General features: G+C 73.3%; 52 protein-coding genes (1 of these 52 running past the window's edge). 10 read left to right on the top strand and 42 right to left on the bottom strand.

The window, feature by feature from the left end; translation table 11 throughout:
- Positions 1-144: the 5' end (the start) of an aminotransferase class V-fold PLP-dependent enzyme gene (locus AB0N04_RS15440; protein WP_360208698.1), read on the bottom strand. Its footprint begins 1,059 nt before the window's first position; the window shows 144 of its 1,203 coding nt (coding positions 1-144); its start codon is at positions 142-144; the stop codon falls past the left edge of the window.
- Between the two features lie 53 nt (positions 145-197).
- On the opposite strand from AB0N04_RS15440, the gene AB0N04_RS15435 reads away from it, so the two are divergent.
- From AB0N04_RS15435 to AB0N04_RS15425, 3 genes are all read left to right on the top strand, one after another.
- Entirely contained in the window at positions 198-2,282 is a 2,085-nt protein-coding gene (locus AB0N04_RS15435) for a prolyl oligopeptidase family serine peptidase (RefSeq protein WP_360208695.1), read from the top strand.
- Positions 2,283-2,445: 163 nt separating this feature from the next.
- Positions 2,446-2,823, top strand: coding sequence for a YrdB family protein (locus AB0N04_RS15430; protein WP_360208692.1), 378 nt, complete (start codon positions 2,446-2,448; stop codon positions 2,821-2,823).
- A gap of 142 nt (positions 2,824-2,965) precedes the next feature.
- Positions 2,966-5,335, top strand: a complete 2,370-nt coding sequence (locus tag AB0N04_RS15425; RefSeq protein WP_360208689.1) for an immune inhibitor A domain-containing protein — start codon at positions 2,966-2,968, stop codon at positions 5,333-5,335.
- Positions 5,336-5,897: 562 nt separating this feature from the next.
- Here the strand turns inward: AB0N04_RS15425 and AB0N04_RS15420 are convergent.
- From AB0N04_RS15420 to AB0N04_RS15400, 5 genes are read right to left on the bottom strand one after another with little or no spacing between them, the layout of a single operon-like run.
- Positions 5,898-6,875 carry an oligopeptide/dipeptide ABC transporter ATP-binding protein gene (locus tag AB0N04_RS15420; protein WP_360208687.1) on the bottom strand — a complete coding sequence of 326 codons (978 nt, stop codon included), beginning with the start codon at positions 6,873-6,875 and terminating at the stop codon, positions 5,898-5,900.
- Entirely contained in the window at positions 6,872-7,873 is a 1,002-nt protein-coding gene (locus AB0N04_RS15415) for an ABC transporter ATP-binding protein (RefSeq protein WP_360208684.1), read from the bottom strand. Before AB0N04_RS15415 ends, AB0N04_RS15420 begins: the two co-directional genes overlap by 4 nt.
- On the bottom strand, positions 7,873-8,859 hold the full coding sequence (locus tag AB0N04_RS15410) for an ABC transporter permease (protein ID WP_360208681.1): 987 nt from the start codon (positions 8,857-8,859) through the stop codon (positions 7,873-7,875). Before AB0N04_RS15410 ends, AB0N04_RS15415 begins: the two co-directional genes overlap by 1 nt.
- Positions 8,856-9,815, bottom strand: coding sequence for an ABC transporter permease (locus AB0N04_RS15405; RefSeq protein WP_360208679.1), 960 nt, complete (start codon positions 9,813-9,815; stop codon positions 8,856-8,858). Before AB0N04_RS15405 ends, AB0N04_RS15410 begins: the two co-directional genes overlap by 4 nt.
- A 12-nt stretch (positions 9,816-9,827) precedes the next feature.
- The gene (locus AB0N04_RS15400) at positions 9,828-11,579 is read right to left on the bottom strand and encodes an ABC transporter substrate-binding protein (protein ID WP_360208676.1); all 1,752 of its coding nucleotides are present in this window, start codon (positions 11,577-11,579) and stop codon (positions 9,828-9,830) included.
- Between the two features lie 214 nt (positions 11,580-11,793).
- On the opposite strand from AB0N04_RS15400, the gene AB0N04_RS15395 reads away from it, so the two are divergent.
- On the top strand, positions 11,794-13,263 hold the full coding sequence (locus AB0N04_RS15395) for an aminopeptidase P family protein (protein WP_360208673.1): 1,470 nt from the start codon (positions 11,794-11,796) through the stop codon (positions 13,261-13,263).
- 23 nt (positions 13,264-13,286) lie between these two features.
- On the opposite strand, the gene AB0N04_RS15390 is transcribed toward AB0N04_RS15395, so the two are convergent.
- From AB0N04_RS15390 to AB0N04_RS15370, 5 genes are all read right to left on the bottom strand, one after another.
- Positions 13,287-13,616: an XRE family transcriptional regulator gene (locus tag AB0N04_RS15390; RefSeq protein WP_360208670.1), complete on the bottom strand. Its 330-nt coding sequence runs from the start codon at positions 13,614-13,616 to the stop codon at positions 13,287-13,289.
- The gene (locus AB0N04_RS15385) at positions 13,613-13,984 is read right to left on the bottom strand and encodes a type II toxin-antitoxin system RelE/ParE family toxin (protein WP_360208668.1); all 372 of its coding nucleotides are present in this window, start codon (positions 13,982-13,984) and stop codon (positions 13,613-13,615) included. The genes AB0N04_RS15390 and AB0N04_RS15385 overlap by 4 nt, the downstream gene beginning before the upstream one ends.
- Before the next feature lie 102 nt (positions 13,985-14,086).
- Positions 14,087-15,124 carry a nitronate monooxygenase gene (locus AB0N04_RS15380; RefSeq protein ID WP_360208665.1) on the bottom strand — a complete coding sequence of 346 codons (1,038 nt, stop codon included), beginning with the start codon at positions 15,122-15,124 and terminating at the stop codon, positions 14,087-14,089.
- 103 nt (positions 15,125-15,227) lie between these two features.
- Entirely contained in the window at positions 15,228-15,866 is a 639-nt protein-coding gene (locus AB0N04_RS15375) for a response regulator transcription factor (protein WP_360208662.1), read from the bottom strand.
- Positions 15,863-17,062 (bottom strand): sensor histidine kinase, encoded by a 1,200-nt coding sequence (locus AB0N04_RS15370; RefSeq protein ID WP_360208659.1) that lies wholly within the window; start codon positions 17,060-17,062, stop codon positions 15,863-15,865. Before AB0N04_RS15370 ends, AB0N04_RS15375 begins: the two co-directional genes overlap by 4 nt.
- A 165-nt stretch (positions 17,063-17,227) precedes the next feature.
- Between AB0N04_RS15370 and AB0N04_RS15365 the strand changes: the two genes are divergently transcribed.
- The gene (locus AB0N04_RS15365) at positions 17,228-18,304 is read left to right on the top strand and encodes an ABC transporter permease (RefSeq protein ID WP_360208656.1); all 1,077 of its coding nucleotides are present in this window, start codon (positions 17,228-17,230) and stop codon (positions 18,302-18,304) included.
- Positions 18,301-18,981 carry an ABC transporter ATP-binding protein gene (locus tag AB0N04_RS15360; RefSeq protein WP_360208653.1) on the top strand — a complete coding sequence of 227 codons (681 nt, stop codon included), beginning with the start codon at positions 18,301-18,303 and terminating at the stop codon, positions 18,979-18,981. Before AB0N04_RS15365 ends, AB0N04_RS15360 begins: the two co-directional genes overlap by 4 nt.
- Before the next feature lies 1 nt (position 18,982).
- Here AB0N04_RS15360 and AB0N04_RS15355 read toward each other — a convergent pair whose 3' ends face one another.
- The 25 genes from AB0N04_RS15355 to arc form a co-directional block, all read right to left on the bottom strand.
- Positions 18,983-19,579 (bottom strand): Uma2 family endonuclease, encoded by a 597-nt coding sequence (locus AB0N04_RS15355; protein ID WP_360208651.1) that lies wholly within the window; start codon positions 19,577-19,579, stop codon positions 18,983-18,985.
- Between the two features lie 102 nt (positions 19,580-19,681).
- On the bottom strand, positions 19,682-20,392 hold the full coding sequence (locus tag AB0N04_RS15350) for a GntR family transcriptional regulator (RefSeq protein ID WP_360208648.1): 711 nt from the start codon (positions 20,390-20,392) through the stop codon (positions 19,682-19,684).
- 359 nt (positions 20,393-20,751) lie between these two features.
- Entirely contained in the window at positions 20,752-21,606 is an 855-nt protein-coding gene (locus AB0N04_RS15345; RefSeq protein ID WP_360208931.1) for an ornithine cyclodeaminase family protein, read from the bottom strand.
- A gap of 92 nt (positions 21,607-21,698) precedes the next feature.
- Positions 21,699-22,727, bottom strand: a complete 1,029-nt coding sequence (locus tag AB0N04_RS15340) for a proline racemase family protein (protein WP_360208645.1) — start codon at positions 22,725-22,727, stop codon at positions 21,699-21,701.
- Complete coding sequence (locus AB0N04_RS15335; protein WP_360208928.1) at positions 22,727-24,100, bottom strand: aldehyde dehydrogenase family protein; 1,374 nt, start codon at positions 24,098-24,100, stop codon at positions 22,727-22,729. The genes AB0N04_RS15340 and AB0N04_RS15335 overlap by 1 nt, the downstream gene beginning before the upstream one ends.
- Positions 24,101-24,171: 71 nt before the next feature.
- Positions 24,172-25,176, bottom strand: coding sequence for a proline racemase family protein (locus AB0N04_RS15330; protein ID WP_360208642.1), 1,005 nt, complete (start codon positions 25,174-25,176; stop codon positions 24,172-24,174).
- 118 nt (positions 25,177-25,294) lie between these two features.
- Positions 25,295-26,203 (bottom strand): dihydrodipicolinate synthase family protein, encoded by a 909-nt coding sequence (locus tag AB0N04_RS15325; protein ID WP_360208639.1) that lies wholly within the window; start codon positions 26,201-26,203, stop codon positions 25,295-25,297.
- Between the two features lie 85 nt (positions 26,204-26,288).
- Entirely contained in the window at positions 26,289-27,740 is a 1,452-nt protein-coding gene (locus AB0N04_RS15320) for an NAD(P)/FAD-dependent oxidoreductase (RefSeq protein WP_360208637.1), read from the bottom strand.
- A complete protein-coding gene (locus AB0N04_RS15315) occupies positions 27,721-28,038 on the bottom strand; it encodes a (2Fe-2S)-binding protein (protein WP_360208635.1) in 318 nt (105 codons plus the stop codon). The genes AB0N04_RS15320 and AB0N04_RS15315 overlap by 20 nt, the downstream gene beginning before the upstream one ends.
- Before the next feature lie 124 nt (positions 28,039-28,162).
- The gene (locus AB0N04_RS15310) at positions 28,163-29,338 is read right to left on the bottom strand and encodes an FAD-dependent oxidoreductase (RefSeq protein ID WP_360208632.1); all 1,176 of its coding nucleotides are present in this window, start codon (positions 29,336-29,338) and stop codon (positions 28,163-28,165) included.
- Positions 29,339-29,542: 204 nt separating this feature from the next.
- Positions 29,543-30,484 carry a twin-arginine translocase subunit TatC gene (tatC, locus tag AB0N04_RS15305; RefSeq protein ID WP_360208630.1) on the bottom strand — a complete coding sequence of 314 codons (942 nt, stop codon included), beginning with the start codon at positions 30,482-30,484 and terminating at the stop codon, positions 29,543-29,545.
- 76 nt (positions 30,485-30,560) lie between these two features.
- Positions 30,561-30,860 (bottom strand): Sec-independent protein translocase subunit TatA, encoded by a 300-nt coding sequence (tatA, locus tag AB0N04_RS15300; RefSeq protein WP_360208627.1) that lies wholly within the window; start codon positions 30,858-30,860, stop codon positions 30,561-30,563.
- Positions 30,861-31,062: 202 nt separating this feature from the next.
- Complete coding sequence (locus AB0N04_RS15295; protein ID WP_360208624.1) at positions 31,063-31,239, bottom strand: hypothetical protein; 177 nt, start codon at positions 31,237-31,239, stop codon at positions 31,063-31,065.
- Positions 31,240-31,259: 20 nt separating this feature from the next.
- On the bottom strand, positions 31,260-31,466 hold the full coding sequence (locus AB0N04_RS15290) for a hypothetical protein (protein ID WP_360208622.1): 207 nt from the start codon (positions 31,464-31,466) through the stop codon (positions 31,260-31,262).
- A gap of 27 nt (positions 31,467-31,493) precedes the next feature.
- A complete protein-coding gene (locus AB0N04_RS15285) occupies positions 31,494-32,468 on the bottom strand; it encodes a WYL domain-containing protein (RefSeq protein ID WP_360208619.1) in 975 nt (324 codons plus the stop codon).
- Positions 32,465-33,451 (bottom strand): WYL domain-containing protein, encoded by a 987-nt coding sequence (locus AB0N04_RS15280; RefSeq protein ID WP_360208617.1) that lies wholly within the window; start codon positions 33,449-33,451, stop codon positions 32,465-32,467. The genes AB0N04_RS15285 and AB0N04_RS15280 overlap by 4 nt, the downstream gene beginning before the upstream one ends.
- A 165-nt stretch (positions 33,452-33,616) precedes the next feature.
- On the bottom strand, positions 33,617-33,991 hold the full coding sequence (locus tag AB0N04_RS15275) for an FKBP-type peptidyl-prolyl cis-trans isomerase (RefSeq protein WP_360208614.1): 375 nt from the start codon (positions 33,989-33,991) through the stop codon (positions 33,617-33,619).
- Between the two features lie 159 nt (positions 33,992-34,150).
- The gene (locus AB0N04_RS15270) at positions 34,151-35,467 is read right to left on the bottom strand and encodes an FKBP-type peptidyl-prolyl cis-trans isomerase (RefSeq protein WP_360208611.1); all 1,317 of its coding nucleotides are present in this window, start codon (positions 35,465-35,467) and stop codon (positions 34,151-34,153) included.
- A gap of 261 nt (positions 35,468-35,728) precedes the next feature.
- The gene (locus tag AB0N04_RS15265; RefSeq protein WP_360208609.1) at positions 35,729-36,718 is read right to left on the bottom strand and encodes an FKBP-type peptidyl-prolyl cis-trans isomerase; all 990 of its coding nucleotides are present in this window, start codon (positions 36,716-36,718) and stop codon (positions 35,729-35,731) included.
- 122 nt (positions 36,719-36,840) lie between these two features.
- Positions 36,841-38,202, bottom strand: a complete 1,362-nt coding sequence (gene pafA / locus AB0N04_RS15260) for a Pup--protein ligase (RefSeq protein WP_360208606.1) — start codon at positions 38,200-38,202, stop codon at positions 36,841-36,843.
- A 121-nt stretch (positions 38,203-38,323) separates the two neighbouring features.
- A complete protein-coding gene (gene prcA, locus AB0N04_RS15255) occupies positions 38,324-39,079 on the bottom strand; it encodes a proteasome subunit alpha (protein ID WP_360208603.1) in 756 nt (251 codons plus the stop codon).
- 28 nt (positions 39,080-39,107) lie between these two features.
- Positions 39,108-39,950, bottom strand: a complete 843-nt coding sequence (gene prcB, locus AB0N04_RS15250) for a proteasome subunit beta (protein ID WP_360208600.1) — start codon at positions 39,948-39,950, stop codon at positions 39,108-39,110.
- Positions 39,951-40,115: 165 nt separating this feature from the next.
- Positions 40,116-40,334, bottom strand: a complete 219-nt coding sequence (locus AB0N04_RS15245) for a ubiquitin-like protein Pup (protein ID WP_360208597.1) — start codon at positions 40,332-40,334, stop codon at positions 40,116-40,118.
- A gap of 174 nt (positions 40,335-40,508) precedes the next feature.
- A complete protein-coding gene (gene dop, locus AB0N04_RS15240; RefSeq protein ID WP_360208594.1) occupies positions 40,509-42,020 on the bottom strand; it encodes a depupylase/deamidase Dop in 1,512 nt (503 codons plus the stop codon).
- Positions 42,021-42,249: 229 nt separating this feature from the next.
- Complete coding sequence (arc, locus tag AB0N04_RS15235) at positions 42,250-44,016, bottom strand: proteasome ATPase (RefSeq protein WP_360208591.1); 1,767 nt, start codon at positions 44,014-44,016, stop codon at positions 42,250-42,252.
- Positions 44,017-44,299: 283 nt separating this feature from the next.
- On the opposite strand from arc, the gene AB0N04_RS15230 reads away from it, so the two are divergent.
- Positions 44,300-44,602 (top strand): ferredoxin, encoded by a 303-nt coding sequence (locus AB0N04_RS15230; protein ID WP_360208588.1) that lies wholly within the window; start codon positions 44,300-44,302, stop codon positions 44,600-44,602.
- 25 nt (positions 44,603-44,627) lie between these two features.
- Here the strand turns inward: AB0N04_RS15230 and AB0N04_RS15225 are convergent, their stop codons facing one another.
- From AB0N04_RS15225 to AB0N04_RS15215, 3 genes are all read right to left on the bottom strand, one after another.
- A complete protein-coding gene (locus tag AB0N04_RS15225; RefSeq protein WP_360208585.1) occupies positions 44,628-45,236 on the bottom strand; it encodes a hypothetical protein in 609 nt (202 codons plus the stop codon).
- A gap of 137 nt (positions 45,237-45,373) precedes the next feature.
- Positions 45,374-46,330, bottom strand: coding sequence for a tRNA (adenine-N1)-methyltransferase (locus AB0N04_RS15220; RefSeq protein WP_360208583.1), 957 nt, complete (start codon positions 46,328-46,330; stop codon positions 45,374-45,376).
- Positions 46,331-46,412: 82 nt separating this feature from the next.
- The gene (locus tag AB0N04_RS15215) at positions 46,413-47,639 is read right to left on the bottom strand and encodes a site-2 protease family protein (protein ID WP_360208580.1); all 1,227 of its coding nucleotides are present in this window, start codon (positions 47,637-47,639) and stop codon (positions 46,413-46,415) included.
- A gap of 168 nt (positions 47,640-47,807) precedes the next feature.
- On the opposite strand from AB0N04_RS15215, the gene AB0N04_RS15210 reads away from it, so the two are divergent.
- Positions 47,808-48,716, top strand: coding sequence for a RecB family exonuclease (locus tag AB0N04_RS15210; protein ID WP_360208578.1), 909 nt, complete (start codon positions 47,808-47,810; stop codon positions 48,714-48,716).
- Positions 48,717-49,388: a response regulator transcription factor gene (locus tag AB0N04_RS15205; RefSeq protein ID WP_063346919.1), complete on the top strand. Its 672-nt coding sequence runs from the start codon at positions 48,717-48,719 to the stop codon at positions 49,386-49,388.
- A 105-nt stretch (positions 49,389-49,493) separates the two neighbouring features.
- Here AB0N04_RS15205 and AB0N04_RS15200 read toward each other — a convergent pair whose 3' ends face one another.
- The 3 genes from AB0N04_RS15200 to metH form a co-directional block, all read right to left on the bottom strand.
- Entirely contained in the window at positions 49,494-51,110 is a 1,617-nt protein-coding gene (locus tag AB0N04_RS15200; RefSeq protein ID WP_360208574.1) for an ABC transporter substrate-binding protein, read from the bottom strand.
- A gap of 356 nt (positions 51,111-51,466) precedes the next feature.
- A complete protein-coding gene (locus AB0N04_RS15195) occupies positions 51,467-52,171 on the bottom strand; it encodes an HAD family phosphatase (protein ID WP_360208572.1) in 705 nt (234 codons plus the stop codon).
- A gap of 151 nt (positions 52,172-52,322) precedes the next feature.
- A complete protein-coding gene (metH, locus tag AB0N04_RS15190) occupies positions 52,323-55,832 on the bottom strand; it encodes a methionine synthase (protein ID WP_360208569.1) in 3,510 nt (1,169 codons plus the stop codon).
- Positions 55,833-55,974: 142 nt separating this feature from the next.
- Between metH and AB0N04_RS15185 the strand changes: the two genes are divergently transcribed.
- Positions 55,975-57,066: a hypothetical protein gene (locus AB0N04_RS15185; RefSeq protein WP_360208567.1), complete on the top strand. Its 1,092-nt coding sequence runs from the start codon at positions 55,975-55,977 to the stop codon at positions 57,064-57,066.
- The last annotated feature ends 128 nt before the right edge of the window (positions 57,067-57,194 follow it).

Here is a 57,194-nt window from a genome sequence, read left to right as displayed (position 1 = left end):
CACCGCACCGAACGAGCCGTGGTTCAGGTGCGCCGCGCCCGCCGAGACGCTGAACAGCCCGTCGGCCGCGGGCAGCGGGGCCGGGGGTTCGGCGGCCCACAGGTCCTCGATCACGGCATCCTCCCAGGTCGTGATGTGTGACATTTCACATGACAGAGTACTGGTCCGGCCCCGGGCACCGCGACCACCATCGGGCCGTGACCATCACCGATCCTTTCCTGTCCCGCAGCGCCCGAACCGGCCGGTTCACCTTCGGTGCCCCGCGCGCGTTCACCCTCGCCGAGGACGGCACCCGGCTGCTGCTGCTCCGCTCCACCGGCCCCGAGGACCCGGTCGACCGCCTCCACCTGCTCGACACCGCCACCGGCACGGAACGGCTGGTCGCCGACCCCGCCGCGCTCGCCCCCGGGCGCACCGGCCACCGCGACGACCTGCCCGCCGTCGAACGCAGGCTGCGCGAGCGCACCCGGCTGGTCGCCGCCGGCATCGGCGGGTACGCGGCCACCGCCGACCTCGCGACCGCCGTGTTCGTCCTCGACGGCCGGCTGTTCCGCACCGACACCGCCACCGGCACCAGCACCGAACTCCCCGTCGCCGGGCCCGCGTTCGACCCCCGGCCGGACGCCACCGGCGAGCGCGTCGCCTACGTCGCCGAGGACGCCCTGTACGTCACCCCGGACCCCGTGCCGCTCTCCCCCTCCGACGGTGCCCGCTGGGGCGTCGCGGAGTTCGCCGCCGCCGAGGAGCTCGGCCGCTCCCGCGGCCACTGGTGGCGCCCGGACGGCGGCGCCCTGCTGGCCGCCCGGGTCGACGAATCCGCCCTCCCCCGGCGGTACTTCGCCGATCCGTCCCGGCCCGGCGAGCCCGCCGAGGACTTCGCCTACCCGCTGGCCGGCGGCCCCAACGCCGACGTCCAGCTCTGGGTCCTCGGCCTCGACCGCGGCAAGGTCCGGCTGCAGTGGGACGCCGCGGCGTACCCGTACCTCTGCGCCGCCGAGTGGGCCTCGGACGACGAGGTCCTGCTCACCGTCGCCGACCGGCTGCAGCAGAACGTCCTGCTGCTGACCGCCGACCCGACCACCGGCGCGGTCCGCGAACTCTCCCGCACCACCGACGCGTTCTGGGTCGACGACCTGCCCGGCACGCCCGCCCGGCTGGCCGACGGCCGGCTGCTCACCGTCCACGACACCCCGCAGGCCCGCGGACTCGCCGTGGACGGCAAGCCGCTGGACACCACCGGCCTGCAGGTCCGCCGGGTGGTCGGCCGGCTGCGCGGCCGGCTGCTCTGCGAGACCGGCCACGGCGATCCGGCCGACCAGCACGTCCACCTGGTCGACCCGGACGGCGGCGCGCCCGAGGCCGTCAGCACCGGCGGCGGCGTGCACTCGGCGCTGGCCGCGGCCGACACCCTGCTGCTCACCTCGGCCGACGCGGACGGCGTCCGCCGCCGGCTGCTGCGGGGCTTCGGCACGCAGGGGGACGGCGCCGAGCTGCCGCTCACCGACCTCGCCGCCGCACTGCCGTTCCGGGTCCGGCCGAGCCTCGCACGGGTCACCGAACTCGCCCTGCCCACCGCCGTGGTGTACCCGCGCGGGCACGTCCCCGGCCGCCGGCTGCCGGTCCTGCTGGACGTGTACGGCGGCCCCGGCTTCCAGGCCGTGGCCAACGAGCCGCGCCGCTGGCAGCTCCGCCAGTGGTGGGCCGACCAGGGCTTCGCCGTGGTCACCACCGACAACCGCGGCACCCCGTTCGTCTCGCCGGAGTTCACCCGGGCGATCTTCCGCCGCTTCTCCCGGGTGGCCCTGGACGACCAGGTGAACGCCCTGCACGCGCTCGCCGAGCGGCATCCCGACCTGGACCTCGACCGGGTCGGCGTCCGCGGCTGGTCCTACGGCGGCTACTTCGCGGCGCTCGCCGTGCTGCGCCGCCCGGACGTGTTCCACGCGGCCTGCGCGGGCGCCCCGCCCACCGACTTCCGGCACTACGACACCGCCTACACCGAGCGCTACCTGGCGCTGCCCCGGGACAACCCGGAGGGCTACGCGGACGACTGCCTGGTCACCGACGCCCCGGGGCTGACCCGGCCGCTGCTGCTGATCCACGGGCTGGCGGACGACAACGTCCACCCCTCGCACACCCTGCTGCTGTCGGAGGCCCTCACCAGGGCGGGCCGCCCGCACGCCGTGCTGCCGCTGCCGGGCGTCACCCACATGACTCCGGGCGGGGTGAACGAACAGGTCGCGCTGGCCGAACTGGCCTTCCTGCGCTCCTCCCTGGGCTGAATCCGCCCTCCCGCGCCGCCCCCCGGGCCGAACCGTTGAGCTCCCCGGGCCGAACCGTTGAGCTCCCCGGGCCGAACCGTTGAGTTCGCCGGGCCGGGCTGCGACACTCCGCGTGGTCGCCGCCCGGCCCGGGCGGCGCGACGACGACGGGGAGAGCGGACGGATGAGGATCGAAAGACCCGGACCGATCGGCCGACGGCAGTGGACGCCGCTGACCGTGGTCAACGGCGGGCTCGCGTTCGGACTGGAGCTCGCGATGCTGGCGGCGCTCTGCTACTGGGGGTTCAGGACCGGCTCCACGCTCGCCGTCCGGCTGCTGCTGGGCATCGGCGCGCCCGCCCTCGCGGCCGGGCTGTGGGGCCTGTTCCTGGCCGCGGGCGGCCCGCGGTTCCCGCAGCCGCTCGCCGTGGAGATCGTGCTCAAGCTGGCCGTGCTCGGCTCGGCCGCGCTGGCGCTCCACGGCGCCGGGCGCAACACCCTCGCGGTGGTGTACGGGGTGCTCGTGGTGGTGAGCGTGACGGTGGAGTACACCACCCGCTGACGCGCCGACAGGAGGGGCGTCGCACCGCGGTGCGGCGCCCCTCCGCTTGCGCCGACCCTCTTCCACGTGACCCGTGACATGTGAAATATTACCTGCGCTTCGCCGAAGCACGATCCCCCATCCCCCGGAAAGGACCGGTCAGTTGCGCAGACTGTCCGCGGCACTCGCGGCCGCGCTCACCACGAGCGCGATAGCGGCCACCCTCTTGGGCACCCCCGCCCAGGCCGCACCCCCCGCACCCGCCACCATCGCCGCCGCCGAGCAGGGCGCCGGGGCCGGCGGCGCCGAAGCCCCGCCCGCACCGCTCGTCCCCCAGGAGCGCGAACGCCAGGCCCTCCGCAGCAAGGCCCTGGAGCAGCTCAACAAGGGCACCGTCGCCAAGACCGCCGACAAGCGGGCCCCCGCCAAGGTGAAGGTCGGCAACGACTACGTCGAGCTCGCCCACCAGCGCACCGACAAGGTCTTCGTGATCCTCGCCCAGTTCGGCGACCAGGTCGACAACACCACCGAGTACAACGGCCAGCCCCGCTACGGCGGCACCCCGGGCCCGCGGCACAACCAGATCCCCGAGCCGGGCCGGGACGACAACCACACCCTGTGGTCCGCCGACTTCGACCGGGACCATTACCAGAAGATGTTCTTCGACGACACGCCGGGCGCCGTGTCGATGCGCAACTACTACCGCACCCAGTCCTCCGGCCGGTACGACGTCCAGGGCACCGTCAGCGACTGGGTCACCGTGCCGTACAACGAGGCCCGCTACGGCAGCAACAAGGGCCCGCAGGGCTCCGGCGCCTGGACCCAGGCCCAGGAGTTCGTCCGGGACGCCGTCAAGGCCTGGTACGACGGTGAGATCGCCAAGGGCCGCAGCGCGGCCGACATCAGGGCCCAGCTCGCCCAGTACGACGTGCACGACCGCTACGACCACGACAAGGACGGCGACTTCGACCGCCCCGACGGCTACCTCGACAACGTCATCGTGGTGCACGCGGGCGTCGACGAGACCTGGGGCGGCGGCGCCCAGGGCGCCGACGCCCTGTGGGCGCACCGCAGCTGGGCGTTCCCGGACGCCACCGGCCAGACCGGGCCGGAGGGCGACAAGATCGGCGGCGCGCCGGTCGGCGACACCGGTCTCTACGTCTACGACTACGTCCAGGCCGGCGAGAACAGCGGTGTCGGCCTGTTCGCCCACGAGTACGGCCACAACCTCGGCCTGCCGGACCTGTACAGCACCACCGGCGGCGACAACAGCGTCAACTTCTGGTCGCTGATGTCCTCCGGCTCGTACCTCGGCAAGGGGCCGAACACCACCGGCGGCTACCCGGGCGACCTCGACGCCTGGAGCAAGCTCCAGTTCGGCTGGCTCAACTACGACGAGGCGCAGGCCGCCACCCGGTCCAGCCACGCCCTCGGGGTGAGCAGCTACAACACCGACCAGGCCCAGGCCGTCCTGGTCCACCTGCCGGACGGCACCACCAGCACCGATCTCGCCGACCCGTACGAGGGCGGCAAGCAGTGGTGGAGCGACACCGGCGACAACCTCGACAACTCCCTCACCCGGGACGTCGACCTGCGCACCGCCGCCGGACCGGCCGCCCTGGACGCGGCGGTCTGGTACGACACCGAACAGGACTACGACTTCCTCACCGTCGAGGCCACCACCGACCAGGGCAAGCACTGGACGGCACTGGGCGGCACCGTGGACGGCTCGCCGATCGGCAACACCACCGCCAACACCCCCGGCCTCAGCGGCAGTTCGGGCGGCTACCGGAAGCTGCACATCCCGCTGGACGGCTACCTCGGCCAGCAGGTCCGGCTGCGCGTCCACGCCACCTCGGACGGCAACACCCACGGCCGCGGCGTGCTGGTCGACGCCGTGCAGCTGACCGCCGGCGGCACCGTGCTGTTCGCCGACGGCGCCGAGAACGGCACCGGCGGCTGGACCGCCACCGGCTTCACCGTCATCACCGGCCGCACCGCCGTCAAGCAGCACCCGCGCGCGTACATCGCCGAGAACCGCCGCTACACCGGATACGGCGCGTTCCTGAAGACCGGCCCGTACAACTTCGGGTACACCGGCGTCACCGGCAAGGCCAACGTCGTCGACACCTACCCGTACCAGGAGGGCGTCCTGCTCTGGCTGTGGGACACCTCCTACGGCGACAACAACACCAAGGACCACCCCGGCGGCGGGCTGATCCTGCCGATCGACGCCCACCCGGCGCCGATCCGCTTCGCCGACGGCACCCTGGTCAACGGGCGGGCGCAGACCTACGACGCGACGTTCTCGCTCAAGCCGACCACGCCGTTCACCCTGCACAAGGGCGGCGTCGCGGTGCGGATCCCGTCCGAGCCGGCCGTCCCGGTGTTCAACGACCACACCGGCGTGTACGCCGACCCGGCCACCCCGCAGCTCTCGGTGAAGGTGCCGGACACCAACACCCGGATCGAGGTCGTCCGGGAGTCCCAGGGCGGGCGGATCACCACCGTGCGGGTGGGGCCGGCCTCCTGAGGCACGACCGGACCACGACCGGACCACGGTCGGACACCGCCGAGCACAACTGATCCACGACCGTCCGGGTGCGGCCCGCCGGATCGCACCCGGACGGCGAAGGCCCCGGTTCCCTTCCGACGAAGGGGACCGGGGCCGTTCCGTGCCCCGCCCACCGCACCGGGCGGGCGCACGTCCCGCCCGGGCGAGGGCCGTTCGGCCGACGGCGACCCGGGCGAGGGCCGAGTTCGGCCGTCGGCGACCGGGGAGAGGGCCGTTCGGCCACCGGCGACCTGGGCAAGGGCCGTTCGGCCGACGCGACCCGGCCGCAGACCGAAGCCCGGCGGGGCGCCCCGCCGGGGCCCCGCCGGGGCCCCGCCGGGGCCCCGCCGGGCAGCGCGAGAACCCGGTCGGACGCGGCCCTCGTGAGGTTCCCCGCCGCGTCCGACCGGGCGCGTGACGGCGAGGGGGTGCCCCTCGCCCGTTGGATGCCGCACCGCCCCGCGTGGGAACAGCGGGACGGTACGGCGGTCTGTGCCGGCCGGCCGCGGGGTGCGCCCCCGCGGCCGGCCCGTACCCGGAGTCAGGCCTCCGGGAAGTGGCAGGCCGCCTGCCGGCCGCCCGCACCGGCGATCTGCAGCAGCGGACGCTCCGTCCGGCAGACCTCCTGCGCCTTCGGGCAGCGCGGGTGGAAGGTGCACCCGGACGGCGGGTTGGCCGGGCTCGGCGGGTCGCCGAGCAGCACGATCCGTTCCCGGGCCCGCTCCGCCGCAGGGTCCGGCAGCGGCACCGCGGACAGCAGCGCCCTGGTGTACGGGTGCGCGGGGTTGCCGTAGACCTCGGCCTTGTCGCCGATCTCGACGATCCGCCCGAGGTACATCACCGCCACCCGGTCGCAGACCCGCTTGACCACCGAGAGGTCGTGCGCGATGAACACGTACGCCAGGCCGAGCTCCCGCTGGAGCCGTTCCATCAGGTTGACCACCTGGGCCTGGATGGACACGTCGAGCGCGGAGACCGGCTCGTCGGCGATGACCAGCCTGGGTGAGGTGGCGAGCGAGCGGGCGATGCCGATGCGCTGCGCCTGGCCGCCGGAGAACTCGTGCGGGTAGCGGTCGATGTGCTCGGGGATCAGCCCGACCAGGTCCATCAGCTCGCCGGCCCGCCGGCGCGCGTCCGCCGCGCTCGAACCCTGGATCAGCATCGGCTCGGAGATGATCCGGGCCACCGTCTGCCGGGGGTTGAGCGAGGAGTACGGGTCCTGGAAGACCATCTGCAGGTGCCTGCGGTACGGCCTCAGCCGGGCCTGCGGGAGCCCGCCGATCTCGGTGCCGTCGAAGGTGACGGTGCCCGAGGTCGGGTCGAGCAGCCGGACGATCATCCGCCCGGTGGTCGACTTGCCGCAGCCGGACTCGCCGACCAGGCCGAGTGTCTCGCCGCGTCCGACGTCGAAGCTGACGCCGTCCACGGCCCGGACCGGGGGGCCGGGCCGGCCGGTGCGCCCGCGCCGACCGGGGAAGGTCTTCACCAGGTCCCGTACGGACAGCAGGGTGTCGGTCATGGCCGTGCTCCTTCCGGCACCAGGGGCAGGTGGCAGGCGGCCTGGTGGCCGGGGGCGAGCGGGCCGAGCAGCGGGCGCTCGGCCCGGCAGCGGGCGTGTTCCTCGGCGGACGCGGCGGTGGTGCGGGCGCAGCGCGGGGCGAAGGAGCAGCCGGGGGCGGGGGCGATCAGTGACGGCGGACTGCCGGGGATGGCCCGCAGCGGGGCGTCGTCGGTGTCGTCCAGCCGGGGCAGCGAGTCCAGCAGGCCTCGGGTGTAGGGGTGCGCGGGGGTGGCGAACAGCCGGTCCACCGGCGCTTGTTCGGCGGCCCGGCCGCCGTACATCACCAGCACCTCGTGGGCGACCCGGGCGACCACGCCGAGGTCGTGGGTGATCATGACGACGCCGAGGCCGCGCTCCTGCTGGATGCGGGCGATCAGGTCGAGGATCTGCGCCTGCACGGTGACGTCGAGGGCCGTGGTGGGCTCGTCGGCGATCAGCAGCTCGGGCTCGCAGGCGAGCGCCATGGCGATCATGACGCGCTGGCGCATGCCACCGGAGAACTGGTGCGGGTACTCGTCGACCCGGCGGGCCGGCTCCGGGATGCCGACCTCCGCCAGCATCTCGACCGCGCGTTCGCGGCCGGCCTTGCGGGAGGCCCTGAAGTGCACCCGGTAGTGCTCGGCGATCTGCTCCCCGACGGTGTAGAAGGGGTGCAGGCTGGACAGCGGGTCCTGGAAGATCATCGCGATCCGGCGGCCCCGGACGGCGCCGAGTTCGCGCTCGCCCAGCCCGTTCAGCTCCTGCCCGTTCAGCCGGATCGAGCCGGTGACGGCGGCGCCGCGGTGCAGTCCCATGACGGCCAGCGAGGTGACCGACTTGCCGCTGCCGGACTCGCCGACCAGGCCGAGCGTGCGCCCGGCCCCGACGGTGAAGGAGATGCCGTCCACCGCCCGGACGACGCCGCGGGGCGTGTCGAAGGAGACCCCGAGGTCCTCGACCTCCAACAGTGCGGTCATCAGTACCTCACTCTCGGGTCGACGAACGCGTAGAGCAGGTCGACCAGCAGGTTCGCCGCGACGATGAAGAAGGCCGCGAGCAGGGTGACGCCGAGGATGACGGGCTGGTCGGAGCGGCCCAGGCCGTCGTAGAACAGCCGGCCGACGCCCGGCAGGCCGAAGATGGACTCGGTGATGACGGCACCGGCCAGCAGCCCGCCGAGGTCCATGCCGAAGATGGTGAGGATCGGCGTCATCCCGGCGCGCAGTCCGTGCTTGACGGTGACGGTCCGCGCCGGCAGGCCCTTGGCCCGGGCGGTGCGGATGTACGGTTCGGCCATCGTCTCGATCATCGAGTTGCGGCTCTGCCGGGCGTACATGGCCGCGTACAGCAGGGCCAGCGCGATCCACGGCAGCAGCAGGTTGGAGGCCCACGCGAAGGGGTTCTCGCCGAACGCGTGGTACGCCGGGTAGGGCAGCAGCCCGGCCGTGCGCACGACGCCCCAGATCAGCATGATCGAGGTGAAGTAGACCGGCAGCGAGGCGGTGCCGACGGAGAGCACCATCAGGGTCCGGTCGGTGACCCCGCCCTTGCGCAGCGCCGAGGTGACGCCGGCGCCCAGTCCGAGGAGCAGCCAGAGCACGGCCGCGCCGAGGGCCAGCGAGATCGAGACCGGCAGGCGGTCGGTGAGCAGGTCCCAGACCGGCAGCCCGTACTCGTAGGAGTAGCCGAGGCACGGGAAGCCGCAGTGCACGGCGCTGGGGCCGCTGCCGTAGTCGCGGCCGGCGAAGATGCCGCCCAGGTAGGCGAGGAACTGCTCCCAGACCGGCTTGTCCAGGCCCATCGCGGCCTTGACGTCGGCGAGCCGCTCGGGGCTGCAGGTCTTCCCGCAGGCCGCCGCGGCCGGATCGTTCGGCAGCAGGTAGAAGATGGTGAAGGTGATGGCGCAGATGGCGAGCAGGATGCCCGCCACGCCGAGCAGGCGGCGCCCGAGGTAGAGGATCACGACCGGCCTCCCCGGGGGTCGAGGATGTCGCGCAGCGCGTCCCCGAGCAGGGTGAAGGCGAGCACGGCGAGGAACAGGAAGACCGTCGGGATCAGGAAGTACGTCGGGTCGGTCTCGTAGTGGACGATGCTCTCGGCGATCATCTGGCCCCAGGAGGGCGTCGGCGGGCGGACGCCCACGCCGAGGTAGCTGAGCGCGGCCTCGGTGGCGATCATGCCGGGGATGAGCAGCGTGGTGTAGGCGATGATCGGACCGGAGACGTTCGGCAGGATCTCCCGGGTGAGGATCCGCCAGGAGCGGGCCCCGCCGACCTTGGCGGCCTCGACGTACTCCCGGTGCTTGAGCGACAGGGTCTGTCCGCGCACCACGCGGGCGATGCCGGGCCAGGTGAACAGGCCGATGACCAGGGTGATCAGCAGGATCCGGTTGACGTCCCTGGCCACCGACATCATCGCGATCATGAAGATCAGCGAGGGGAAGGACATCGTGAGGTCCATCAGCCGGGACAACAGGGTGTCGGTCCGACCGCCGAAGTAGCCGGCGGCGATGCCGGCCAGCGTGCCGGTGGCCACGACCACGGCGGTGGCCGTGAAGGCGATCAGCAGCGAGACCTGGCCACCGTGCAGCACCCGGGCGAACAGGTCGCGCCCGGTGATCGGCTCGACGCCCAGCCAGTGCCGGGCCCCGATGCCGCCGAAGTCGCCCCGGGGCATGCCGCCCAGGTACGGGTCGACGGCGCGCTTGTCGAACTCCTCGGGGGACCAGCCGCCGAGCGAGCTCAGCGGTCCGGCCAGGGCGGCGGCGAGCAGCAGCACGCCGACCGTGATCAGGCCGAAGCGGGCCGACCCCTTCGCCCACAGCTGGTCCCAGACCAGCCGCCACGGGCCGCGTCCGGCGGCCTTCGCGGGGCCCGCCGCCGTGCTGTCCACGGCGGCGGGCTCAGTGGTGGTACTCATCGGTGCGGCCCCTCAGCCCTTGCCCTTGGCGGGGTCCTTGAGGCCGACCACGGCGAGGTCGATCATGCCGGCGTAGCCGGAGTTGCCGAACGCGCCGGCCACGTTGGTGCCGACCAGCAGCGGGCGGCGCTGCCACATCAGCGGGACGGCCGGGGCCTTCTTCATCAGGTCCTCGTCCAGCTGCTGCCAGGCCTTGTTGGCCTCGTTGACGTCCGTCATGGCCGCGATCTGGTCCATCCGGTCCATCGTGGCCTGGTCCTTGAACTGGCTGTAGTTGCCCTGGTTGCCCTTCTCCTTGATGGTGCGGCCGTCGAAGAGGAACGGCAGGAAGGTCGCACCGGACGGGTAGTCGGGGCACCAGCCGTTGATGGTCAGCTCGGGAGCGTTCTTGATGTCGCCGATGGTGTCGGCGAAGGCGGACGGGTCCACGGTGTTGACGGTGACCTGGACGCCGACCTTGGCCAGCGACTGCTGGATCGCCTCGGCGCGGGTCTTGTCGCCGAGCGAGACGGTGAGCCCGACCTTGAGGTCGGTCTTGCCCGCCGCCTTCAGCAGGTCCTTGGCCTTCTGCGGGTCACCGGCCGCCGGGATCTTCAGCGGGTCGGCCTTGACCCCGCCGGTCAGCGAGGGCGGCAGGAAGGAGGTCGCCACGTCGGTCACCGCCGGGCCGCCGAAGGCCGTCACCTGGGCCTCGCGGTCGACCGCCCACATCATCGCCTCGCGCACCTTGGGGTCGTCGAAGGGCGCCTTGGCGGTGTTCATGTAGAGCATGTCGGTGCAGCCGGTCTGCTCCGCCGCCATGCGGGACTTGACGTCCGCCTTGGGCAGCACCTTGGCGACCGACTCGTGCTGCATCCAGGGCATGTTGATGGCGTTGGCGTCGGCGCCGTCGCTGGCGATGATCCGGTCGTCCGCCTGGCCGCCCTTGATGCCCTGGGTGACCACGATCCGGTCCGGGTACGCCTTGCGGACGGTGTCGGTGGACTGGTCCCAGTTGGTGTTGCGGACCAGCACCAGCTGCTTGCCGCGGTCGTAGGTCTCGATCTTGTACGGCCCGGAGGAGAACACGTGCGAGTCGTACTGGGTGCCCTTCTCCTGGGACTGCGGCACCGGGGAGAAGGTCGGCAGGGTGACGGTGTCCGAGAACTCGGCGACCGGGCGCTTGAGGTGGAAGACGATGGTCCGGTCGTCCGGCGTCTCGATGCTCGCCAGGTGCTCGCCGCTCAGCGGGCCCTTGTAGTTCTCGCCGCCGGCCAGGTACTGGGCCGCGTAGTCGGGGCCGCCGGTGAGGTCCGGGGAGAAGGACCGCTCGACGTTGTACTTGATGTCGGCGGACTTGATCGGGCTGCCGTCCTCGTACTTGAGGCCGTCCTTCAGGGTGAACGTCCACACCTTGCCGCCCTCGGAGGACTTGCCCAGGTCGGTGGCGAGGTCCGGGACGATCTCGCTGCCGGCCGCGCCCGGCTCGGACTTGAAGGTGGTCAGCGTGCGGTAGAGCAGCCGGGTGCCGAAGTCCATGTGCGGCACCACCCAGTTGCGGGCCGGGTCGAGGTGGGCGAAGTCCTGGTTGGTGAGGACGGTGAGGGTGCCGCCCTTGACCGGCGTGCCGCCGATGACCGAGCCGGACTCCGCGCCCGGGCCCTTGCTGCTGGAGGGCGCGGCGTCGCCGCCGGTGTCGCTCTTGTCGTTCTTGCAGGCCCCGAGGCCGAGGGTGAGGGTGGCCGCGAGTGCCGCCGCGAGGGCGGCGTGGGTGCGCCTGGTCATGTGCAACTCCGCTGTGGGGGGCCTGCCGTGAAGCCCGTGGTCCACCCCGGCAGTGGTCCGGGGCCCGACCGGGAGGGCGGCCGTCAAGGCCTGGCCGCTCCGCGGTGTGACCCGTAACATAGTAATGTGAAATTGCACTGCACAAGAGGTGACGCCGCTCGTTACCGAGCTGTGTCCGTGCCGCACCTCCCCAGCCCCGCATAGGAGTTCACCGGTGACCACGCCCCAGACCGGCCTCCACACCGGAAGCCACGACCTCCCCGTCTCCCCCGCCCTCGACGCCTTCATGGCCACCCGGTGGGCCCCCACCCCCCTCCCCGCCGACCGGCGCGCCCCCGGCCACGACCGCCTGCCGGGCCGTCACGCCCGGCTCTCCGCCGCCTTCCCCGGCGAACGCCTGGTCGTCCCCGCCGGCCGCCTCAAGGTCCGCTGCAACGACCTCGACCACCGCTTCCGGCCGCACAGCGCCTACGCCTGGCTCACCTGCCTCACCGGCGAGGACCAGGCCGACCACGTGCTCGTCCTCGAACCGGCCGGCCCCGCGGGCCACGAACCCGTCCTCTACCTGCGCCCCCGCTCCCCCCGCAGCGGCGGCCACGCCGCCGGCTCCGAGTTCTACCGCGACCGCCGCTACGGCGAGTTCTGGGTCGGCCGCCGCCCCGACCTCGCCGAGGCCGCCGCCCTCACCGGGCTGCGCACCGAACACCTCGACGACCTCGGCAAACTCCTCACCGGCCCCCAGCCGCCCACCCGCGTCCTGGCCGGCACCGACCCGCTCGTCGACGAGGCCACCGGACGGCCCGGCCCGCACGCCCGCGCCGACGGCGAACTCGCCGCCGTCCTCTCCGAACTGCGCCTGGTCAAGGACACCTGGGAGGTCGACCAGCTGCAACTCGCCGTCGACCACACCGTCACCGGCTTCCAGGACGTCGTCCGCGCCCTGCCCACCGCCCTGCACCACCCCCGCGGCGAACGCTGGATCGAAGGCGTCTTCGACCTGCGCGCCCGCGCCGAGGGCAACGGCACCAGCTACACCACCATCGCCGCCTCCGGCGCCCACGCCTGCGTCCTGCACTGGATCCGCAACGACGGCGCCCTCGACCCGGACTCCCTGCTCCTGCTCGACGCCGGCGTCGAGACCGACACCCTCTACGCCGCCGACATCACCCGCACCCTCCCGCTCAGCGGCACCTTCAACCCCGTCCAGCGCCAGGCCTACGACCTCGTCCTCGCCGCCCAGAGCGCCGGCATCGCCGCACTGCGCCCCGGCGCCCGCTTCCGCGACTTCCACCGCGCCGCCATGCGCGTCATCGCCGAAGGCCTCGCCGACTGGGGCGTCCTGCGCATCCCCGCCGAACAGGCCCTCGAGGACGACAACGGCCTCCACCGCCGCTACACCCTCTGCGGCAGCGGCCACATGCTCGGCCTCGACTACCACGACTGCGCCAGGGCCCGCGCCGACCGCTACCTCGACGGCGTCCTCGAACCCGGCATGGTCCTCACCGTCGAACCCGGCCTCTACCTCCAGCCCGACGACGAGACCCTCCCCGTCGAGCTCCGCGGCCTCGGCATCCGCATCGAGGACGACCTCGTCATCACCCCGGACGGCGCCCGCCTGATGTCCCACGCCCTCCCCAGGACCGCCCCGGCCATCGAGTCCTGGATGTCCGACCTCCTGCGCTGACCACCCCGGCGGGGGAGCGACGCTCAGGCCACCTTGACCGTCCGCTCCCCCTGCCGGACGGTGACCTCCACCTCGCCGCCGATCGCGGCGGCGTAGGCCCGCAGGTTGTCCAGGCTGTCCACCTGCCCGTGCTCGATCTGCGAGACGCGCGCCTGGCTCACGCCCATCAGCCCGGCCACCTCCTTCTGCGTCAGGCCGTTACCCCGCCGCAGCTCAGCCAGCTCGTACCCACGGATCTGGGCCAGCGTCTCCTGTCGGACCCGCGCCCGATCCGCCTCCGCCTCCGGCGTCGCCAGTTCGGGGAACCGTTCCAGAACCTCGGCCCGTACCTCGGTCCAACTGCGCCCCTTCATGCACGCACTCCCTTCCGTTGCTCCTCGACGTAGTCCGCGTACCGCTTCTCCGCCAGAGGAATCGACTCGTCGTACCACTCCGACCAACGACCCGACTTGTCGCCCGCCACCAGGATGATGGCCTCCCGCTCCTGGTCGAACACGAAGAGCATGCGCACCTCGCTCCCGCCCGAGGACCCGGGCCGTAGCTCTTTCAGGTTGTGCAGCCGGCTGCGGTGGATCCGGTCCACCGCGGGCCGGCCCAAGGTCGGGCCCTCGTCAGCCAGCAGGTCCAACGCCTCAAGGATGTTGCCCGCGGTCTTCGGATCGTCCTCGCAGATCTGCAAGTACCACTCCTCAACCGGCGCCAGAAGTGTGATCTCCCACATGGCCACCAACTTAAGTGGTCTCTTATACGCTACAGCGCGCTTTCCCGCCCGATCCACCCCCGCGGGGGACGACACGCCCGGGCCTCGCACGCGCCGGGCGCACTACCCCCGCGCGGAGTGCCAGAGGCGGGCGACGATGTCCGCCGCCGGGCCCGGGCGGGTGAGGCGGTGGGCGGTGCCGGCCCAGAGGTGCATGGCGGTGGTGTCGGCGTCGCTGGTGGCGGCCGCGCGCAGCGGGCGGGTGAGGTGGTGCACCTCGGGGTAGGCGGGCGGGGCGTACCGGCCGTAGCGGTCGATGAAGTCGTTGCGCAGGCCACGGGCCGGCCGGCCGGTGAAGGCGCGGGTGACGACCGTCTCCGGCATCGCGGTGAGCGCCGACCGGTGCGCGGCCGGGGCACCGGACTCGTCGGCGCGGAGCAGGGCCGTCCCCAGCTGCACCGCGACCGCGCCGGCCCGCAGCGCCGCCGCCACCGCCGGGCCGTCGCCGAGCCCGCCGGCCGCGATCAGCGGCAGCGCCGTCACCGCCCGCACCGCGGGCAGCAGGTCGAGCAGCGGCGCCCCGTCCGGTTCGTCCGCCACCCGGTGGGTGCCGCGGTGCCCGCCGGCCTCCGGGCCCTGCACGCACAGCGCGTCCATCCCGACCGCCTCGGCCGCCCGCGCCTCCGCGGGCGTGGTGACGGTGCCGACCTGGAGCGACCCGGCCGCGCGGACCGCCGCCGCCTCGGCCGCCGTCGGCAGCCCGAACGTGTACGAGACGACCGGCACCGGATCGGCCAGCAGCACGGACAGTTTGGCGTCCCAGTCGTCCCGGTCGGGCCCGATCTCCTCGGGGAGCGTCACGCCCCGGCGCCGGGCCTCGGGCCGCAGCCGCTCCCGGTAGGCGGCGACGGCGACCCGGTCCCCGGGGGCGGCCGGGACGAACAGGTTCATCCCGAACGGCCGCCCGCTCAACGCCCTCACCTGCGCGATCTGTTCGGCCATCCCGGCGGCGTCGCGGTACCCGGCGGCGAGGAAGCCGAGACCGCCGGCCCGGTTCACCGCGGCCACCAGCTGCGGCGTGGACGCCCCGCCCGCCATCGGCGCGCCGATCACCGGCACGGCGAGTTCGTCGAGACGCACGGTCGTCGGGGGTTCGGCCATCCGGGGCTCCTCCACACTCCTGCGGGTACGGACCGGCCCCAGCCTATGCCGCTCCCCCGGACCCGACGGACCCGACGGACCGCACGGACCCGACGGACCCGATCTAGCGGATCAGCCCGCGACCGCGCGCCTCCCGCACCGCCGCCGTCCGCGAGTCCACCCCCAACTTGGTGTAGATGTGCACCAGATGGGACTTCACGGTGGCCTGGCTCAGGTGCAGCCGCTGGCTGACCTGCTGGTTGGTCAGCCCGTCCGCGACCAGCCCCAGCACCTCGGTCTCCCGCGCGCTGAGCGCCGCCGCCGGCGTCCGCATCCGTTCGAGCAGCCGGTCGGCGACGCTGGGCGCCAGCGCCGAACGGCCGGCGGCGGCCGCCCGGACGGCCTGGGCGAGCTCCTCCGGCGGCGCGTCCTTGAGCAGGTAGCCGGTGGCGCCGGCCTCCAGCGCGGGCAGGGTGTCGGCGTCGCTGTCGTAGGTGGTGACGACGAGGACGCGGGGCGCACCCGCCCGGGCGGTGATCGCGGCGGTGGCCTGGGCGCCGTTCATGGCGGAGCCCGGCCCGAACTGGAGGTCCATCAGCACCACGTCGACCGTCCCCTGCGCCGCCAGTTCGACGGCCCGTTCGGCGGTCGCGGCCTCGGCGACGATCTCGAAGTCCGGTTCGCCCTCCAGCACGGCCCGCAGTCCGGCCCGCACCACCGGGTGGTCGTCCGCCAGCAGCAGTCTGATCGCGGCCCCGCTCATGCCCCGCCCTCCGTCACCGGCAGCTGGACGGCCAGGGCGGTGCCCTCGCCGGGTGCCGACTCCACCGTGAAGGTGCCGCCGAGGGCCCTGGCCCTCGCCCGCATCGACGGCAGGCCGAACCCGCCGTCGCCGCCTGTACGGCCGGCGACCGCCGCCGGGTCGAACCCGGCCCCGTCGTCGAACACGTCGAGCGCCACCTCGTCCTCCATGTAGCTGAGCGTCACCTCTGCGTGCGAGGCCCCGGCGTGCCGGACGGTGTTGCCGAGTGCGGACTGCGCGATCCGCAGCAGGGCGACCTCCTGGGGCACCGGCAGCCGGACCGGGTCGCCGGACACGTGCAGTTTCACCGGGAGGCCGCTGTGCGCCGCCGTCGTGGCGCACAGCCGTTCCAGGGCGACCGGCAACGGGTCGCCGTCGAGGGCGGGCGGGGTGAGCGCGCGAACGAAGCGCCGGGCCTCGTCGAGGTTGTCCTGGGCGGCCTGCCGGGCCTGTTCGACGTACCCGGCGGCCGCGTCGGTGCGGCCGGGCAGGGCGCGCTGGGCGGCCCGCAGCAGCAGCTGGATCGAGCTGAGGCTCTGGGCGAGGGTGTCGTGGATCTCCCGGGCGAGGCGCTCGCGTTCGGCGAGCACGCCGGCGGTGTGGTGGGCGGCGGCGAGGTCGGCCCGGGCGGCGGTGAGTTCGTCGATGAGCCGGCGGCGTTCCTCGCTCTCCCGGTACAGCGCCTGGTAGCCGAGCACGGTGGCGGTGGCGACGGCCGCACCGAGCGCGGGTCCGATGGCGGCGGCCACGTTGAAGGCGTGCTGGTGCCAGGACCACGCGGCGATGGCGGTGGCGGCGGTCAGACCGACGGCGGCGAGCCCGGCGCGGCGCCCGAGCAGGTGCAGTTCGAGGAAGTACAGCGGGAAGGCCAGCCAGACCCCGTCCTGGGTGGCGAGGAGCACGCCCGCCCAGGTGACGCCGAGCAGGGCGAGCCAGAGCGCGGCGGCCCGTCGGGAGCGGTGCACGGCCGCGGTCCTGGGGCCGACGGCGTAGACGGCGCCCATCGCGGCGGCGGAGGCGGCGACCGCCGCCGGGTCGCCGTCCCGGCCGGTCAGGGCGCGGGCGACGGCGAGGGCGAGCAGGCCCGCCACGAGCAGGTGCAGGCAGACCTGGAGGACGCGGGCGACGGGGGTGGTGCGGGAACGTTCGGTCGCCATCAGTCCAGCCTAGGTTCCGCGGCCGGGCCCGGCATCAATCAAAAGGTTGAACTCCGCTTCTGCCCTTCGATGCGGAGGATGCAATCCGGGGTGCGATGCCGGCGGCCGCCGTCCTCCGGGACGGTGGGAACGTCACAGAAGCAGCCGTGGACAGGAAGGACCGCCGTGTTCGTCGCCTGGAGGGATCTGGGGTTCGCCAAGGGGCGGTTCGCCCTGATGGGGACCGTCATCGTACTGATCACCGTGCTGGTCGGCCTGCTGTCCGGGCTGACGGCCGGGCTGGGCCGGCAGAACATCTCCGCGATCACCGGCCTGCCCGCGGACCACCTGGTCTTCTCCAGGCCCGCCGACGGGCAGCAGCTGTCCTTCACGGACTCCCAGGTGACACCCGAGCAGTGGCAGGCCTGGGCACGTGAGCCCGGGGTCACCTCCGCCCAGCCGCTGGGCATCACCACGACCAAGGCGGCCGCGGGCACCCGCACCGCCGCGCTGTCCGCCTTCGGCGTCCCGGACGGCTCCGGACTGGCCCCGCAGGGCGCCGCGGTGGCCCCCGGCCGGGCGGTGCTCTCCCGCGAGGCCGCCGAGGGCCTGGGCGGCCTCGCCCCGGGCGCCGACCTCACCGTGGCCGGCCACCACCTGCGGGTGGCGGCCGTGGACGGCGACGCCGCGTTCAGCCACACCCCGGTGATCTGGACCAGCCTCTCGGACTGGCAGCAGTTCGCCCCCGGCGGTGCCGGCCACGCCACGGTCGTCGCGCTCGGCACGGCGAAGGGGGCCGACCTCGGCGGCGCCGACGCCCGCCTCGGCACCGAGACCCGCAGCCGGGACGACGCCCTGGCCGCGATCGGCTCCTACACCTCCGAGAACGGCTCGCTGCAGCTGATGCGCGGCTTCCTGTTCGCCATCTCGGCGCTGGTGATCGGCGCGTTCTTCACCGTGTGGACGATCCAGCGCAGCGGCGACGTCGCGGTGCTGAAGGCGCTCGGCGCCTCGACCCGCTACCTGCTGCGGGACGCGCTCGGCCAGGCCGTCCTGCTGCTGGTGCTCGGCACCGCGGTCGGCACCGCCCTCGCGGCGGGCCTGGGCGCGGCAGTCGGCTCCGCGGTGCCCTTCGTCCTGGACGCCCCGACCGTCCTCGTCCCGGCCGTGGTCATGATCGCGCTCGGCGCGGTCGGCGCGGCCCTGTCCATCCGCCGGATCACCTCCGTCGACCCGCTGACCGCTCTGGGGAGCGCCCGATGAGTCTCCTGCTCGACCACGTCACCCTGACCTACCCGGACGGCGACGGCCGGCTCACCGCGCTGGACGACGTCTCGCTGACCGTCCCGAAGGGGTCGATCACGGCGGTGGTCGGACCGTCCGGCTCCGGCAAGTCCAGCCTGCTGGCGGTCGCCGCCACCCTGATCGCCCCGGACTCCGGCCGGGTGGTGGTGGACGGCACCGACACCGCCGGGCTCGGCCGGGCCGAACTGACGGCCCTGCGGCGCACCCGGATCGGCATCGTGTTCCAGCAGGCCAATCTGCTGCCCTCGCTCACCGCCGTCGAGCAGCTCCAGGTGATGGCCCACCTGGACGGCGGCTCCCCGCGCGCCGCGCTGCCGCGGGCGCTGGAGCTGCTGGCCGCCGTCGGCCTGCGCGACCAGGCCGCCCGCCGCCCGCACCAGTTGTCCGGCGGCCAGCGCCAGCGCGTCAACATCGCCCGGGCGCTGATGAACGACCCCACGGTGCTCCTGGTGGACGAGCCGACGAGCGCGCTCGACCACGAACGCGGCGCCGCCGTCCTGGACCTGATCACCGACCTGACCCACCGCCGCGCGACGGCCACCGTGCTGGTCACCCACGACCGCACCCACCTGACGGCCGTCGACCAGGTCGCCGAGGTCCACGACGGCCGTCTCACCGTCCCGGCCCCGGCCTGAGCTACGCCTTCGCCGCCAGCACCTCGTCCACCACCAGCGTCACCGACGCCCCGATCGACTCCGGCAGGGTGAACGACTGCCCCGGGTGGTGGACGGCGTGCAGCCGGTACTCACCGTCCTGCGGGTCGGTGAGCACCGTGACGCGCCGGTTCGTCCGGTCCACGATGACGTAGACGGGCACTCCCGCGGTGGCGTAGGCGAAGGGCTTCTTCGTGAGGTCGTCGCCGAAGTTCGAGGAAGCGACTTCGAGGACGAGACGGAAGACCGCCGGGTCGTAGCAGTCGTACTCGATCAGGTGGTCGTCGATGTCGGCGTCGACGACCGACAGATCGGGCACGGCGTAGTCCGACGGCCCCTCCGGCAGCCAGATGCCGACGTTCTGCAGGACGTCGACCTCCACACCGTCGAGACCGGCCCCGAACAGCGTCCGCATGAGCCGGCTCAGCGACTTTCCGTGTGCGGCGTTCGGCGGCGGCGTCACGGTGATCTCGCTCCCGATGATCTCGACCCGGTAGCCGACGAACTGGTCAGAGATCAGATCGGCGACCTCGAGCAGCGTCGGCTGCTCGACGGGTTCTTCCACTGCTGCGGCGGACATGGATTTCCTCCTGACTGCCGATGTCGGGAAACATCGTCGTAGAGCCGGAGCGCCGATCGCCGGCCGAGCCGACGCCTTCACCCGAACGGGTGGGTCTCCGCCCTAGCGGGCCCGCAGGCGCAGGGCCGGGCGCTCCTCCTCGGCCGGCTCGCCCTGCCCGGCCCAGAGGGAGCGGACGTGGCTGAGGTGGCGCGTCATGCAGGCCTCGGCGGCCTCGGCGTCGCCGGCGATCATCAGGTCCAGCAGCTCCAGGTGCTCCTCGGCCGAGGAGGTCAGCTCGCCGCGCTCGTCGAGCCGGTTGAGCCCGTAGAGCCGGGAGCGCTTGCGCAGGTCGCCGACCACGTCGACGAGGCGGGCGTTGCCGGCCAGCCCGAGCAGGTCCAGGTGGAACTGGCGGTCGGCCTCCAGGTAGCCGATCAGGTCGTGCTTGCGCGCCGCCGCGACGATCGCCTCGGCCTGCGGGCGCAGCCGCTCCAGCTGCTCCCTGGTGGCCGTGCGGGTGACCCGGCCGACGGTCGGGACCTCGATCAGGGCGCGGATCTCGGTGTAGTCGTCGAGGTCGCGCTCCGTGAGCTCGGTGACCCGGAAGCCCTTGTTGCGGACGGCCTCGACCAGGCCCTCGCGGGCGAGGTCCAGCATGGCCTCGCGGACGGGGGTGGCGGAGACGCCGAAGTCGGCGGCGAGGGCGGGCGCGGAGTAGACGACGCCGGGGCGCAGTTCGCCGGAGATCAGGGCCGCCCGGAGCGCGTGGGCGACCTGGTCGCGGAGCCGCTCCTGCACGGAGATCAGAGTGCGGGATTTGAGGTCGGCCATGGTGTTCCTCCGGGTGGGTGCAGAACACCAGCGTACAATGTCACGTTACGTTGAGTGTGCAACAGTCCGCGATTCGGACGATCTGTCAGCGGCTGTCAACCTGCGCGAACACCGGCCGGAGCCCCGCGCGGCAGCGGCCGCGGACCGAAGCCCATCGTGGCAGCGGCCGCCGGCCCTGACAACGGCCGGCGACCCGCGATCTGCGCCACACCACCCACGGCGCACCACCCACGGCGCACCGCCCACGGGCGCCGGGGGCCGGCCCGGCAGGGGATCCCTTCCCACCGCACCGGCCCCCGGCTCCATGCCCCGGCCGCCGCCCGACACGGCAGGCCGGGGAGCCGCCACCGCACCGGCGGCTACCGGTGACCGCCACCACAGCGGTACACCTCCGCCGCGACGGCCAGGTCCTCCCAGGCCATCCCGACGCTCTTGAAGAAGCGCGGCCGGTCCGCCGACGGCACCTCACCGCGCACCAGTTCGGCCAGGTTCCGCACCCCGTCGAACGCGACGCCGGCCAGCAGCAGGTCGCCGGCCTCCCGGGCCGCCACCGCCCGCGCCTCCACGTACAGTCCGGCCCGCCGGACCAGCACCTCGTCCACCTCCCGCGCCTGCGGCTCGTGCGAGCCGACGGCCGCGACGGCGGCGTGCGCGGGCACCAGGGCGCCGTCGAACAGCGGGGTGCGCGCGGTGGTGCAGCAGACCACCAGGTCCGCCCCGGCGACGGCCTCCGGGCCACCGACCGCGGCCGACAGCCCGAGGTCCCGCCCGTACGCGGCCAGCGCGGCCGCCCGTTCGGCGTTGCGCGCCACGACGGTGAGCCGGGTCAGCGGACGGACGGCGAGCAGCGCGTCCAGGTGCCCGTACGCCTGCGGCCCGGAGCCGAAGAGCACCAGGTGGGAGGCGTCCGGTGCGGCCAGCCGGCGCAGGGCGACGGCGGTGACGGCGGGGGTGCGCAGCGCGGTGAGCGCGGCGCCGTCCAGCAGCGCGAGCGGCTGCAGGGTGGGCCCGTCGAGCAGCAGGTAGCTGCCGGTGATCCGGGGCAGCCCCCGGCCGGGGTTGGCCGGCGCGACCCCGGCGATCTTGACCCCGGCGTACGGCCCGGCCGCGGCGGGCATCATCAGCAGCTCGCCCGCCGGGACGGGGACGGCCGAGCGGGCCGGGGCCGCCTCCGGGTCGAACCCGTCGAGCAGCACCCGTTCGAGGGCCGCCACGGCCCCGGCGGGGGTGAGGCCGCCGACGCCCGGCACGGCGTACCGGAGCGGCTCGGCCGCCGTGCCGGGCAGCGTGTCGCGGTCGTCCGCGGTCACAGCAGGAACCCCGTGCCCAGGTCGTCGCCGGGCTCCAGGACGAAGCCGTGCTCGCCGGTGCGGTGCGCGGTGCCGGTGACCTCGGTGACGACGCCGTCGCCGAACGGGTCGCCGCCGGGCAGGTGGCGGCCGGTGAAGACGGTCCCGATGACGGACTCGTGCCGCAGCTGTTCCCCCGGCGCGAGCCGCCCCTCGGCGGCGAGCACCGCGAGCCGGGCGGAGGTGCCGGAGCCGCAGGGCGAGCGGTCGATCTGCCCGTCGGCGAAGACCGTGACGTTGCGCTGGCTCAGCACCCCGTCCGCGGAGGGGAGTTCGTCGTGGAGGATGACGCCGTAGACGCCGGACAGGCGCGGGTCGGTCGGGTGCGCCACCGCCTCCGAACCGGCCAGCAGGTCCCTGATCTCCCGGCCGGCGGCGGTGAGTTCGGGCAGCTGCCCGGGCTCCACCGACAGCCCGAGGGCGGCGGCCGGGACGGAGGCGTAGCAGGCCCCCGAGTGCGCCACCGCGACCTCGACGGTGCCCCGCGAGGTGGCCAGCGGCAGCTTCAGCGCGCTGACCCGGGTGGGGACGTTGCGGAAGGTCACCCCGGTGGTCCGCCCGGCGGCCCGGTGCACCAGCGCGGTGACCCGCCCGGACGGCACGTCGATGCGCACCCGCGCCACGCCGTCGGCGGGGGCGGGGACAAGCCCGGAGTCGACCGCCCAGGCGCCGAGGGCGATGGTGCCGTGCCCGCAGGCCGTCGAGTAACCGTCCTTGTGCCAGAACAGCACCCCGAGGTGCGCCTCGTCGTCGTCCGGCGGCACCAGGAAGCCGCCGTACATGCCGGGGTGGCCGCGCGGCTCCCGGCTGAGCAGCTGCCGGACGTCGTCGAGGGCGCTCGGCCGGGGGGCGGTGGCGCTGCCGCCCGCGCCGAGCGCGATGGCGCGGCGCTCGGCGACGCCGTCCCCCGGGATCACCGGGGCGCCGTCCAGCACGATCCGGAACGGCTCGCCGGCCGCGTGGTAGTCGACGGTGCGGACGAACATCACGCGCCCCCGCCCGGAAGCACGCTGACGGTGCGGCTGACGGTGTAGAAGTCGAGCGCGGCCTGGCCCTGTTCGCGGTCGCCGTGGCTCGCGCCCTTGGCGCCGCCGAACGGCAGGTGGAAGTCGACCCCGCTGGAGGGCGCGTTGACCCGGATCATGCCCGCGTCCAGCCGGTCGGCCGCGGCCAGCGCGACGTCCAGGCTGCCGGTGTGCACCGAGGTGGAGAGGCTGTGCGGGGTGTCGTTGGCGAGCGCGATCGCCTCGTCGAGGTCGGCCGCGGCGTGCAGCAGCGCGATCGGGCCGAAGAACTCCTCGCGCGCCAGCGGGTGTTCGGCCGGCACGTCGGTCAGCAGGGCGGGCTCGACGTACCAGCCGTCCCGCTCGGGCGCCCGGCCGCCGGTGAGCAGGGTGGCCCCGGCGGCGGTCGCGGTGGCGACGGCGCCGGTGAGGCGGTCCCGGGCGGCGGCGTTGATGACCGGCCCGCAGACGCTGTCGTCGACCAGCTCCAGCGCCTTGACCAGGGCGTCGCGCAGCGGCTCGTAGGCGGCGCCGACGGCGATCACCCGGCTGGTGGCGGTGCACTTCTGCCCCGCGTAGCCGGCGACGGCCGCGGCGATGTGGTTCGCGGCCAGGGCGATGTCGGCGTCCGGCAGCACCAGCGCGGCGTTCAGCCCGCCGAGTTCGGCCTGCACCGGCACGCCGCGTTCGGTGGCGGCCCGCACCACGGCCCGGCCGACTCCGGTCGAGCCGGTGAAGGAGACCACGTCCGCCGCGTCGACCAGGGCCGCGCCCTCCTCGGCGCCGCCCGGCAGCACGGTGAACACGTCCGCGGGGAGCCCGGCCGCCGCGACCAGCTCGGCCAGCCGCAGCGCGCAGGCGGTCGCCTCGGGGGCCGGCTTGAGCACCGCGGTGTTGCCGACGGCGAGTGCCGGTGCGGCCTTCCAGGTGGGGATCGCCAGCGGGAAGTTCCACGGCGCGATCAGTCCGGCCACGCCGTACGGGCGGCGCCGGGTGAGCAGCAGCCCGGGCCCGGCGGCGGTCTCGTGGACCGCCCCGGACGGCGTGAACGGCGCCTGCGCGTAGTAGCGCCAGATCGCCGCGGTGCGGGCGACCTCGCCGCGCGCCTCGGCGAGCGGCTTGCCGACCTCGCGCACGATCAGTGCGGCCAGCTCGTCCGCGTGCGCCTCGACCGCGTCGGCGATCCGGCCCAGCGCCGCCGATCGCGCGCCGGCGCCGGCCGCGAGCCAGCCGGGCTGCGCGGCCCCGGCCCGCCCGACGGCGTCCCGGACGGCCTGGGCCCCGGGCTCCTCGACGGCGACGACGAGGTCCGCCGGATCGGCGGGGTTGTACGAGGTGATGGTCACGACTGGCAGCCCTTCGGAGGTGGTTCGGCCGGCGCCGGGGCCGCCGCGTCGAGGGCGGCGGCGGGCAGCGGCGGGCGGGGTCAGAGCAGGAAGCCCGCGGGGAACGGGTCGCTCGGGTCGAGGAAGTACTGGGCGGTGCCGGTGACCCAGGCCCGCCCGGTGACGGTGGGCACCACGGCGGGCCGCCCGGCCACCTCGGTCTCCTCGACCAGGCGCCCGACGAAGGTCGTCCCGATGAAGGAGTCGTTGCGGAAGTCGCGCCCCAGCGGAAGTTCCCCGCGCGCGTGCAGCTGCGCCATCCGCGCCGAGGTGCCGGTGCCGCAGGGCGAGCGGTCGAACCAGCCGGGGTGGATGGCCATCGCGTGCCGGGAGTGCTCGGCGGTGGAGCCGGGGGCGAGCAGCTGGACGTGGTGGCAGCTGTGGATGGAGGGGTCCTCCGGGTGCTGCGGCCGGTCGGGGCTCGCGTTGATGGCGTCCATCAGGGCCAGCCCGGCGTCCAGGATGTCCTGCTTGCGCTCGCGCTCGAACGGCAACCCGAACTCGGCGAGCGGCAGGATGGCGTAGAAGTTGCCGCCGTACGCGAGGTCGTAGCCGACGGTGCCGTACCCGGGGACGTCGATCTTGCGGTCCAGGGCGACCGAGTAGGACGGCACGTTGCGGATCGTCACCGCCTTGGCGGCGCCGTCCTCGACGTGCACCTCGGCGATCACCAGTCCGGCGGGCGTGTCCAGCCGCACGGTGGTGACCGGTTCGACGACGGGCACCATGCCGGTCTCGACGAGCACGGTGGCGACGCCGATGGTGCCGTGCCCGCACATCGGCAGCAGCCCGGAGACCTCGATGTAGAGCACCCCGAAGTCGGCGTCCGGCCGGGTCGGCGGCTGCAGGATCGCGCCGCTCATCGCGGCGTGGCCGCGGGGCTCGTACATCAGCAGGGTGCGGAAGTGGTCCAGGTGCTGCTGGAAGTGCACCCGGCGCTCGGCCATGGTGGCGCCGGGGATGACGCCGAAGCCCCCGGTGACGACCCGGGTCGGCATGCCCTCGGTGTGCGAGTCGACGGCGTGGAACACGTGACGGCTGCGCATGGCTTACGACTCCCGTCGGGGTGGGACGTACGGACGGCGCGGACGGCACGACCGTACGGCTTGGTGGGTGGGGGGTCGGGCCGGCTGCCCCCGCAGCCGGCCTGGTGACTGCGTCCTGCTACGCGAGGCCCTCGGCCAGCGCCTTCTCGGTGGCCGCGCGGACGGCCGCCTCGATCTCCGGGGTGAGCGGCTGGCGCGGGGCGCGCACCGGGCCGCCGGGGCGTCCGGCGATGTCCATCGACAGCTTGATGGCCTGGACGAACTCGGTCTTGGAGTCCCAGCGCAGCAGCGAGTGCAGCGACTTGTACAGCGGGAGCGCGGTGTCCAGGTCGTGCGCGACGGCGGCCTTGTAGAGCGCGACGCTGGCCTCGGGCAGCGCGTTCGGGTAGCCGGCGATCCAGCCGACCGCGCCGGCCAGGGCCAGCTCCAGCAGCACGTCGTCGGCGCCGATCAGCAGGTCCAGCCCGGGGGCCAGTTCGGCGATCTCGTAGGCCCGGCGGACGTCGCCGCTGAACTCCTTGACCGCGACGATCGAGCCCTCGCCGTGCAGCTGCGCGAGCAGTGCCGGGACGAGGTCGACCTTGGTGTCGATCGGGTTGTTGTAGGCGACGATCGGCAGGCCGGCCCTGGCGACCTCGGCGTAGTGCGCGCGCACGGAGGCGTGGTCGGCCCGGTAGGCGTTCGGCGGCAGCAGCAGGACGGATCCGGCGCCGGCCTCGGCGGCCTGCTCGGCCCAGCGGCGGGACTCGGCGCTGCCGTACGCGGCCACGCCGGGCATGACCCGGGAGCCGTCGCCGGCCGCCTCGACGGCCACCTCGACGACGCGGGCGCGCTCCTCGGCGGTGAGCGTCTGGTACTCGCCCAGCGAGCCGTTGGGGACGACGCCGTCGCAGCCGGACTCGATGAGCCAGCGGACGTGCTCGGCGTAGGCGTCGTAGTCGACGGAGAGGTCCGGGCGCAGCGGGATCGTGGTGGCGACCATGACGCCGCGCCAGGGGCGGGTGGTGTCGTTCGGGGTGATGGACACGGTGAGCTCCTTGGTGAGGTGTGACATTTTATTAGACGGGACGGGCCGGAGACAAGGGTCCCCGGCCCGCGCGTTCGACGACGGGCTACGCGCCGGCCGGGCCGGCCTCTCCCGGATCCCCGCCGGGCCCCGCGGCCAGCTGTGCCAGCGGCACCGGGCAGGCCAGCGGGCGGCGGTCGGCCCCGGGCTCACCCGAGCCGGAGAGGCAGGCCACGGCCGGACCGCACATCCGGCCCTGGCACCACCCCATCCCGGCCCGGGTGAGCAGCTTGACGGTGCGCGGATCGCCCGCGCCCAGCTCGTCCACGGCCTCCCGGACCCGCGCCACCGGGACCTCCTCGCACCGGCAGACCTCGGTCTCCGGCGTCAGCCAGCCGGTCCAGCCGGGGCCGGGGCGGTGCGCCGCGGCCATCAGCTCGGCGAAGTCCCGCAGCCGGGACCGGCGGCGCAGCAGGGCCGGCGCCGGAGCCCGGTCGGCCACGGCGTGCGCGGCGAGTTCGCCCTCGACGATCGCGAGGTCCGCGCCGCCGACGCCGTTGGTCTCGCCCGCCGACCACAGCCCGGGCACGGTGGTGCGCAGCCGGGCGTCGACCCGCAGCGCGACCGCGCCGTCGGGGGCGGTGCGGGTGGCCGCGCCCAGCTCGGTCGCCAGGTCGATCTGCGGCAACAGGCCGTGGCCCACGGCGACGGCGTCGCAGTCGATCCGGCGCCCGGTGCCGGGCACCGGACGCCAGTCGGCGTCCAGCCGCGCCACCGTGACGGCGGTGACCCGGTCGGTCCCGTGCGCCTCGACGACGGCGCTGCGCGGCCGCAGCCGCACGCCGTGGCGCAGCAGCGCGCTCCCGTGCCCGGCGCCCTCGACGAGCTTGGCGGGGACGGCCGCCAGCACGCCGGGGCGCCGGGCGTAGCCGAGGTAGGCGGTGGCCTCGACCACCGCGGGCACCTCGGCCCCGGCGGTGACCAGCGAGGACGCCGCCGCGAGCAGCAGCGGGCCGCTGCCGGCCACCACGATCCGCCGCCCGGGCAGCACCAGCCCGGACTTGAGCATGGCCTGGGCGCCGCCCGCGGTGACCACCCCGGGCAGGGTCCAGCCCGGGAAGGGCAGCTGCCGCTCGTACGCGCCGGTGGCCAGCAGCACGGCGGTGGCCCGGACGGTGGTCCGGTCGGCCGACTCCGGCCCGCACGTGACGTGCACGGCGAAGCCGTCCCCGGTGCGCTCCAGCGCCCACACCTGGTGGCCGGTGCGCAGCCGCACGCGGCCGGCCTCCTGGTGGGCGGCGAGCCGGCCGGCCAGGCCGGTGTAGACCGACCAGCCGTGGTGGAGGCGGTCCGGGCGGGCGGCGCCGAGCCCGGGCGCAGGGTGCCGGTAGTACTGGCCGCCGGTGTCGTGCCCGCCGTCCAGCAGGGCGCAGTGCAGCCCGAGGTCCGCGGCGGTGACGGCGGCGGCGAGGCCGGCCGGCCCGGCGCCGACGACCACGAGGTCGTAGCGCGGGGGCTCCCCGGCAGCGGTGGACCGGTCAGACGGCGAGGTCGGCACGGCCGTTGCCCTCCTGGGTGGTGACGGTGGTGCCGGGCTCGGCGGGGAGCAGGCAGGTGCGCTGGTTGGGGCGGCCGTCGACGGTGGCCAGGCAGTCGAAGCAGGCGCCGATGCCGCAGAACGCCCCGCGGGGGCGGCCACCGATCCGGGTGGTGCGCCAGGCGAGCACGCCGTCGGCCCAGAGCGCGGCGGCGATCGACTGCCCCGGCAGGGCGGGGACGGGCCGGCCGTCGAACTCGATGTGGTGGGCGGGGCCGGGCTCGGCCCCGACCAGTTCGGCGGGGGTGCGGCGGCGCATCGGCGGCTCCTCCGTTTCGGTGGCGTTCGGGTGGTCGGGGAAGGGGGGGCGGGCGTCGGGCCCGGCGCGGCCGCTCACGCGGGCCCGGCCGTACGGGCCGGGCCGCGCGGGCCGGGCGCGGCGCTCAGGCCCCGGCCGCGGACTCCGCCGGGAAGCGGTCCGGCCGGAAGGGCGTGAGGTCCAGCTCCGGCTGCTTGCCGGTCAGCTGTTCGCTGATCAGCAGCCCGGTGGCCGGGGCCAGCCCGATGCCGGCGCCCTCGTGGCCGCAGGCGTGGTACAGCCCGGGCACCCGGGGGTCCGCCCCGACGGCCGGCAGGTGGTCCGGCAGGTACGGCCGGAAGCCGCGGTAGGTGCGCAGCACGGTGACGTCCTCCAGCACCGGGAAGAGTGCGGCGGCCTGCCCGGCGAGCCGCCGCAGCACCTCCTGGGAGAGCGTCCGGTCGAAGCCGACCCGCTCCCGGCTGGCGCCGATCAGCACCGGCCCGCCGGGGGTGCCCTCCACCACGGCGGAGGTCTGCAGGGCGGCCGAGCCGCTGGCGACGTCGGCGACGTAGTCGGCGGCGTAGACCTTGTGCCGGACGATCCGCGGCAGTGGCTCGGTGACCAGCACGAAGCCGCGCCGGGGCATCACCGGCAGGTGCACTCCGGCGAGCCCGGCGAGCTCGCCGCCCCAGGTGCCGGCCGCGTTGACCACGGCGGGGGCGGTGAGCCGGCGCCGGTCGGTGCGCACGCCGCGCACGGCGCCGTCCGGCCCGCGGTCGACGGCGGTCACGGTCTCGCCGGTGAGCAGCTCGGCGCCCAGGCGGCGGGCCTCGCGCAGCAGGTGGGCGGCGGCGAGGGCGGGCTGGACCTGGGCGTCCTGCGGGTAGTGGAAGCCGCCGGCCAGGCCGCGGGCGAGGTGGGGCTCCAGCTCGCGCAGCCGCTCGGCGGGGACCTCCTCGGCGGTGACGCCGGCGGCGGTCTGCCCGGCGGCGAAGGCCCGCAGGGCGTCCTGTCCGGCCGGGGTGGCCGAGACGACCACGCCGCCCTTGGGTTCGTACTCCACGGCCGGGCCGAGGTGTTCGGCGAGGTCGCGCCAGAGCCGGGTGCTGAGCAGGGCGAGGTCGAGTTCGGGCCCGGGCTCCTTGTCGGAGACCAGCAGGTTGCCCTCGCCGGCGCCGGTGGTGCCGCCGGCCACCGGCCCGCGGTCGACGACGGCGACGGCGAGCCCGGCGCGGGCGGCGTAGTAGGCGCAGGCGGCGCCGACGACACCGGCGCCGACCACGACGACATCCAGTGGAGGTCTCTGGGTCTTGAGCACGTCAGTAATATGTCACATGCCATCCACCCTGCCAAGACCGCCCCGCCGGAGTCCGCGACCGGCCCGCCGGCCGGCCCCGGGACCTGCCGGATCCGCACCGGAGCCGGGCCGGAACCGCTCCGGACCAGCGCGAAGGCCCCGGCCCGCCGCGTCGGGCGGCGGGCCGGGGCCTCACGGTGCACTACCGGGTCCTGCGGCCCCGGATCAGGTGATGTCGTCGATCTGCTCGCCGCGTGCGGCGGGCACCGGGGCGCTCGCCGTCGGCGCGCTCGACGCCCGGACGGTCTCCACTCCGGCCACCGGCTGCACCGAGAGGTCCAGCTCCGAGGCCTCCTCGTCGCTCAGCCCGGCGTCGGGGTTGCGGCGGGCCTTGCGCCGGTCGTTGAACAGCGCGATCGCCACGGCGATGAAGTACAGCGCCCAGATCGGCGCGGCCAGGGTGAGCATGCTGACCGGGTCGGCGCTCGGCGTCGCGAAGGCCGCGAAGACCGTGATGGCCATGACCATCCCGCGCCACCAGCCGAGCAGCCGCTTCCCGGTGACCATCCCGACGACGTTCAGCATCACCAGCAGCAGCGGGAACTCGAAGGCCAGGCCGAAGACCAGCACCATCCGGGTGGCGATGTCGAGGTAGTCCTCGGGCGGCAGGATCGGCGTGGTGTTGTTCGGGGTGAACGAGATCAGCACGTCGACCGTGGTCGGGAGGACCAGGATCGCGCAGCCCACGCCGGCCAGGAACAGCGGTGCCCCGGCCGCCATGAAGATGATCGAGTACTTCTTCTCGTGCTTGTGCAGACCGGGCGCCACGAAGGCCCACACCTGGTAGAGCCAGATCGGCACGGTCGCGACCACGCCGGCCGTCAGCGAGACCTTGAGCATCCAGGTGAAACCGGCGGTCAGACCGATGTTGGAGACCTGGGCGCACTTCCCGTGGTACTGGCCAGCCGTCTCCGCGGTGCACCGCGGCAGCGGCTTCAGCAGGAAGTCCTCGAGCTGCTTGTGGTAGACCGCGGCGATGATCGTGATGACCACGATCGCCAGGACCGACTTGACCACGCGGTTCCGCAGTTCCCGCAGGTGGTCGGCGAGGGCCATCCGCCCCTCAGGATCCTTGGGCGCGTTCGACGCCTTGGAGAGCTTGCTCAACCCCGGTCCTCAACTCGTGCGTCGAGGCCCGCCGGTCGGCGGGCCTCCGTGGTCGCGTGCGTCACGTGCGCCGCGCTCAGTGCGGGCGGTCGCCGTCGGGCGCGGTGGCCCCCGCGGCCGGCTCATTCACCGGACGGGCCGTCGCCGACGCCCCGGGGGCGGACTGGATGGTCCGCGCCGCGGCGCCGTCGACCTGCTGGGGCGCGGGCGCCGGGGTGTCCGCGGACTCGCCGTCCGAGCGCATCGCCTTGGCCTCGCTCTTCAGGATCCGCATCGACTGACCGAGCGAACGCGCCAGATCGGGCAGTCGCTTGGCACCGAAGAGCAGGACGGCGAATACCGCGACCACCACGATCGCGGTCATCGAGATGCGCATGTGCGACCACCTTCAGTCATGGCGGCCCGACGGGCCGTCCGCCGCGGATGCTAACCGCTGCGGATGACGCCACGACGACGGCCGCCCGAACAGGACAGCGGCCCCCTTCGCAGGTGCAGGAGCCTCCTGAGAGCGTAACCCGCGCGCCCCCGCACGCAGCAGCCCCCGTACCGCCGACGCTTCCCGCCCCCGCCGGAGCGCGCTACCGGCCCGGTACCGCGGCGGCCAGCTCGCCCGCCGCGTCGGCCAGCGCCCGGGAGGCCGCGTCCACTCCCTCGGCCAGCGCCCGCACGGCCAGCCAGAGCCGGATCGCGAGGACCCCGAGGACCAACAGGCCCGCGGTGGCGAGCAGGACGGCGGCGACGAGCATCCAGGACATGGCCCCACCCTATCGGTGTGCTACCCCTCGGCCGGGACGAGCCGCATCGTGCGGACGCCGGCCCCGGTGAGCGCCGCGACGATCTTCTCCCCGGCGGCCTTGCGCACCGACGCCCCGCAGAGCGGGCAGCCGAAGCTGTAGTGCGCCTGGGCCGGGGTGCGGCCGAAGGTCAGCCGGAACTCCTCGGCCGGCAGCTCCACCTTCTCCCGGCACTCGGAGCAGTACACCTTGAATCTGGTCCCGGGTTCCACCGATCAGGCCCGCCCCTCCCCCTCGGCCGCCGTCCCCTCGTAGGCGGCCAGCGCGGCCAGCGCCGCCGAGCGCGCCTGCCCGGCCAGCTCCGGCGGCGAGACGATCCGGCCGTCCCGGCCCAGCCGCAGCGCCAGCGGGCGCAGCTGCGAGGGGTCGGCGCTGCGCAGGGTGATCCGCAGCCCGCCGTCCGGCAGCTCCTCGGCCCGGTCGTGGGTGTAGTACTCGGCCACCCAGCGCCCGCCCGAGGAGACCTCGACGACCACCTCGGGGTCGTCCGCGGAGGGGTTGACCAGCCCGCCGCTGAGGTCGCGCGGCTCGCGCCGGGGCGGGTCGGCCGGCACGTCCAGCACCCGGATCTCGGCGACCCGGTCCAGCCGGAACATCCGGTGGTCCTCGGAGGTCCGGCACCAGGCCTCGAGGTAGGTGTGGCCCTCGGTGAGCAGCCGGATCGGGTCGACCTCGCGCTCGGTCATCCCGCCGCGCCCGTGCGAGTAGTAGCGCAGCCAGAGCCGGCGCCCCTCGCTGAGCGCGCGGTCGATGTCGGCGAACACGTGGCCCTCGGCCTCGAAGGTCACGCCGACCCTGGCGCTGCCGGCCGCGCTCTCCCCGGCCGCGTTCTCGATCTTGACGACGGCCCGGGTGAGCGCCTCCCGGTCACCGGCCCGCAGGCCGGGCAGGCCGGCCACCGCACGGGCGGCCACCAGCAGCGCGGTCGCCTCGTCGGCGGCCAGCCGCAGCGGCTGGGCCACGTCGTCGACGTTGTGCCACCAGATCCGCTCGCCGTCGGTGTCGATGTCGAGCAGGTCGCCGCCGCGGAAGCTGGTGCCGCACATCGGCAGCACGTTGAGGTCGCCGATCAGCTCGCGCTCGGAGATCCCGAACGCCCGGGCCACCTCGGCCACCTCGGCGCCGGGCCGCTCGCGCAGGTAGGTGACCAGCGACAGCATCCGCCTGGTCTGGTCGATCGCGTTGCTCATGCGTGGACCCCTTCGGTCACAGCGTCCAGCCCGGCCACGGCCCGCAGCCGGTCGATCACGTCGGCCCGCAGCTCCTCGGGGCCGAGCACCAGCACGTCCGGGCCGAACTCGGCGAGGTCCGCGCCGAGCCCGTTGCCGTACGGGATCTCCAGCTCGTCCCAGCGGTCGTCGACCCGCGTGCTGGCGAGCGCCTTGGTGCGCAGCGGGAAGCCGGCCCCCCGGCGGACCCGGACGGTCGCGGTGGCGGTGGCGCCCTCACCGGCGAACTTGGCGACGGTGGCGCGGACGTCCACGTGCTCGGGCACGGTGCCGAGGAAGGCCCCGGTCCTGGCCCGGACCTTGCCGGTGATCCGGCTCAGCCGGAACACCCGGGCGTCGCCGCGGTCGCGGTCCCAGCCCGCCAGGTACCAGTGCCCGCGCCAGCACTCCAGCGCCCACGGCTCGACGCTGCGCAGCTCGACGGCGGCGGCACCGGCCTTGCGGTACTCGAAGCTGACCGCGCGTCGGTCGCGGGCGGCGGTGAGCAGCGGCTCGAACGCGGCCTCCCGGGCCGGGATCCGCGGCTCCAGGGCGGTGCGGCCCTCGGGCTCGGCGAACGGTACGCCGGCCGCGCGCAGCTTCTGCAGCGCGCCGCTGGCCGCACCGGACATCTTGGCCTGCTGCCAGACCCGGGCGGCCAGGGTCAGCGCGGCCGCCTCCTCGGCGTCCAGCGCGATCTCGGGCAGCCGGTTGCGGTCGGCGCGGGCCAGGTAGCCGAGCTCGCCGTCCAGGGCGTTCTCGTCGACGTCGATCACCAGGCCGAGTTCGCGCAGGTCGTCCTTGTCCCGCTCGAACATCCGGTTGAAGGCGTCCTCGCTGCTGTTCTGCCAGGCCTCGCGGTACGCCTCGATGGATTCCCGCAGCTCCTTCTTGGAGAGCGGACGTCTGGTGTTCATCAGGCACAGGGCGAGATTCATCAGCCGCTCTGCCTTGGCGATCGCCATCGCTGACCCTTCCGGTGTGCCGCGCCGCGCGCGGGGTGTGCCCGCCGGGTGGTCGTCACCCGGCGGGACCGACCGTACCGGTCGCGGTACGCACTGCAAAAGCCGCCTCCGGAAACGCCCGCGGGCCGGGCCCCCGGAGGGGTCCGGCCCACGGTCGTGCCCGGGTCAGACGCCCAGCAGGTCGACCACGAAGATCAGGGTCGAGCCGGCCGGGATGGCCGGGGTCGGCGACTGGTTGCCGTACGCCAGGTGCGGCGGGATGACCAGCTCGCGGCGGCCGCCGACCTTCATGCCGACGACGCCCTGGTCCCAGCCCTTGATGACGCGGCCGCCGCCCAGCGGGAACTGGAAGGCGCTGCCACGGTTCCAGCTGGCGTCGAACTCCTCGCCGGTCGCGAAGGTCACGCCCACGTAGTGGACCTTGACGACCTGGCCCGGCTTGGCCTCCTCGCCGTCACCGACGACGATGTCGCGGATCGTCAGCTCGGTCGGGGCGTCGCCGACCGGGAAGTCGATCTCGGGCTTCTCGTTGAGGCTCACAGTCCCTCTTCTCGTATTCGCTTGCAGTCACGACCAAGCGGCGGGCGCCCGCACCCGGTCCGTTCCCGGACCACGGTACGGGCGCCCGCCGCCCGTCCGGGTCCGGCCACGCGGCCGGACCCGAAGGTCACACGCACACCATTGTCACCCGAAAGTGGATCAGCCCTGACCCGCGTCGAGGATGTCGACCACGAAGACCAGCGGCGCGTTGGCCGGGATGTCGCCCTGGCCCTTGTCGCCGTAGGCCAGCGCGGCCGGGATCACCAGCTCGACCCGGCTGCCGACGGTCTGGCCGACCAGGCCCTGGTCCCAGCCCTGGATGACCTGTCCGCCGCCGACCGGGAAGGAGAACGCCTGGCCCTTGCTGAGCGAGGAGTCGAACATCTTGCCGTCCTTGAACAGCGCGCCGGTGTACTGGACGACGACCTTCTCGCCCTTCTCCACCTTCGGCCCGGTGCCCTTGATCAGCACGTGCGTCTTCAGCTCGGTCGGGTCGGCCGCGCCGGCCACCGGAGTGATGTCCGCAGGCTTCTTGCCGTTGTCCTTGACCTGCGGGAAGTCCGCCGGCGGCGGCGTCACGGTGCCGCTCACCACGGCGTCCGGCGCGTTGGCGTTGCGGATGTCGATCACGAAGATCAGGTCGTCCTTGGGCCCGATCGACATGTCGGACTTGCCCTGGGAGCCGAACGCGGCGGCCGGCGGGGCCACCACGAGGATCCGGCTGCCGGCCTTCTTCCCGAGCACGGCCTGGTCCAGCGCCGGGATCAGCGCGTCGGTGCCGGCCTGGAAGATCTGCTGCTTGCCGTTGTTGTCGTACGAGCTCGGGATGTCCTTGCCCGTGTTCCAGTCCTTGGCGGTGTAGTCCACCGAGGTCCAGGAGTTCTTGTCCACCTTGGCGCCGGTGCCCTCGGACAGCACCTTGACCACGAAGGAGCCGTCGGAGGCCTCGCCGGGCACCTGGATGTCGGCCTTCTTGCCGAAGTCACCGGTGATCGTCGGCAGCACCTTGGCGCTGTCCTTGATCGGCGGCACCGGGTCGGCGGTCGGCGTGGGAGGCGCGCTCTGGGCCGCGTCCGGCTTGGCCGCGGTGTCCGACTTGGAGCCGCCGTCCTTGTTCACCATGTAGAGCGTCACGGCGCTGCCGGCCAGCAGCACGGCCAGCACGGTGCCGAGGATCACGCCCAGGCGGCCCACGCCGGGCGGGTTCTCGTCGTACCCGGCCTCCGAGGTGTCACCCCGGCGCACCGTGGAGGCGAAGATCTGCGGGGTGTCGTCGGTCTTCGTCCCGCCCGTGGCGCGCGGCCTGTCGCCGGGCTGCGCCCAGCCGGCCTGCTGCTTCAGGATCGACGGCGGGACGACGATCGACTCGCCGTCCCCCGGAAGCGGGCCGCCGGGGCGCGAGGCGGCCGGGTCACCCGCAGAGCTGTCGTTCGCCGCGGTGCCGGCCCCGCCCGGGCTCGGCGTCTTCTCAGTCATGACTCCCCATCCATCTCGCCACGAGGTCTTCCAGGTCTGCTCCCGGCGTCGTGAGCGCCGGTGTGCCGCCGCACCGTCCGCCCCGGACCTCGGCGCCGGGCGGCACCTGCCACAGTGCGAGGGCAGTATGACAGCTCAGGATGAGGGCGGACGCTTCGGTGTACGAGCGTCCGCCCAAGCGTACGGAATCCTGCGGGGGACTTCCTAGCGCGTCTCTGACAATTCCCGCCGGGCGTGCGACGCGAATGGTTCAGACACGCCCTAAACCGCTTCCAGGATGTCGATCACGAAGACCAGCGTGGAGTTCGCCGGCACCGAGCCCTGCGCCTGGTCCTTGTAGCCGAGCGCGGGCGGCACCACGAGTTCGACCCGGCTGCCGACGGTCTGGCCGACCAGCCCCTTGTCCCAGCCCTCGATGACGCTGCCGGTACCGATCTGCACGGCCTGGGCGCCGCCGTGGGTCCAGGAGGAGTCGAACTGCTGGCCGTTGCTCCAGAGCACCCCGGTGTACTGCACCACCAGCGTCTGCCCGCTCTTGACCTGCTTGCCCTCACCCTTGATCAGCACCGCCTGCTGCAGGTCGGTGGGCGGCGCCTGCCCGGCCGGGACGGTGATCGTCACCGGGGCCTTGCCGTTGTCCTTGACCTGCGGGAGGGTCGCCGGCGGCTGGGTCATGGCGCCGGACAGCGTGGAGTCCTGCGGCAGGCTCTCCATGATGTCCAGCACGAACACCACGGTGTCGTTCTTGTCGACGCCGAGCTGGGTGCTGCCCTGGTCGCCGAAGGCCGCCGCCGGCGGGGCCACCACCAGCAGCCTGCTGCCGACCTTCTTGCCGATCACGCTCTGGTCGAACGCCGGCACCAGCTGCCCGCTGCCCGCCTGGTACAGCTGCGGCTTGCCGCCCGGGTCGTAGGAACTGGGCAGGTCCTTGCCGGTCGTCCAGTCCTTGGCCGTGTAGTTGACCGTCACCCAGTCGCCCTTGTTGACCGTCGACCGCTCGCCCTCGCTGACCGTGTTCACCACGAACTGGCCGCTGGGCTGCTGCCCCTCGGGGATGGTGATGGTGGCCTTGCTGCCGAACCCGCCGCCGGACAGGGTGGGCATCGGGGAGGCCTCGGTCACCGGCGCCGGCACGGTGGGCGGCGCACTGGCCGCGGACGGCGACGCCGGGCCGGCCGCCTTGGGCGAGCTGCTGCAGGCGACGGCCAGCAGCAGCGGCAGGGTGAGAAGCAAACCGGCGGTGCGGCGCACGGTGGTCCTTACTGTCGATCGAGGTCGGCCCTGACTCGACGGACAGCGTATGCCCGGACGGTGTCCGGCCCCGGTAGACACCACCACCGGGGCCGGACACCGCCCTGATCACGACCCGGGGGCTACATCCCGGCGATCAGCTTCTCGACGCGCTCGTCCACCGAGCGGAACGGGTCCTTGCAGAGCACCGTGCGCTGCGCCTGGTCGTTCAGCTTCAGGTGCACCCAGTCCACCGTGAAGTCCCGGCGCTGCTCCTGCGCCCGGCGGATGAAGTCCCCGCGCAGCCGGGCCCGGGTGGTCTGCGGCGGGATCGACTTGGCCTCGAAGGTCTTGAGGTCGGTGGTCACCCGCTGCGCCTGGCCCTTGCCCTGGAGCAGGTAGAAGAGGCCGCGACGGCGGTGGATGTCGTGGTAGGCGAGGTCGATCTGGGCCACCCGCGGGTTGGACATGCTCATCTGGTGCTTCTCGCGGTAGCGCTCGATGAGCTTGTACTTCATGATCCAGTCGATCTCGGTGGCCACCCCGTCCAGGTTCTCCGTCCGAACGGCCTCCAGGGTGCGGCCCCACAGGTCGAGGACGCGCGCGATGGTGCCGGTGTTGATGCCCTTGCGGTCGGCGAACTCCAGCGCCTTGCTGTAGTACTCCTCCTGGATGTCCAGCGCGCTGGCCTCCCGGCCGTTGGCGAGCCGCACCTGGTGGGTGCCGGTGAGGTCGTGGCTGACCTCGCGGATCGCCCGGATCGGGTTCTCCAGGGTGAGGTCGCGCATCACCACGCCCGCCTCGATCAGCCGGAGCACCAGGTCGGTGGCGCCGACCTTGAGCAGCGTCGTGGTCTCGGACATGTTGGAGTCGCCGACGATCACGTGCAGCCGGCGGTAGCGCTCGGCGTCCGCGTGCGGCTCGTCGCGGGTGTTGATGATGGGGCGGGAGCGGGTGGTGGCGGAGCTGACCCCCTCCCAGATGTGCTCGGCCCGCTGGCTGACGCAGTAGACCGCGCCGCGCGGGGTCTGCAGCACCTTGCCCGCGCCGCAGATCAGCTGGCGGGTCACCAGGAACGGGATGAGCACGTCGGCCAGCCGGGAGAACTCGCCGTGCCGGGCCACCAGGTAGTTCTCGTGGCAGCCGTAGGAGTTGCCGGCCGAGTCGGTGTTGTTCTTGAAGAGGTAGACGTCCCCCGCGATGCCCTCCTCGTGCAGCCGGCGCTCGGCGTCGACGAGCAGGCCCTCGAGGATCCGCTCGCCCGCCTTGTCGTGCGTCACCAGCTCGGTCACGTCGTCGCACTCGGGGGTGGCGTACTCGGGGTGGGAACCGACGTCCAGGTACAGCCGGGCGCCGTTGCGCAGGAAGACGTTGCTGCTGCGCCCCCAGGAGACGACCCGGCGGAACAGGTACCTCGCCACCTCGTCCGGCGACAGCCGTCGCTGCCCGCGGAACGTGCAGGTCACGCCGTACTCGTTCTCCAGCCCGAAGATCCGGCGGTCCATGAGCACTCCATTCTGTGTCGGAGCTGTCCGAAACCGCCTCCACGGCGGCCGGGCCGCCGCAGGGGCACCGGAGCCCCGTACGGCCTCCGTCCGGCCGCCGTACGGGACTCCGCAGGCACTGCTACTCCGGCGCGGTGTCCGCCGGGTCGTCCTCGTCGTCCGACTCCGCGGACTGGTCCCCGTCGAGCAGCCGGCCGAGCTGGCCGCCCAGGATGCGCTTGAACTTGCGCTGCTGGAACCGCTGGCGGTCGAGGACCGCGACCTCCAGCTGTTCCGGGGTCAGGGTGCGCGGGCTGCCGCCGTTGGGGTCGCGGGCGAGCGAGTCCACGGCCGCCCGGACCACCTCGGTGAGGCTCATCCCGGCGCGGTGGCGCTGGCCCAGGTAGTTGCCGATCGAGTCGGCGTTGCCGCCGACCACGACGTAGTTCTTCTCGTCGACGATCGAGCCGTCCGGGGTGAGGCGGTAGATCTGGTCCTCGTCCGGGGTCCGGCCGACCTCGGCCACGACCAGTTCGACCTCGTACGGCTTCTCGCCGACCGAGGAGAAGATGGTGCCGAGGGTCTGGGCGTAGACGTTGGCCAGGCCCCGGGCGGTGACGTCGGCCCGGTCGTAGGAGTAGCCGCGCAGGTCGGCGTAGCGGACGCCGCCGATGCGCAGGTTCTCGAACTCGTTGTAGCGGCCGACCGCCGCGAAGGCGATCTTGTCGTAGATCTCGGAGACCTTGTGGAGCGCCCTGGAGGTGTTCTCGGCGACGAAGACGATGCCGTCGGCGTAGGTGAGCACGACCACGCTGCGGCCGCGCGCGATGCCCTTGCGGGCGTACTCCGCGCGGTCCGCCATGGCCTGCTGGGGCGAGACGTAGAACGGTGTCGACACCGGCGGTCGTCCCTTTCCTGAGAGGTGGCTAGAGCAGCGGGGCCTGCGGGCCGTTGGGGTGCGAGAGGCGCTGGTCGGTGATCGAGACGGCGATCGCGGAGACCTCCGGCTCGGTGAGGCGGCGGAAGCCGTCCTCGGTGATCAGCGAGACGATCGGGAAGATCTTGCGGGCGAGGTCGGGGCCGCCGGTGGCGGAGTCGTCGTCGGCCGCGTCGTAGAGCGCCTGGACGACCAGCGTCGAGGCCTGCTCGGCCGTCAGGCCCTCCCGGTAGAGCTTCTTCATCGCGCCCCGGGCGAACACCGAGCCGGAGCCGGTGGCCGCGAAGCCGCGCTCCTCGGAGCGCCCGCCGGTGACGTCGTACCCGAAGATCCGGCCGCGGCGGAGGTCCAGGTCGTAGCCGGCGAACATCGGGACGACGGCGAGGCCCTGCATCGCCATGCCCAGGTTGCCCCGGATCATGGTGGTCAGCCGGTTGGCCTTGCCCTCCAGGGAGAGCGTGGCGCCCTCGATCTTCTCGTAGTGCTCCAGCTCCAGCTGGAACAGCCGGACCATCTCGACCGCGAGGCCGGCGGTGCCGGCGATGCCGACCGCGCTGTACTCGTCGGCGGGGAACACCTTCTCGATGTCGCGCTGGGCGATCACGTTGCCCATGGTGGCGCGGCGGTCACCGGCGATCACCACGCCGCCGTCGAAGATCGCGGCCACGATCGTCGTCCCGTGCGGGGCCTCGACGACGGAGCCCTCGGGGAGCCCCCGGTGGCCGGGGAGCAGCTCCGGCCGGTGCTCGGAGAGGAAGTCGAGGAACGACGACGACCCCGGGGTCAGGAAGGCAGCCGGTAGACGCCCGGTGCCACGAGTGTTGGCTTCCACACGATTCCTTCCAGGTGGGTTGAAGCGCGCGCTGCCCGCACCCTACCCGCCCGACGATCACTGTCCAGGCGGGCCGGGGGCCGGTGCCGGGCGGCCGGGCGGACATCGCCGCCCGGCCGCCCTCGACGGTCGCGACCGTGAATTCCCGATGACCGGGGGGACGGGCTATTGCCCGCCCTTCTGAACGAATCCCCGGACGAAATCCTCGGCATTGGATTCGAGGACCTCGTCGATTTCGTCCAGCACCGCGTCGACGTCGTCGCTCAGCTTTTCCTGGCGCTCCTTGAGGTCGTCGGAATTCTGGGTTTCCGCGGCCTGCTCCTCGACCTCCTCGGAAGAGCGGTTCGCCCGCTGCTGGCCGCCGCCGGTGTCCTTGGTCGCCATTTCCCTCACCCCGCTCGATTCGTCTGGCACGGTTCGGTCGGTGCTTGCTGCACCGACCCTATACACAAGGTGCGACAACCGCTCCCGGTTTGCCGGTGGCGCTTCCTGTCCGACACCCGCTGTCACCCCGGATGATTCCCATTCGGCGGGCGTTCACCCGTGGTGATCGAAAAGTTACCCGCCGGCCAGGACGCGGAGCAGGTCCTCCGCGGTCCGGCAGCGGTCGAGCAGTTCCTTGACGTGGTTGCGGGTACCCCGCAGCGGCTCCAGGGTGGGCACCCGCTGCAGCGAGTCCCGGCCGGGCAGGTCGAAGATCACCGAGTCCCAGGAGGCGGCCGCGACGTGGTCCGCGTACTGCTCGAGGCAGCGGCCGCGGAAGTACGCCCTGGTGTCCTCCGGGGGCTTGGAGACGGCCCGCTCGACCTCGTCCTCGGTGAGCAGCCGCTCGAACCGGCCGCGGGCCACCAGACGGTTGTAGAGGCCCTTCTCGGCCCGCACGTCGCTGTACTGGAGGTCGACCAGGTGCAGCCGCGGGTTGTCCCACTCCAGGGCGTCGCGGCTGCGGTAGCCCTCCAGGATCTCCCGCTTGGCGATCCAGTCCAGCTGCCTGGACAGCGACATCGGGTCGCGCTCCAGCCGGCCCAGGACGTCCTCCCAGCGGGCCAGCACGTCCACGGTCTGCTCGTCGGCATCGGTGCCGAAGCGGTCCTCGACGTACTTGCGGGCCAGCTCGAAGTACTCGAGCTGGAGCTGGACGGCGGTGAGTTTGCGCCCGTTGCGCAGGGTGATCAGGTGCTTGAGCGTCGGGTCGTGGGAGACCCGGTGCAGGGTGCGCACCGGCTGGTCGACGGCGAGGTCGGAGGCGATGAAGGAGTCCTCGATCATCGAGAGGACCAGTGAGGTGGTGCCCAGCTTGAGGTAGGTGGAGATCTCCGAGAGGTTGGCGTCCCCGATGATCACGTGCAGCCGGCGGTACTTCTCGGCGTCGGCGTGCGGCTCGTCGCGGGTGTTGATGATCGGGCGCTTGAGGGTGGTCTCCAGCCCGACCTCGACCTCGAAGTAGTCGGCCCGCTGGCTGATCTGGAAGCCGTGCGCCGAGCCGTCCTGGTGGAGGCCCACCCGGCCGGCGCCGGTGACCACCTGGCGGGAGACGAAGAACGGGGTGAGGTGGCGGACGATGTCGGCGAACGGCGTCGCCCGCTTCATCAGGTAGTTCTCGTGGGTGCCGTAGGAGGCGCCCTTGTTGTCGGTGTTGTTCTTGTACAGGTGGATGTTCTGCCCGTTGGGCAGCTCCAGCGCGCGCTGCGCGGCGGCGGCCATGATCCGCTCGCCCGCCTTGTCCCAGAGCACGGCGTCGCGCGGGTTGGTGACCTCGGGCGAGCTGTACTCGGGGTGCGCGTGGTCCACGTAGAACCGGGCCCCGTTGGTGAGGATGACGTTGGCGAGACCGATGTCCTCGTCGGTCAGCTGGCTGGCGTCCGCCACCTCGCGCGCGAGGTCGAAGCCCCGGGCGTCGCGCAGCGGGTTCTCCTCCTCGAAGTCCCAGCGGGCCCGCCGCGCCCGGTGCATCGCCGCCGCGTACGCGTTGACGATCTGGGACGAGGTGAGCATGGCGTTGGCGTTGGGGTGCCCGGGCACGGAGATCCCGTACTCGGTCTCGATGCCCATCACGCGCCGTACGGTCATGCGGCCCTCCTTGCCCGGTGCCCCGCCCCCCACGGGCGGCGCACGCCGACGTACCGCTGAAACAACACCGGCGCCGGCGTTCTGCCCGCGAACGGTGGGTCGAGCCTAGAACCCGGCACCGACGGGCGGGCCCCGAGACGCGCCGTCCGGCTGCGGGGCCGCGAGGCGCCACAGCCGGACGGGTGCGTGCTGTACCGGGGACCGCCGGGGCGGCCCGGTCACCGCGCGCCTACAGGTACTGGCCCGTGTTGGCGACGGTGTCGATCGAGCGGCCGGACTCGGCGCCCTGCTTCCCGGTGACCAGCGTGCGGATGAAGACGATCCGCTCGCCCTTCTTGCCGGAGATGCGGGCCCAGTCGTCCGGGTTGGTGGTGTTCGGCAGGTCCTCGTTCTCCTTGAACTCGTCCACGCAGGCGGCGAGCAGGTGGGAGACGCGCAGACCGCGCTGACCGTGGTCGAGGAAGTCCTTGATGGCCATCTTCTTCGCGCGGTCGACGATGTTCTGGATCATCGCGCCGGAGTTGAAGTCCTTGAAGTACAGGACCTCCTTGTCACCGTTGGCGTAGGTGACCTCCAGGAACCGGTTCTCCTCGGTCTCGGAGTACATCCGCTCCACGACCGACTGGATCATCGCGGCCACCGTCGCCCCCAGGGAGCCGTCGTGCTCCTTGACGTCGTCCGGGTGGAACGGCAGCGACTCCTTGAGGTACTTGGAGAAGATGTCCTTGGCGGCCTCGGCGTCCGGGCGCTCGATCTTGATCTTGACGTCCAGGCGGCCGGGCCGCAGGATCGCCGGGTCGATCATGTCCTCGCGGTTCGAGGCGCCGATGACGATGACGTTCTCGAGCCCCTCCACGCCGTCGATCTCGGCGAGCAGCTGCGGGACGATGGTGTTCTCCACGTCCGAGCTGACGCCGGAACCGCGGGTGCGGAACAGCGACTCCATCTCGTCGAAGAAGACGATGACGGGCGTGCCCTCACTCGCCTTCTCCCGGGCCCGCTGGAAGACCAGGCGGATCTGCCGCTCGGTCTCGCCCACGTACTTGTTGAGCAGCTCGGGGCCCTTGATGTTGAGGAAGTAGCTCTTCCCCTGGGGGCGCCCGGTGACCTCGGCGACCTTCTTGGCCAGCGAGTTGGCCACCGCCTTGGCGATCAGCGTCTTGCCGCAGCCGGGCGGGCCGTAGAGCAGCACGCCCTTGGGCGGGCGCAGCTCGTACTCCTTGAAGAGGTCGGCGTGCAGGTACGGCAGCTCGACCGCGTCGCGGATCAGCTCGATCTGGTTGCTCAGGCCGCCGATCTGGCGGTAGTCGATGTCCGGGACCTCCTCGAGGACCAGCTCCTCGACCTCGGCCTTCGGCACGACCTCGTACACGTAGCCGGAGCGGGGCTCCAGCAGGAGGGCGTCCCCCGCCCTGATGGTGGTCTCGCGCAGCGGCTCGGCGAGCCGCACCACCCGCTCCTCGTCGGTGTGGCCGATGACCAGGGCGCGCTCGCCGTCCTCGAGGATCTCCTTGAGGGTGACGATCTCGCCGATGCGCTCGAAGGCCATCGCGTCCACGATGTTGAGGGCCTCGTTGAGCATCACCTCCTGGCCGCGCCGCAGTTCGTCGAGGGCGACGTTCGGGCTGACGTTCACGCGGAGCTTGCGCCCGCCGGTGAAGATGTCGGCGGTGCCGTCCTCGTTGGCCTCGAGGAAGGTGCCGAACCCGGCCGGGGGCTGTGCCAGCCGGTCCACTTCCTCCTTGAGGGCCACGATCTGGTCGCGGGCCTCGCGCAGGGTGGAGGCGAGCCGTTCGTTCTGGGCGGTCACGCCGGCCAGGTTGGTCTGGAGCTCGACGATCCGCTCTTCGAGGATCCTCGAATTGCGCGGCGAGTCGGCGAGCTTGCGGCGCAACACGGCGATTTCCTGCTCGAGGTACGAGAGCTGAGCGGTCTCGTCGGAACCACGAGCGGGCCTGCCGGTGCTGCGGTTGTAGTCGTCATCGTGGGCTGCCACGGTCCTCACCTCCTCCGGGGAGCTGGACGCTTCCAGACCCTACCTGGGACCAGGGGTCCGTAAACCCCTAGATCAAGAAAGATGGAACGGGCGTGTCCGATCTTCGCCCCAGCGTGCTTCCCCTCTGCTAAGGAGATACCCACCGCGCACCACCCAAAGCGGGCCAGATGTATCGTCGAGCGAAGTGATATCCGATCGCGACCGCGGCACCGGGTCCGATCGTTGTACGAATGGCGGGATTGCCCGGAAATAGGGCGACCCGGGACAGAAACGGCAGGGAACCATGTCGGAGACCGAGCAGACGGCGGCGGCCGAGCAGCTGGAGGTGTGGATCGACCAGGACCTGTGCACCGGCGACGGCATCTGCGTGCAGTACGCGCCGGAGGTCTTCGAGCTCGACATCGACGGCCTGGCGTACGTGAAGGGGCCGGACGACGAGCTCCGCCAGCAGCCCGGGGACAGCGCCCCGGTGCCGCTGACGCTCCTTCAGGACGTGGTGGACTCGGCGAAGGACTGCCCCGGCGACTGCATCCACGTGCGCCGGGCGTCCGACCTGGTCGAGGTGTACGGGCCGGACGCGGAGTAGCGCCCGGGGCGGGCGCGCGCCCGCATCAGGTCAGACTCACCGGGGCGGCGGTCTGGGAGCGTTCCCAGCCGCCGCCCTTGCGCGTCCAGGTGAGGTCGAGTGAGATGTCGGGGCGGAAGCGCGGCACGTCCTCGCTCGAATACCCCTGCGCGTGGCCGGTGATGGCGCCGTCGGACCGCAACGCCAGCCGGCCGACGGTGAGGTTCTCGCGCTCGGAGAGCAGGGTGCTCACCACCACCGGGCGGTCGCCCGGGCCGAAGCCGAGCAGGTAGACGGCGTCCGGCGGGGTGCCGTTGGCCGCGTCGCAGTGCGCGGCGACGACGGTGCCGGGGCGGCCGTCACCGAGCACGGCGGGCATGCTGAGCACCGCCTTCACCGGGAAGGGGCCGCAGTCGAGCGGCAGTTGGGCCGCGGCCGGGTCGGGGGCGGCGCTCGCGCCGAGTGCCCTGGGGGCGCCGTGGAGGGGCACCGGGCTGCCCGAGGCCGGCCCGGCCGCGAGCCCGGCGGCCACCACCGCGCCGCAGCCGGCCAGGGCCAGCGCCCAGTGCCAGGGGGCGGTTCGCGCGTGCCCGGGCCGGCTGCCGCCCCGCGGTGTCGTCTGCTCTCCAGCCGTCGTCCCGACCGCGGTCTCCACCAGGCGTCCCCTCCAGTGGTCTGTGTGAGCGAGCATCGTCCCACACGGGGCGGGCCGGCGGAGGGCTCGGGTGTACGGAGACGGCGAAGGGGTGGTACGCGTTTCGCGCACCACCCCTTCGCGGGTCGGTCGTCGGTTCAGCCGAGGTCGGGCTGCCCGGCCTCGGCGCGGGCGGCGGCACGGGCCGCGGCGCGCTCCTGGAGGGTCGGCTCGGGGGAGCCGTTGTCGTAGTCCTCGCCGTACGCGCCCTTGGCCGGGCGGCGGCGGCGCAGCGGCGGCTCGACGCCGTCGGCGAGCCGGCGGGCGGTGAGCAGGAAGCCGGTGTGGCCGATCATCCGGTGGTCCGGGCGGACGGCCAGGCCCTCCAGGTGCCAGGTGCGGACCATGGTCTCCCAGGCCTGCGGCTCGGTGAAGGTGCCGTGCTCGCGCAGCGCCTCGACGGTCTTGGACATCTGCGTGGTGGTGGCCACGTAGCAGCAGATGAGGCCGCCGGGGACGAGCGCCTTGGACGCGACGTCCAGGCACTCCCAGGGGGCGAGCATGTCGAGGATGACGCGGTCGACGTCGGTCTCGACCAGGTTGTCCTGGAGGTCGCCGACGGTGAGCTTCCACGCCGGGTGCGGCCCGCCGAAGTAGCGCTCGACGTTGCCCTTGGCGATGTCGGCGAAGTCCTGGCGGCGCTCGTACGAGGCCAGCATGCCGGTGTCGCCGACGGCGCGCAGCAGGTAGCTGGAGAGCGCTCCGGAGCCGACGCCGGCCTCGACGACGCGGGCGCCGGCGAAGATGTCGGCCATCGCCAGGATCTGCCCCGCGTCCTTGGGGTAGATCACGGCGGCGCCGCGGGGCATGGACAGGACGTAGTCGGGGAGCAGGGGGCGCAGCGCGAGGTACGGGACGTTCCCCGTGGTGCGCACGACCGTGCCCTCGGGGGCGCCGATCAGCTCGTCGTGCGGGAACGCACCCTTGTGGGTGTGGAACTGGTTCCCGGCCTGGAGCGTGAACGTGTAGTGGCGGCCCTTGGGGTCGGTCAGCTGGACCTGGTCCCCGACCTGGAAGGGCCCGCGTCGGCGGGTGGCACCGGTCGGTTCGGACATGCCGACAATCCTAAGGGAAGCGGACGGCCCCGCCCGACCGGGGTGATCACCGGCGGCCTCCGGGGCGTGGCGCCGGGCGCCGTCAGCGCCCCGTGACGGCCGCGGTCAGGCGCTGCTCGATGTCGGTGAGCGCGACGACCCCGTAGACCCGGCCATCCGCCTCGACCACCAGGTACTCGCCGGACGGGGTGGCCTGGACGGCGCGCAGCAGGTCCTCGCCGCCGAGGTCGGCGTCCAGCCGCAGCCCGGGTTCGAGGTCGCGGGCGAGCGGGCCGACGGCGACCCACGGGCGGCGGTGCTCGGGCACCGCGCGGACGGCGGACTCCCGGACGACGGCGATCGGCTCGCCCCGCCCGTCCACCACGACCACCGCACCGGCCTGGGCCTCCCGGGCGCGGCGCAGCGCCTCGCCGAGCGGGGTGTCGGCGGTGACCTCGACGACGCGGCGGGCGAGGTCGCGCAGCCGCAGCCCCGGCAGCACCTCCTTGAGCCGGGCGTTGCGCAGACTGGCGGTGGCGCCGTTCCAGATGATCGCGGCGAGGACGGCGGCCAGCACCGCGTCCACCAGGGTGTCGGTGGTGCTGCGCTCGATCCCGCGGGCGGAGCTGACCAGCGGCAGCCCGATCAGCACGGCGACGGCCAGCCCCCGGCCGACCCAGGCGGCCGCGACCGTGCCGGTCATCGCCCGGCCGCTGACCGCCCAGACGACGGCCCGCAGCATCCGGCCGCCGTCCAGCGGCAGGCCCGGCAGCAGGTTGAAGGCCGCGACGACCAGGTTGGAGACCATCAGGCCGGCGAGCAGCACCCCCGGCACGGTGGAGGCGTCCACGGCCCGCAGCGCGAGGTAGAAGACGCCGCCGAGCGCCAGGGAGAGCAGCGGCCCGACGAAGGCCAGCCAGAACTCCCGCCAGGGGCTCTCGGCCTCGTTCTCGATCTCCGACACCCCGCCGAAGAACTGCAGCTGGATCCGGCGCACACCGAGGCGGTAGCGCAGTGCGACCAGCGTGTGGGCGAGCTCGTGCACCAGGACGGAGGCGTAGAACGCCACCGCGAAGGTGAAGGCGAGCAGGTATCGGGGCGCGCCGCCGAGGTCCGGCAGGACGTCCCCGAGCTGGCCGCCGAACACCCAGGTGATCAGGGCGGCGATGACGAACCAGGAGGGCGTGACGTAGACGGGCACGCCGAAGGGGCGGCCCATCAGGATGCCGCCGCCGCGCTCGGGCGGCTGGGGCGGGCGCCCGGCCCCGCGGCCGTCGTCGTCGCCGTGCGGTGGCTGGTCGGAGGTCTGCTGCCCCCTGCTGTCGCTCACCGTGATCCCTTCGGTCGTCTGCCCCGTCGTGCCCCGGTGCGCCCACGCTACGTGATCTCGGCCGCCCGGAGCCGTGCGCCCCTCTGTCGGTGTTCATACCCACTGCGCCGGGCGGTGTGGCAGCCCGGTGGCAGCGGGATGACAGCGAAGGGCAATAGGGTCGGGGGCATGCAGCAGACCGACACCACCAGCGCCGCCGGGGCACCGGCGCGCCCGGCGGCGCCCCCGACCGGCCTGTCCCCGTCCCGTGCGGGGGACTTCCTCACCTGTCCCCTGCTGTACCGGCTGCGGGTGATCGACCGGCTGCCCGAGCCGCCCAGCGCGGCGGCGACCCGGGGCACCCTGGTGCACGCGGTGCTGGAGCGGCTGTTCGACAGCCCGGCGGGCGAGCGGACCCCGGAGCGGGCCCTGGGCCTGCTGCGCCCGCAGTGGGAGCGGCTGCTCGGCGAGCGCCCGGAGCTGGCCTCGCTCTTCCCGGGGGATCCGGACGGCGCGGCGCTCACCCGCTGGCTGGCGGACGCCGAGAAGCTGGTCGGGCAGTGGTTCCGGCTGGAGGACCCGACCCGGCTGCACCCGGTGGAGCGCGAGCTGTACGTGGAGACGGCACTGGAGTCGGGGCTGCTGCTGCGCGGCTACATCGACCGGGTGGACGTCGCCCCGACCGGCGAGGTCCGCCTGGTGGACTACAAGACCGGCCGGGCGCCCTCGCGGGACTTCGAGGGCAAGGCGATGTTCCAGATGAAGTTCTACGCGCTGGTGGTGTGGCGCTGGAAGGGCGTGATCCCCAGGCGCCTCCAGCTGGTCTACCTGGGCGGCGGCGGGGACGTGGTCAGCTACGACCCGGACGAGGCCGACCTGCTCGCGGTGGAGCGCAAGCTGCTGGCGCTCTGGGAGCGGATCACCCTCGCGGTGGCGACCGGGGACTTCCCCGCGACCCGCAACCGCCTCTGCGACTGGTGCGACCACCAGGCCAGCTGTCCGGAGTTCGGCGGCACTCCCCCGCCGTACCCGCTGCCGCTGGCCCGTACGTCTGACGAAGACGATCCCACGGGGGATCCGATGAGCAAGGAGTCCTAGGTGACGATCCGAGTGTTGCTGGTCGACGACCAGCCGCTGCTTCGCACCGGTTTCCGGATGATCCTGGAGGCCGAGTCCGACCTGGTGGTGGTCGGTGAGGCCGGCGACGGTCAGCAGGCGCTGGACCAGGTCCGCGCGCTGCAGCCCGACGTGGTGCTGATGGACATCCGGATGCCCAGGATGGACGGCGTGGAGGCCACCCGCCGGATCGCCGGCCCGGGCCGGGACGGCCCGGCCAAGGTCCTGGTGCTGACCACCTTCGACCTGGACGAGTACGTGGTGGAGGCGCTGCGCGCGGGCGCCAGCGGGTTCCTGCTGAAGGACGTCCCGGCGGAGGAGCTGGTCCAGGCGATCCGGGTGGTGGCGGACGGCGCGGCGATGCTGGCGCCGAGCATCACCCGGCGGCTGCTGGACATGTACGCCACCAAGCTGCCCTCCGGCGAGGAGGCGCCGCCGCAGGCGCTGAGCGCGCTGACCGAGCGCGAGCTCGAGGTGCTGAAGCTGGTGGCCCGCGGGCTGTCGAACGCGGAGATCGCGGCCGAGCTGTTCGTCAGCGAGACCACGGTGAAGACGCATGTGGGCCACGTGCTGACCAAGCTCCAGCTGCGCGACCGGGTGCAGGCGGCGGTGTACGCCTACGAGAGCGGGCTGGTGCGTCCGGGCGCCCTCTGAGGCCGGTACGACGGTGGCCCGTCCGCCTCCCCCGGGTCCGGGAGGAGGTGGACGGGCCACCGTCGTGCGGAGGGGGTCCCGGTCGCCCGGTGCCGCCCCCGTCGGCTACTTGCCGCCGACCCGGCCGATGTCCCAGAAGCGGAACACGCCGGTGGTGTCGACGGTCGACTCGACACCGGTGATGTACGAGCGGGCCGCGTAGAAGGCCTTGTTCTGGAACAGCGGGATGAGCGGCACGTTCTCGGCGGCTATCTGCTGGATCTGGGCGTAGCCGGAGGCCGCGGCGCTGCGGTCGGCCTGCTTCACGCCGTCCGGCACCAGGCGCTGGCTGATCCGCGGGTCGTCCCAGCCGGTGTGGTACGCGCCGCCCTGGACGAGCAGCGGGGCGATGTAGTTGTCGGCGTCCGGGTAGTCGGCGAACCAGCCGACGATGTACGCCTGGTACTTGCCGTCCGCCCAGCCCTTCTTGAAGGCGTCCCAGTCGGCCTCCTGCTGGACCGTCACCTGGAAGAGGCCGCCGGCCTCCAGCTGCTTCTTGAGCATCTCGGGCTCGGCGCTCTCGGCCCGCGAGCGCGACCAGGTGAGGCTGATCTTGACCGGGGTCTGGACCTTGGCGTCGGTGAGGATCTTCTTGGCCTTGGCCACGTCCTGGTCGCCGTAGCGGTCGAAGTAGGCGGTGGTGTGGCCGACCACGCCGGCCGGGACCAGCGCGTACAGCGGCTGGACGGTGCGGGCGAAGACGTCGCGGGCGAGCGCCTTGCGGTCGAGCAGCTGCGCGGCGGCCTGACGGACGGCGACGTTGCCGGTGACCGGGTCCTTGGTGTTGAAGACCATCGAGCGGGTGTCGTTGCTGTCGCCCTCGACGACCTGCAGGTCGGTCTTGCCGCCCTGCTGGTCGGCGTGGATCTGGGCGGCGGTGTTCGGCTCGAGGCTGTTGTCGGTGAGGTCGACGTCGCCCTTGTCGAGCGCGGTCTTCAGGTCCGCGGCCTTGTCGTAGTACCGCACGGTGAACTTGCTGTTCCGCAGCTTGGCGTCGCCGTTGTACTTGTCGTTGGGCACCAGGACGACCTTGCCCAGCTGCTTGCCGGCGTCGCCGCTGCCCAGGGCCGCGAGCGAGTCGACGCGGTACGGGCCGGAGCCGACCACCTTGTCGTTGGAGAGCGCCTTGTCGGCGGGGAACACCTGGTGGTCGACGATGGCGCCGGCCGGGCTGGCCAGCTTGGCCGGCAGGGTGGCGTCCGGGGCGGTGAGGTGGAAGATCACCTCGTTGTCGCCCTTGGCCTCGACGCTCTTGATCGAGGTGAGCAGGTCGGACGGGCCGTTCTCGTCGCTGATCTTCTTGGTGCGCTCGATCGAGAACACCACGTCGGCGGCGGTCAGCGGGTGGCCGTTGGAGAACTTCAGGCCGGGCCGCAGCGTGCAGTGGTACTGGGCGGCGTCGCCGCTGGTGAACTCGCAGGACTGGGCGGCGTCCGGCGAGGGCGCGCTGGAGGCGGCCGGGAAGGCGAGCAGCGACTGGAAGGTGTTGCGCAGCACCAGCCAGGAGCCGGAGTCGTAGGCGATGGCCGGGTCCAGCGAGCTGGTGAGCTGGCTGGTGCCCATGGTGACCGACTTGCCGCTGTCCCCCTTGACGGCGTCGGTGACCGATCCGCAGCCGGCCACCGTCACGGCGACCAGACCGGCGCAGCCGAGTGCTGCCAGGCGTTCAGCTGAAGTTCTCACGGGGCGCGTCCTTCTGGGTGCGGTCCGGCGGGGGCCGGTGGCCCGCGCCGAGGACGCCCCAGGGTGCGGGGGCGCGTGCGCGGACCGGGCGCCCGGACGACCGCGCGCAGGACGGGGTTGCCCGTCGTCGGCGGCGGCAGGGCGCGTGGGGAGGGGAACGAACCCGAGTAGCGTGCCATATCGAACACGCACGACCGATACCCGTGCAGATGACGTTTGGGACACGGCGGTTGAGGGCAGCGCGTTGCACCCGACGAGTTGTCAGGCAATGCCCGATTTCTCCCCGGGCCACCGCCGCCGACAGCCGGGCGGGAGTGCTTACCCGCGAGTAGCCCCACCCTGCAATGAGATGACAATCACACTCGCGAGGCCACCAGCGAGCGGAGCAGTTCAAGATCGACCCGCTCCAGCGAGGGCAGCACCAGCCGGCCGGGAGCCGGCTCGATCGGCGCCACCGAGGGCACCGCGATCACCGGGCAGCCGGCCGCCTCGGCCGCCCGCACCCCGGTCGGCGCGTCCTCGACCACCACGCAGCGGGCCGGCTCCGCGCCCAGCCGGCGGGCCGCCTCCAGGTACGGGTCCGGGTGCGGCTTGGTGCGCGGCACCTCGTCCCCGGCGACCGTGAAGGCGAAGTGCCGCTCCCCGAGCGAGCGCAGCACGATGTCGACCACGTGCCGGTGCGAGGCGGTCACCAGCACCGCCGGGATCCCGTGCGCGGCAAGGGTGTTGAGGAGCCGCTCGGCGCCCGGCATGAGTGGCACGCCGCCGGCCAGCAGGTCGACGAAGCGCTGGTTGATCAGTACGGTGAGGTCGGCCGGCGCGAGGTCCACCCCGGTGGTGCCGACCAGGTAGTCGATCACCCGGGTCATCGGCCCGCCGACCACCTGGGCCCGGTCCTGCTCGGTCAGCGCGTGGCCCAGCTCGGCGAAGAGCGTGACCTCGGCCTGCCACCAGAAGTCCTCGGTGTCCACCAGCGTCCCGTCCATGTCCAGCAGCACCGCCTGCAGGCCGCGGCCGTCCCCGTGGTCGAGGACCCGGGCGGCGGTGGAGATGGTGGTCATGGTGGGAGTCCTTCCGTCGGTCCCCCGGGGCCGCCGGGCGGCCCCTGGGGATGGCACGGGCCGGCCCGCTGGTGAGCGGACCGGCCCGTTCAGGATCATCAAGGATACGCCCGGTCCGCCCGGAGGGAGCGAACGCGGCGGGGCGTTCGGGTTACCGGGCGTTGAAGTACTTCGCCTCCGGGTGGTGGATCACGATCGCGTCGGTGGACTGCTCCGGGTGCAGCTGGAACTCCTCGGAGAGCACCACGCCGATCCGCTCGGGCTTGAGCAGCTCGGCGATCTTGGCGCGGTCCTCCAGCTCGGGGCAGGCCCCGTAGCCGAGCGAGAAGCGGGCGCCCCGGTACTTGAGGGCGAACATGTCCTTGACGTCCTGCGGGTCCTCGCCGGAGAAGCCCAGCTCGTAGCGGACCCGGGCGTGCCAGAACTCGGCCAGCGCCTCGGCCAGCTGCACGGAGAGGCCGTGCAGCTCCAGGTAGTCGCGGTAGGAGTTCTCGGCGAACAGCTCGTTGGCCGCCTCCGAGATCCGGTTGCCCATGGTGACCACCTGCAGGCCGACCACGTCCCGCGCCCCGGACTCCTCCGGGCGGAAGAAGTCCGCCAGGCAGAGCCTGCGCCCGCGCCGCTGGCGGGGGAAGGTGAAGCGGGTCCGCTCGGTGCCGTCCTCGTGGAAGACGATCAGGTCGTCGCCCTTGGAGTTCGCCGGGTAGTAGCCGTAGACCACGGCCGCCTCCAGCCAGCCCTCGGTCTGCAGCCGGTCCAGCCACATCCGCAGCCGCGGCCGGCCCTCGGTCTCCACCAGCTCCTCGTAGGAGGGGCCGTCGCCGCTGCGGGCCGCCTTCAGGCCCCACTGGCCCTTGAACAGCGCGTCCTCGTCCAGCCAGGAGGCGTAGTCGGCGAACGGCACGCCCTTGACGATCCGGTCGCCCCAGAACGGCGGGACGGGCACGGTGTTGTCGACGGTGACGTCCGAGCGGACCTGGCCGAGGTTGACCTCCGGCTCCTCCTCCACCTCGACCCGGGCGTGCCGGCGCTGCTTGAGCTCCGGCAGGGTCGCGCCCGGCACCCCGCGCTTGACCGCGATCAGCGCGTCCATCAGCCGCAGGCCCTCGAAGGCGTCCCGGGCGTAGCGGACCTCGCCCTCGTAGATCTCGTGCAGGTCCTGCTCGACGTAGGCGCGGGTCAGGGCGGCACCGCCCAGGATCACCGGGTAGCTCGCGGCCAGCTTGCGCTGGTTGAGCTCCTCCAGGTTCTCCTTCATGATCACGGTGGACTTCACCAGCAGGCCGGACATCCCGATGACGTCCGCCTTGTGCTCCTGCGCGGCGTCCAGGATCGCCGAGACCGGCTGCTTGATGCCCAGGTTGACCACGTTGTAGCCGTTGTTGGACAGGATGATGTCGACCAGGTTCTTGCCGATGTCGTGGACGTCGCCCTTGACGGTGGCCAGCACGATGGTGCCCTTGCCCTCGCTGTCGGACTTCTCCATGTGCGGCTCCAGGTGGGCCACCGCGGTCTTCATCACCTCGGCGGACTGGAGCACGAACGGCAGCTGCATCTGGCCGGAGCCGAAGAGCTCGCCGACCACCTTCATGCCGGCCAGCAGGGTCTCGTTGATGATCTCCAGCGCGGGGCGCCCGGCCAGCGCCTCGTCCAGGTCGGCCTCCAGGCCGTTGCGCTCGCCGTCGATGATCCGGCGCTGCAGCCGCTCGTCCAGCGGCAGCGCGGCCAGCTCCTCCGCCTTGGAGGCCTTGACCGAGGCCGAGGAGACCCCCTCGAACAGCTCCAGCAGCCGCTGCAGCGGGTCGTAGCCGTCCCGGCGGCGGTCGTAGACCAGGTCGAGGGCGGCCTCGCGCTGGTCCTCGGGGATCCGGGAGATCGGCAGGATCTTGGAGGCGTGCACGATCGCCGAGTCCAGACCGGCCTCCACGCACTCGTGCAGGAAGACCGAGTTCAGCACCACGCGCGCGGCCGGGTTGAGGCCGAAGGAGATGTTGGACAGGCCCAGGGTGGTCTGCACGGCCGGGTGGCGGCGCTTGAGCTCGCGGATCGCCTCGATGGTCTCGATGCCGTCCCGGCGGGACTCCTCCTGGCCGGTGGCCAGGGTGAAGGTCAGGCAGTCGACCAGGATCGAGCCCTCGTCCACGCCGTAGTCGGCGGTCAGCTCGGCGATCAGCCGCTCGGCGATCTCGACCTTGGTGCCGGCGGTGCGGGCCTGGCCCTCCTCGTCGATGGTCAGCGCGATCAGGCCGGCGCCGTGCTCGCGGGCCAGCGAGGCGATCCGGCCGAAGCGGGAGTCCGGGGCGTTTCCGTCCTCGTAGTTGACCGAGTTGAGCACCGCGCGGCCGCCGAGCGCCTCCAGACCGGCCCGCAGCACGTCCGGCTCGGTGGAGTCCAGCACGATCGGCAGGGTGGAGGCGGTGGCCAGCCGGCCGGCGATCTCCCGCATGTCGGCGACGCCGTCGCGGCCGACGTAGTCGACGCACAGGTCCAGCAGGTGGGAGCCGTCCCGGATCTGCTCGCGGGCGATCTCCACGCAGGCCTGCCAGTCGCCGGCCAGCATCGACTCGCGGAACTTCTTCGAGCCGTTGGCGTTGGTGCGCTCGCCGATCGCCAGGTACGAGGTGTCCTGGCGGAACGGCACCGCCTGGTACAGCGAGGCCGCCGAGGGCTCCGGCTGCGGGGTGCGCGGCGAGATCGGGCGGCCCTGCACCCGCTCGACCACCTGGCGCAGGTGCTCGGGCGTGGTGCCGCAGCAGCCGCCGACCAGCGAGAGGCCGTACTCCCGGGTGAACACGTCGTGCGCGTCGGCCAGTTCGGCCGGGGAGAGCGGGTAGTGGGCGCCGTCCTTGCCGAGCACCGGCAGGCCCGCGTTCGGCATGCAGGACAGGCCGATCCGGGCGTTCTTGGCCAGGTAGCGCAGGTGCTCGCTCATCTCGGCCGGGCCGGTGGCGCAGTTGAGGCCGATGTAGTCGACGCCGAGCGGCTCCAGGGCCGTCAGCGCGGCGCCGATCTCGGAGCCGAGCAGCATGGTGCCGGTGGTCTCCACCGTCACCTGGACCAGCACCGGCAGGTCCAGCCCGGCCTCGGCGAGGGCGCGCTTGGAGCCGAGGATGGCGGCCTTGGTCTGCAGCAGGTCCTGGCTGGTCTCGACCAGCAGCGCGTCGGCGCCGCCGGCGATCAGGCCGGCCGCGTTCTGCTGGAAGCCGTCGCGCAGCGTCCCGTACGGGGCGTGGCCGAGGGTCGGCAGCTTGGTGCCGGGGCCGATCGAGCCGAGCACCCAGCGGGTGCGGCCGTCGACGGCGGAGTGGGCGTCGGCCACCTCGCGGGCGATCCGGGCACCGGCCTCGGACAGCTCGAAGATGCGCTCCGGGATGTCGTACTCGCCCAGCGCGGAGAAGTTGGCGCCGAAGGTGTTGGTCTCGACGCAGTCCACGCCCACCGCGAAGTAGGCCTCGTGGACGGAGCGGACGATGTCGGGCCGGGTGAGGTTGAGGACCTCGTTGCAGCCCTCCAGGTTCTGGAAGTCCTCCAGCGTCGGGTCCTGCGCCTGGAGCATGGTGCCCATCGCACCGTCGGCGACCACCACGCGGGTGGCGAGCGCCTCACGCAACGCGTTCGCGCGGCTCTGCTGAGTGATGGACGGGTCGGCTGCAGTGGCCATGGGGCTTCTCCCTGGTGCGACGGCTGTCGGCTTTGCGTCCCGCTGACTCGGGCACGCACCTGGCCAGGGTATCCGCCTCTCGCCCCGGCCTGCGGTGGCATTCCGTATCCTGAGCGTTCGACCGCAAGGGGGGAGCAACCGCGTGGCCCGATTCCGGACCCGCGCGCGGCAGGTCGGCGGGGCCCTGGCGGCCCCCTGGCGAGCGCTGCGCGACCGCTGGCGAGCCTGGTCCCGGTGGCGCCGGGCCCTGCTGGTGCTGGCCCTGGCCGCGGCCGTACCGGTCGCCGCACTGGGCTCGTTGTTCGTCGCGATCCGGTTGCACTACACGGGTGAACCGGCACCCGAAGCGCGCACCCGGGGGCGGGACGCCGTCTGGCTCGGGCACGCCTGGGTGGACGGCCGCAAGACCGACGCGGACGTCGCCGCACTGGTCCGGCGGCTGGCCGGCACCGGCGTGCACGACCTGTACGTCCACACCGGCCCGCTGGAGCACGACGGCTCGCTGCCGCCGTCCGCCCACCCCGCGGCCCGCTGGTTCACCGGGGCGGTGCACACCGCGCTGCCGGAGATCCGGCTGCAGGGCTGGCTGGGCGACGAGGTGAAGCCGGAGAAGGACGCCCTGGACCTGGACGACGCCCCCACCCGGGACCGCGTCACCGCGTCCGCCCGGCAGGTGCTAGACCTCGGCTTCGACGGCGTGCACTTCGACATGGAACCGATCCGGCCCGGTACGGCCGGCTGGCTGACGCTGCTCGACCAGGTCCACCCGGTGACGGCCGCCCGCGGCGCCCGGCTGTCCGTGGCCGCGCCGCAGATCGACCCGGTGCCGGGGCTGCACACCGCGGGCATCCTGCTCAGCGGCCACGGCAAGTGGTGGGACCGCGCGTACTTCGCCGAGACGGCCCGCCGGGTCGACCAGATCGCCGTGATGACGTACGACTCCTCGATGCCGACCGAGCCGCTGTTCGGGGGCTACGCCGCGCTGCAGACCGAGCTGGCGCTGGAGGCCACCCCGCCGGACGTCGACCTGCTGATGGGCCTGCCGTTCTTCTGGGACGACAAGTGGGGCCACTGGGGTGACGCCGAGACCGTCTCCGCCGCCGTCCGCGGGGTGCGGCTGGGGCTGAGCCGCGAGGACCCGGAGCGGCGGAACTTCGGCGTCGCGCTGTACGTGGACTTCGCCGCCACCCCCGAGCACTGGGCCGCCTACCGGCGCGGGTGGGTCGAGGTCTGAGCCGCGGCCGGCGGTGCCGGGCCCCGAGCACGGCCTAGGGCGTGTCTTTCGGATCACGTCGGATCAGCGGGCGTCGTTGGGGTGCGTGCATCGGCGGCGCCGAGGAGGGAGTCCATGCGGAGCATCGG

Origin of the sequence: Kitasatospora sp. NPDC051702, assembly GCF_040681575.1 — a bacterium.
In the GTDB taxonomy this organism is placed as follows: Bacteria; Actinomycetota; Actinomycetes; order Streptomycetales; family Streptomycetaceae; genus Kitasatospora.
The sequence above is the reverse complement of the archived record's forward strand: the minus strand, read 5'-3'. Positions and strand labels throughout refer to the sequence as shown.

What these genes read in the sequence shown, in the direction of transcription:
- AB0N04_RS15430 (WP_360208692.1), top strand. Translation starts at nt 2,446, where the DNA reads ATGAGGATCGAAAGACCCGGACCGATCGGCCGACGGCAGTGGACGCCG.
- AB0N04_RS15420 (WP_360208687.1), bottom strand. Translation starts at nt 6,875, where the DNA reads ATGACCGACACCCTGCTGTCCGTACGGGACCTGGTGAAGACCTTCCCC.
- AB0N04_RS15415 (WP_360208684.1), bottom strand. Translation starts at nt 7,873, where the DNA reads ATGACCGCACTGTTGGAGGTCGAGGACCTCGGGGTCTCCTTCGACACG.
- AB0N04_RS15405 (WP_360208679.1), bottom strand. Translation starts at nt 9,815, where the DNA reads ATGAGTACCACCACTGAGCCCGCCGCCGTGGACAGCACGGCGGCGGGC.
- AB0N04_RS15400 (WP_360208676.1), bottom strand. Translation starts at nt 11,579, where the DNA reads ATGACCAGGCGCACCCACGCCGCCCTCGCGGCGGCACTCGCGGCCACC.
- AB0N04_RS15390 (WP_360208670.1), bottom strand. Translation starts at nt 13,616, where the DNA reads ATGAAGGGGCGCAGTTGGACCGAGGTACGGGCCGAGGTTCTGGAACGG.
- AB0N04_RS15385 (WP_360208668.1), bottom strand. Translation starts at nt 13,984, where the DNA reads ATGTGGGAGATCACACTTCTGGCGCCGGTTGAGGAGTGGTACTTGCAG.
- AB0N04_RS15380 (WP_360208665.1), bottom strand. Translation starts at nt 15,124, where the DNA reads ATGGCCGAACCCCCGACGACCGTGCGTCTCGACGAACTCGCCGTGCCG.
- AB0N04_RS15375 (WP_360208662.1), bottom strand. Translation starts at nt 15,866, where the DNA reads ATGAGCGGGGCCGCGATCAGACTGCTGCTGGCGGACGACCACCCGGTG.
- AB0N04_RS15370 (WP_360208659.1), bottom strand. Translation starts at nt 17,062, where the DNA reads ATGGCGACCGAACGTTCCCGCACCACCCCCGTCGCCCGCGTCCTCCAG.
- AB0N04_RS15360 (WP_360208653.1), top strand. Translation starts at nt 18,301, where the DNA reads ATGAGTCTCCTGCTCGACCACGTCACCCTGACCTACCCGGACGGCGAC.
- AB0N04_RS15355 (WP_360208651.1), bottom strand. Translation starts at nt 19,579, where the DNA reads ATGTCCGCCGCAGCAGTGGAAGAACCCGTCGAGCAGCCGACGCTGCTC.
- AB0N04_RS15350 (WP_360208648.1), bottom strand. Translation starts at nt 20,392, where the DNA reads ATGGCCGACCTCAAATCCCGCACTCTGATCTCCGTGCAGGAGCGGCTC.
- AB0N04_RS15340 (WP_360208645.1), bottom strand. Translation starts at nt 22,727, where the DNA reads ATGTTCGTCCGCACCGTCGACTACCACGCGGCCGGCGAGCCGTTCCGG.
- AB0N04_RS15330 (WP_360208642.1), bottom strand. Translation starts at nt 25,176, where the DNA reads ATGCGCAGCCGTCACGTGTTCCACGCCGTCGACTCGCACACCGAGGGC.
- AB0N04_RS15315 (WP_360208635.1), bottom strand. Translation starts at nt 28,038, where the DNA reads ATGCGCCGCCGCACCCCCGCCGAACTGGTCGGGGCCGAGCCCGGCCCC.
- tatA (WP_360208627.1), bottom strand. Translation starts at nt 30,860, where the DNA reads ATGCGCATCTCGATGACCGCGATCGTGGTGGTCGCGGTATTCGCCGTC.
- AB0N04_RS15295 (WP_360208624.1), bottom strand. Translation starts at nt 31,239, where the DNA reads ATGTCCTGGATGCTCGTCGCCGCCGTCCTGCTCGCCACCGCGGGCCTG.
- AB0N04_RS15285 (WP_360208619.1), bottom strand. Translation starts at nt 32,468, where the DNA reads ATGAGCAACGCGATCGACCAGACCAGGCGGATGCTGTCGCTGGTCACC.
- AB0N04_RS15280 (WP_360208617.1), bottom strand. Translation starts at nt 33,451, where the DNA reads ATGGCGATCGCCAAGGCAGAGCGGCTGATGAATCTCGCCCTGTGCCTG.
- AB0N04_RS15270 (WP_360208611.1), bottom strand. Translation starts at nt 35,467, where the DNA reads ATGACTGAGAAGACGCCGAGCCCGGGCGGGGCCGGCACCGCGGCGAAC.
- pafA (WP_360208606.1), bottom strand. Translation starts at nt 38,202, where the DNA reads ATGGACCGCCGGATCTTCGGGCTGGAGAACGAGTACGGCGTGACCTGC.
- AB0N04_RS15245 (WP_360208597.1), bottom strand. Translation starts at nt 40,334, where the DNA reads ATGGCGACCAAGGACACCGGCGGCGGCCAGCAGCGGGCGAACCGCTCT.
- dop (WP_360208594.1), bottom strand. Translation starts at nt 42,020, where the DNA reads ATGACCGTACGGCGCGTGATGGGCATCGAGACCGAGTACGGGATCTCC.
- AB0N04_RS15230 (WP_360208588.1), top strand. Translation starts at nt 44,300, where the DNA reads ATGTCGGAGACCGAGCAGACGGCGGCGGCCGAGCAGCTGGAGGTGTGG.
- AB0N04_RS15220 (WP_360208583.1), bottom strand. Translation starts at nt 46,330, where the DNA reads ATGTCCGAACCGACCGGTGCCACCCGCCGACGCGGGCCCTTCCAGGTC.
- AB0N04_RS15210 (WP_360208578.1), top strand. Translation starts at nt 47,808, where the DNA reads ATGCAGCAGACCGACACCACCAGCGCCGCCGGGGCACCGGCGCGCCCG.
- AB0N04_RS15195 (WP_360208572.1), bottom strand. Translation starts at nt 52,171, where the DNA reads ATGACCACCATCTCCACCGCCGCCCGGGTCCTCGACCACGGGGACGGC.
- metH (WP_360208569.1), bottom strand. Translation starts at nt 55,832, where the DNA reads ATGGCCACTGCAGCCGACCCGTCCATCACTCAGCAGAGCCGCGCGAAC.